At 46.4% G+C, this 57671-nt stretch carries 48 protein-coding genes and 1 other annotated feature (1 of these 49 only partly in view); of the genes, 27 read left to right on the top strand and 21 right to left on the bottom strand.

Annotation, left to right across the window (positions count from 1 at the left end; genetic code table 11):
• Positions 1-1023: 1023 nt before the first annotated feature.
• Both pflB and pflA read left to right on the top strand, forming a co-directional pair.
• Entirely contained in the window at positions 1024-3306 is a 2283-nt protein-coding gene (gene pflB, locus RA178_RS08590; RefSeq protein WP_028760972.1) for a formate C-acetyltransferase, read from the top strand.
• Positions 3307-3369: 63 nt separating this feature from the next.
• Positions 3370-4110, top strand: coding sequence for a pyruvate formate lyase 1-activating protein (gene pflA, locus RA178_RS08585; RefSeq protein WP_105252135.1), 741 nt, complete (start codon positions 3370-3372; stop codon positions 4108-4110).
• A 44-nt stretch (positions 4111-4154) separates the two neighbouring features.
• Here the strand turns inward: pflA and yfbV are convergent, their stop codons facing one another.
• Positions 4155-4598, bottom strand: a complete 444-nt coding sequence (gene yfbV, locus RA178_RS08580; protein ID WP_081729091.1) for a terminus macrodomain insulation protein YfbV — start codon at positions 4596-4598, stop codon at positions 4155-4157.
• Between the two features lie 141 nt (positions 4599-4739).
• On the opposite strand from yfbV, the gene ackA reads away from it, so the two are divergent.
• From ackA to RA178_RS08565, 3 genes are all read left to right on the top strand, one after another.
• A complete protein-coding gene (gene ackA / locus RA178_RS08575; protein ID WP_219234385.1) occupies positions 4740-5939 on the top strand; it encodes an acetate kinase in 1200 nt (399 codons plus the stop codon).
• A 111-nt stretch (positions 5940-6050) separates the two neighbouring features.
• Positions 6051-8204: a phosphate acetyltransferase gene (gene pta / locus RA178_RS08570; RefSeq protein ID WP_131523542.1), complete on the top strand. Its 2154-nt coding sequence runs from the start codon at positions 6051-6053 to the stop codon at positions 8202-8204.
• A gap of 478 nt (positions 8205-8682) precedes the next feature.
• Positions 8683-9117 (top strand): nuclear transport factor 2 family protein, encoded by a 435-nt coding sequence (locus RA178_RS08565; protein WP_105252133.1) that lies wholly within the window; start codon positions 8683-8685, stop codon positions 9115-9117.
• A gap of 798 nt (positions 9118-9915) precedes the next feature.
• On the opposite strand, the gene RA178_RS08560 is transcribed toward RA178_RS08565, so the two are convergent.
• Together RA178_RS08560 and RA178_RS08555 are read right to left on the bottom strand one after the other, a co-directional pair.
• A complete protein-coding gene (locus tag RA178_RS08560; protein ID WP_306685139.1) occupies positions 9916-10833 on the bottom strand; it encodes a class I SAM-dependent methyltransferase in 918 nt (305 codons plus the stop codon).
• Positions 10834-10839: 6 nt separating this feature from the next.
• Positions 10840-11949, bottom strand: a complete 1110-nt coding sequence (locus RA178_RS08555) for an AI-2E family transporter (protein WP_212600699.1) — start codon at positions 11947-11949, stop codon at positions 10840-10842.
• Positions 11950-12047: 98 nt separating this feature from the next.
• On the opposite strand from RA178_RS08555, the gene folX reads away from it, so the two are divergent.
• The 3 genes from folX (at position 12048) to gltS (ending at position 15148) form a co-directional block, all read left to right on the top strand.
• Positions 12048-12410, top strand: coding sequence for a dihydroneopterin triphosphate 2'-epimerase (gene folX / locus RA178_RS08550; RefSeq protein ID WP_006082167.1), 363 nt, complete (start codon positions 12048-12050; stop codon positions 12408-12410).
• An 87-nt stretch (positions 12411-12497) separates the two neighbouring features.
• Complete coding sequence (locus RA178_RS08545) at positions 12498-13391, top strand: TIGR01777 family oxidoreductase (RefSeq protein WP_028760980.1); 894 nt, start codon at positions 12498-12500, stop codon at positions 13389-13391.
• Positions 13392-13924: 533 nt separating this feature from the next.
• Positions 13925-15148, top strand: a complete 1224-nt coding sequence (gene gltS, locus RA178_RS08540) for a sodium/glutamate symporter (RefSeq protein ID WP_306685137.1) — start codon at positions 13925-13927, stop codon at positions 15146-15148.
• Between the two features lie 75 nt (positions 15149-15223).
• Here gltS and lepB read toward each other — a convergent pair whose 3' ends face one another.
• The 3 genes from lepB to RA178_RS08525 form a co-directional block, all read right to left on the bottom strand.
• Positions 15224-15886, bottom strand: coding sequence for a signal peptidase I (gene lepB, locus RA178_RS08535; protein ID WP_306685135.1), 663 nt, complete (start codon positions 15884-15886; stop codon positions 15224-15226).
• Positions 15887-16152: 266 nt separating this feature from the next.
• Positions 16153-18648: an ABC transporter permease gene (locus RA178_RS08530; RefSeq protein ID WP_306685134.1), complete on the bottom strand. Its 2496-nt coding sequence runs from the start codon at positions 18646-18648 to the stop codon at positions 16153-16155.
• A gap of 2 nt (positions 18649-18650) precedes the next feature.
• Entirely contained in the window at positions 18651-19379 is a 729-nt protein-coding gene (locus RA178_RS08525) for an ABC transporter ATP-binding protein (protein WP_028760984.1), read from the bottom strand.
• A gap of 52 nt (positions 19380-19431) precedes the next feature.
• On the opposite strand from RA178_RS08525, the gene RA178_RS08520 reads away from it, so the two are divergent.
• Together RA178_RS08520 and RA178_RS08515 are read left to right on the top strand one after the other, a co-directional pair.
• Positions 19432-20031 carry an arylesterase gene (locus RA178_RS08520; RefSeq protein WP_028760985.1) on the top strand — a complete coding sequence of 200 codons (600 nt, stop codon included), beginning with the start codon at positions 19432-19434 and terminating at the stop codon, positions 20029-20031.
• 145 nt (positions 20032-20176) lie between these two features.
• Entirely contained in the window at positions 20177-21244 is a 1068-nt protein-coding gene (locus tag RA178_RS08515; RefSeq protein WP_028760986.1) for a DUF3083 family protein, read from the top strand.
• An 87-nt stretch (positions 21245-21331) separates the two neighbouring features.
• Here the strand turns inward: RA178_RS08515 and sohB are convergent, their stop codons facing one another.
• Together sohB and RA178_RS08505 are read right to left on the bottom strand one after the other, a co-directional pair.
• Positions 21332-22348, bottom strand: a complete 1017-nt coding sequence (sohB, locus tag RA178_RS08510) for a protease SohB (protein ID WP_287480576.1) — start codon at positions 22346-22348, stop codon at positions 21332-21334.
• Between the two features lie 111 nt (positions 22349-22459).
• On the bottom strand, positions 22460-24943 hold the full coding sequence (locus tag RA178_RS08505) for a VolA/Pla-1 family phospholipase (protein ID WP_263166041.1): 2484 nt from the start codon (positions 24941-24943) through the stop codon (positions 22460-22462).
• Between the two features lie 262 nt (positions 24944-25205).
• Between RA178_RS08505 and RA178_RS08500 the strand changes: the two genes are divergently transcribed.
• On the top strand, positions 25206-25943 hold the full coding sequence (locus tag RA178_RS08500) for a YciK family oxidoreductase (RefSeq protein WP_105252124.1): 738 nt from the start codon (positions 25206-25208) through the stop codon (positions 25941-25943).
• Positions 25944-26089: 146 nt separating this feature from the next.
• Here the strand turns inward: RA178_RS08500 and RA178_RS08495 are convergent, their stop codons facing one another.
• The 6 genes from RA178_RS08495 to rnm form a co-directional block, all read right to left on the bottom strand.
• A complete protein-coding gene (locus RA178_RS08495) occupies positions 26090-27055 on the bottom strand; it encodes an exo-alpha-sialidase (RefSeq protein ID WP_306685131.1) in 966 nt (321 codons plus the stop codon).
• Positions 27056-27156: 101 nt separating this feature from the next.
• Entirely contained in the window at positions 27157-28032 is an 876-nt protein-coding gene (gene rluB, locus RA178_RS08490) for a 23S rRNA pseudouridine(2605) synthase RluB (RefSeq protein ID WP_306685130.1), read from the bottom strand.
• Entirely contained in the window at positions 28025-28621 is a 597-nt protein-coding gene (gene scpB / locus RA178_RS08485; RefSeq protein ID WP_113940746.1) for an SMC-Scp complex subunit ScpB, read from the bottom strand. The genes rluB and scpB overlap by 8 nt, the downstream gene beginning before the upstream one ends.
• A 3-nt stretch (positions 28622-28624) precedes the next feature.
• Positions 28625-29413, bottom strand: coding sequence for a segregation and condensation protein A (locus tag RA178_RS08480; RefSeq protein WP_105252121.1), 789 nt, complete (start codon positions 29411-29413; stop codon positions 28625-28627).
• Positions 29414-29572: 159 nt separating this feature from the next.
• Positions 29573-30193 (bottom strand): L-threonylcarbamoyladenylate synthase, encoded by a 621-nt coding sequence (locus tag RA178_RS08475; protein WP_028760994.1) that lies wholly within the window; start codon positions 30191-30193, stop codon positions 29573-29575.
• Positions 30190-31050: an RNase RNM gene (gene rnm, locus RA178_RS08470; RefSeq protein WP_219253898.1), complete on the bottom strand. Its 861-nt coding sequence runs from the start codon at positions 31048-31050 to the stop codon at positions 30190-30192. The genes RA178_RS08475 and rnm overlap by 4 nt, the downstream gene beginning before the upstream one ends.
• A gap of 210 nt (positions 31051-31260) precedes the next feature.
• Positions 31261-31368 (top strand) — a sequence feature (Trp leader region).
• Between the two features lie 98 nt (positions 31369-31466).
• On the opposite strand from rnm, the gene RA178_RS08465 reads away from it, so the two are divergent.
• The 16 genes from RA178_RS08465 (at position 31467) to xthA (ending at position 49738) form a co-directional block, all read left to right on the top strand.
• Entirely contained in the window at positions 31467-33140 is a 1674-nt protein-coding gene (locus tag RA178_RS08465; RefSeq protein ID WP_306685128.1) for an anthranilate synthase component 1, read from the top strand.
• Between the two features lie 9 nt (positions 33141-33149).
• The gene (locus tag RA178_RS08460; protein WP_306685127.1) at positions 33150-33752 is read left to right on the top strand and encodes an aminodeoxychorismate/anthranilate synthase component II; all 603 of its coding nucleotides are present in this window, start codon (positions 33150-33152) and stop codon (positions 33750-33752) included.
• The gene (gene trpD, locus RA178_RS08455; RefSeq protein ID WP_168824194.1) at positions 33749-34795 is read left to right on the top strand and encodes an anthranilate phosphoribosyltransferase; all 1047 of its coding nucleotides are present in this window, start codon (positions 33749-33751) and stop codon (positions 34793-34795) included. Before RA178_RS08460 ends, trpD begins: the two co-directional genes overlap by 4 nt.
• A 6-nt stretch (positions 34796-34801) precedes the next feature.
• Positions 34802-36280, top strand: a complete 1479-nt coding sequence (trpCF, locus tag RA178_RS08450) for a bifunctional indole-3-glycerol-phosphate synthase TrpC/phosphoribosylanthranilate isomerase TrpF (protein ID WP_306685125.1) — start codon at positions 34802-34804, stop codon at positions 36278-36280.
• Positions 36281-36387: 107 nt separating this feature from the next.
• Entirely contained in the window at positions 36388-37578 is a 1191-nt protein-coding gene (trpB, locus tag RA178_RS08445; protein ID WP_105252117.1) for a tryptophan synthase subunit beta, read from the top strand.
• 5 nt (positions 37579-37583) lie between these two features.
• Positions 37584-38405 (top strand): tryptophan synthase subunit alpha, encoded by an 822-nt coding sequence (gene trpA, locus RA178_RS08440; protein ID WP_263266099.1) that lies wholly within the window; start codon positions 37584-37586, stop codon positions 38403-38405.
• Between the two features lie 246 nt (positions 38406-38651).
• Positions 38652-39083: a glycerate kinase gene (locus tag RA178_RS08435; RefSeq protein WP_105252115.1), complete on the top strand. Its 432-nt coding sequence runs from the start codon at positions 38652-38654 to the stop codon at positions 39081-39083.
• Positions 39084-39154: 71 nt separating this feature from the next.
• The gene (locus RA178_RS08430) at positions 39155-39439 is read left to right on the top strand and encodes a DUF2798 domain-containing protein (RefSeq protein WP_263211476.1); all 285 of its coding nucleotides are present in this window, start codon (positions 39155-39157) and stop codon (positions 39437-39439) included.
• 733 nt (positions 39440-40172) lie between these two features.
• On the top strand, positions 40173-41687 hold the full coding sequence (locus tag RA178_RS08425) for a lysine N(6)-hydroxylase/L-ornithine N(5)-oxygenase family protein (RefSeq protein WP_306685123.1): 1515 nt from the start codon (positions 40173-40175) through the stop codon (positions 41685-41687).
• A gap of 2 nt (positions 41688-41689) precedes the next feature.
• Positions 41690-42445, top strand: a complete 756-nt coding sequence (locus RA178_RS08420; protein WP_306685122.1) for a GNAT family N-acetyltransferase — start codon at positions 41690-41692, stop codon at positions 42443-42445.
• Between the two features lie 9 nt (positions 42446-42454).
• On the top strand, positions 42455-44383 hold the full coding sequence (locus RA178_RS08415) for an IucA/IucC family protein (RefSeq protein ID WP_306685121.1): 1929 nt from the start codon (positions 42455-42457) through the stop codon (positions 44381-44383).
• 96 nt (positions 44384-44479) lie between these two features.
• Positions 44480-46702: a TonB-dependent siderophore receptor gene (locus RA178_RS08410; RefSeq protein WP_306685119.1), complete on the top strand. Its 2223-nt coding sequence runs from the start codon at positions 44480-44482 to the stop codon at positions 46700-46702.
• A 122-nt stretch (positions 46703-46824) separates the two neighbouring features.
• A complete protein-coding gene (locus tag RA178_RS08405; RefSeq protein ID WP_306685117.1) occupies positions 46825-47961 on the top strand; it encodes an IucA/IucC family C-terminal-domain containing protein in 1137 nt (378 codons plus the stop codon).
• Positions 47962-48081: 120 nt separating this feature from the next.
• Entirely contained in the window at positions 48082-48627 is a 546-nt protein-coding gene (locus RA178_RS08400; RefSeq protein WP_012587356.1) for a septation protein A, read from the top strand.
• On the top strand, positions 48627-48926 hold the full coding sequence (locus tag RA178_RS08395; RefSeq protein WP_006082200.1) for a YciI family protein: 300 nt from the start codon (positions 48627-48629) through the stop codon (positions 48924-48926). Before RA178_RS08400 ends, RA178_RS08395 begins: the two co-directional genes overlap by 1 nt.
• Positions 48926-49738, top strand: coding sequence for an exodeoxyribonuclease III (gene xthA / locus RA178_RS08390; protein WP_107404273.1), 813 nt, complete (start codon positions 48926-48928; stop codon positions 49736-49738). The genes RA178_RS08395 and xthA overlap by 1 nt, the downstream gene beginning before the upstream one ends.
• 990 nt (positions 49739-50728) lie before the next feature.
• Here the strand turns inward: xthA and RA178_RS08385 are convergent.
• The 7 genes from RA178_RS08385 to RA178_RS08355 form a co-directional block, all read right to left on the bottom strand.
• Complete coding sequence (locus RA178_RS08385) at positions 50729-51154, bottom strand: SMI1/KNR4 family protein (protein WP_198572796.1); 426 nt, start codon at positions 51152-51154, stop codon at positions 50729-50731.
• A gap of 187 nt (positions 51155-51341) precedes the next feature.
• The gene (locus tag RA178_RS08380) at positions 51342-51710 is read right to left on the bottom strand and encodes an SMI1/KNR4 family protein (protein WP_263173836.1); all 369 of its coding nucleotides are present in this window, start codon (positions 51708-51710) and stop codon (positions 51342-51344) included.
• A gap of 368 nt (positions 51711-52078) precedes the next feature.
• The gene (locus RA178_RS08375; protein ID WP_011071076.1) at positions 52079-52837 is read right to left on the bottom strand and encodes an IS5-like element ISSod6 family transposase; all 759 of its coding nucleotides are present in this window, start codon (positions 52835-52837) and stop codon (positions 52079-52081) included.
• Between the two features lie 254 nt (positions 52838-53091).
• A complete protein-coding gene (locus RA178_RS08370) occupies positions 53092-54543 on the bottom strand; it encodes a methyl-accepting chemotaxis protein (protein WP_113940729.1) in 1452 nt (483 codons plus the stop codon).
• 104 nt (positions 54544-54647) lie between these two features.
• A complete protein-coding gene (locus RA178_RS08365) occupies positions 54648-55139 on the bottom strand; it encodes a DUF1097 domain-containing protein (protein WP_113940728.1) in 492 nt (163 codons plus the stop codon).
• A gap of 260 nt (positions 55140-55399) precedes the next feature.
• Positions 55400-57646 (bottom strand): xanthine dehydrogenase family protein molybdopterin-binding subunit, encoded by a 2247-nt coding sequence (locus tag RA178_RS08360; protein WP_113940727.1) that lies wholly within the window; start codon positions 57644-57646, stop codon positions 55400-55402.
• Between the two features lies 1 nt (position 57647).
• Positions 57648-57671, bottom strand: the 3' portion of a protein-coding gene (locus RA178_RS08355; RefSeq protein ID WP_263196659.1) for a (2Fe-2S)-binding protein. 480 nt of this gene lie beyond the right edge of the window; only the last 24 of its 504 coding nucleotides appear in the window; its start codon lies off the right edge, out of view; the stop codon is at positions 57648-57650.

Below are 57671 nucleotides of genomic sequence, written 5' to 3'. Positions count from 1 at the left end.
ATGCTATTCACACCCAAAATGTGAAAACTTTGAAGCCAAAAACACAAAAGGTTAATTGGTCTTACCATGACAGCCCGAATTTCATCGCGAGAATGTGGCTTAATTAAGATGGTATACAATGCATATCCTGCACGTTTCCATCTCATATTTAGCGAACTAACGCTTAAATTAATGCGCTATAGATTCAAGCAAACCTCAGCAATGACACATTAAATGACCAATAGCTTGATGCGTGTCTCTCGGTATTCATTAAATTGAACCGATACTTTAGCATTTACAGTTTAGTCCAACAGCAAGTAACAAGTTGCCTGCATCATAGCCAACTACTGTATTTAGCCACTCTTTAACCCTTCCTGAATGATTTAAGCATTGCATGCTTTATTTGATGGCGTTATGACATGCCGTCTCCTAAATCGACACTAAGTTAGCAAATAAAAATAAATTAATACAAATAGCTAACATCAAACTTATTTTTAATATCATAACCACTGCGCCTACTGTGACAGCTCCCATTATCGAGCCGTGACTTCCACCAATCAAAATCAGCCTATACGAGGATAGATTTATCCTCGCTAAAGGTGGACAGTAAATGGGAACAATATAGGCAGGCTGATTTAAGAGATAATGGGGTTCAGATGTCACACCAAGTTAAAAAGCGTGCCGTATTCCCTATTGTGGTAAAAAAATGCTACCTAGCTAGCAAATTTGGGATTAACAGAGCATAAACCAAGCCGTTTAAGATGCGATAGCGACTGACCTATGTTAATATGCTTGTGGACAATTGGTCTTACCAATTATAAAGATTTATCAGTAGCCGATAATCAAAGTAAGCGAATATTTGTCATCTTATCGGGTATCAATAGACAGACTTTTGGAGTGACGAGCGCTTCAAAATCCAGTTCCCATCATAGGGCGTCATCATGAAGGGAGCTTTATTTCAGGAATTAGCTATTGGCTTATACTCAGCATTGCTTAACGCTGATCGCCAATAACCTTTTATCTCAACCAGAAGGTATTAGTACGATGACCGACAAAACTGAACTGTTTGCCAACGCATGGGAAGGCTTTACTCCTGGCGATTGGAAATCTGAAGTCAATGTACGTGACTTTATCCAACAAAACTACGCGCCTTTTGAAGGCGACGAGTCCTTCCTCGCCGGTGCCACCGAAGCGACCACAAAATTGTGGGATAAAGTCATGGAAGGCATCAAACAGGAAAACCGTACCCACGCGCCTGTTGATTTCGACACTAAGATGGTTTCAACCATCACTTCCCACGACGCTGGCTACATCAACAAAGAATTAGAAACTATCGTTGGCTTACAAACAGACGCGCCGCTAAAACGCGCTATGTTGCCTAACGGTGGTATTCGTATGGTGGAAAGCTCATGCGCCGCCTACGATCGTGTACTGGATGAAGATGTTAAATACGTTTATTCAGAACTGCGCAAAACCCATAACCAAGGTGTGTTCGATGTTTACACCCCCGAAATTATGGCCTGTCGTAAATCAGGTATTTTAACGGGATTACCCGATGCCTATGGCCGTGGCCGTATCATTGGTGACTATCGCCGTGTGGCACTTTACGGTATCGATTACCTGATGAAAGATAAGTTTGCCCAATTTAGCTCACTGCAAGCGCAGTTTGAAGCGGGTGAAGAGTTATCTAACGTTATCCAATTACGTGAAGAAATTGCCGAGCAACACCGTGCATTAGGCCAAATGAAGAAAATGGCTGCCAAGTATGGCTTCGATATTTCTCGTCCAGCGACCAATGCACAAGAAGCGATCCAATGGACTTACTTCGGCTATTTAGCTGCAGTGAAGAGCCAAAACGGCGCGGCCATGTCATTAGGTCGTACCTCTTCATTCCTCGACATCTATATTGAACGTGATCTAAAAAATGGCACCTTAACTGAGCAACAAGCTCAGGAAATGGTTGACCATTTTGTGATGAAATTGCGTATGGTACGTTTCCTACGTACCCCTGAATACGACGAATTGTTCTCAGGCGACCCAATTTGGGCAACGGAGTCAATCGGCGGTATGGGCTTAGATGGCCGTACGTTAGTGACGAAATCAAGCTTCCGTTTCTTGAACACCCTTTACACTATGGGTCCAAGTCCAGAGCCAAACATCACAGTATTATGGTCAGATAAACTGCCAATCGGTTTCAAAAAATATTGCGCCAAAGTGTCTATCGACACTAGCTCAATCCAATACGAAAACGATGACTTAATGCGTCCTGATTTCCAATCAGACGACTATGCAATCGCCTGTTGTGTGAGCCCTATGGTTGTGGGTAAACACATGCAGTTCTTCGGTGCTCGCGCTAACTTAGCGAAAACCATGCTGTATGCGATTAACGGCGGCGTAGACGAAAAACTGAAAATCCAGATTGCCCCTAAAGCAGACATGATCACAGACGAAGTGCTCAACTTTGATGACGTGATGAATCGCTTAGACGGTTTAATGGATTGGTTAGCGACTCAATATGTCACTGCACTGAACTCAATCCACTACATGCATGATAAGTACTCTTACGAAGCCGCGCTTATGGCGCTGCACGACAGAGACGTACGTCGCACTATGGCTTGTGGTATTGCGGGTTTATCTATCGCAGCCGACTCACTGTCTGCCATCAAATACGCCACCGTAAAACCGGTTCGTGATGAAAACGGCATAGCAGTTGATTTCGATATCAGCGGTGACTATCCAAAATTTGGTAACAACGACCCACGTGTTGATGATATAGCCTGTGACTTAGTTGAACGTTTTATGGCGAAAATTCGTGACCGTAAAATGTATCGCAATGCGATCCCAACGCAGTCAATTCTGACCATCACCTCAAACGTGGTTTATGGTAAGAAAACCGGTAACACACCCGATGGTCGTCGTTCAGGTGCGCCATTTGCACCGGGTGCAAACCCTATGCATGGCCGTGATGAAAAAGGCGCAATCGCTTCTTTAACCTCAGTGGCAAAACTCCCATTTGCCCACGCTCAAGACGGTATTTCTTATACCTTCTCAATCGTGCCAAATGCGCTGGGTAAAGATGATGATGCTCGCCGTACCAACTTAGCGGCATTGATGGACGGATACTTCGACCACAATGACAAAAAAGAAGGTGGCCAACACTTGAACGTCAACGTGATGAACCGCGAAATGCTCGAAGATGCCGTTAAGCATCCAGACAAGTATCCACAGCTGACCATCCGTGTTTCTGGCTATGCAGTGCGCTTTAACTCACTGACACCAGAACAGCAACAAGATGTGATCACGCGTACATTCACAAAAGGTCTGTAAGCTAAATTAGTCAAGGCTGTAGTACACTGTGCTACAGCCTCACTTATTTTAACAGGAGTCACAATGGCAGTTATCGGTCGGATCCACTCGGTGGAATCCTTTGGCACAGTAGATGGTCCCGGCATACGGTTTATCACCTTTATGCAGGGCTGTTTAATGCGCTGCCAATATTGCCACAACCGTGACACTTGGGATCTTGATGGTGGAAAAGAAGTTCTGGTCGATGAGTTAATGAGTCAAATCATCAGCTATCGGCCTTTTCTCGATGCCAGCAATGGTGGTGTTACGGCCAGTGGTGGTGAAGCCATTTTACAGGCCGAATTTGTCGCCGAATTATTCACGGCTTGTCAGCAAGAAGGTATTCATACCTGTTTAGATACCAATGGTTTTGTACGTAAGTACACGCCAGTGATTGATGAGTTGCTCGACCACACTGACTTGGTCCTGCTCGACATCAAGCACATGGACGATGAAAAACATATTGAGTTAACTAAAGTCAGCAACCATAGAACATTACAGTTTGCGCAGTATTTGGCAGAGCGTAATCAAGCGACGTGGATACGTTATGTCGTAGTGGGCGGATTTACCGACGATGAAGCATCGGCATTACAACTGGCCGAGTTTATCAAGCCCATGAAAAACATTGAAAAGGTAGAGTTACTACCCTATCACGAATTAGGTAAACATAAGTGGGAAGCCATGGGCGAAAGCTATCAACTCGATGGGATATCCCCCCCGAGTCGAGAAACCATGGAAAAGATCAAAGCGGTATTTGTCCAACAAGGGATTAACGCGATTTATTAATCCACAGTAATAGAAAAGCCAAAACGGATAACCGCGGCAACGGCCTAAAGTTCTTCCCAATAACTGGCATCTAAACGCTCAAAGGCTATTTTTAAAATCAGTGCCATATCGAGGTAACAGGCTTTAGCGCCTAACGTGTGGCAATTGATACCCATGGATGACAACTTCGCACTCAACTGGTTAATCCAGTCGAACAGCGTTAACGGTAATGGATGGCGAGCTCGCCAGCCTAACCACAGCAGCCCCTGTAACGGTAAGCTGATGAAAAATAAACCGAGAGTGACAGCTTGGGGCAGAAATGCCCAACCGTGAATATACAGCTGGCTCATGCTCACAAAAATCGCCAACACTGGCATCACCAGTATGGCGAGCTGAGTCGCTCGGACGACCCGATACTCAGGAAAATAAAAACCCAGTTGTCTAACCATAGGCCAAGTCTTCATATACTGATGACCATCACCTAAGGTTTTGAGGATCTTAATGCTCAATTTTAGACACCAACTACAATGGAATACTGCTCTTACCATAGCACAATCTGGCGAATCGCCCCAAGACTGATATGGTAAAAACACCGCAGTTCCTCATTATTTTGAATCGTTATATTAAACACAATCGCAAAGGGTTTACACATGTCAAATAAACTGGTTTTAGTTCTCAATTGCGGTAGCTCTTCTCTCAAATTTGCCGTCATTGACGCGCAAACAGGTGACGACCAAATTTCTGGCTTAGCCGAATGTTTTGGTTTAGAAGACTCTCGCATTAAATGGAAAATCAACGGCGAAAAACATGAAGCAGCCTTAGGTGCATTTACGGCTCACCGTGAAGCAGTTGAATACATTGTTAATAAAATTCTTGCGGAACAACCTGAATTAGCAGCAAAAATTCAAGCCGTTGGCCATCGTATCGTTCACGGTGGTGAGAAATTCACTCGCTCAGTGATCATCGATGAGAGCGTGATCAAAGGCATCGAAGACTGTGCTTCATTAGCCCCACTGCACAATCCTGCTCACCTTATCGGCATCCGCGCGGCAATGGCCTCTTTCCCTAAATTGCCACAGGTTGCTGTATTTGATACCGCTTTCCACCAAAGCATGCCAGACAGAGCTTATGTCTACGCCCTGCCTTACAAGTTATACCGTGAACACGGTATTCGTCGTTATGGCATGCATGGCACGAGTCATTTATTCGTTAGCCGTGAAGCGGCAAAAATGCTCAACAAGCCCATCGAAGATACCAACGTGATCTGTGCTCATTTAGGCAATGGCGCGTCAGTGACTGCCATCAAAGGCGGCAAAAGTGTCGACACTTCTATGGGGTTAACCCCATTAGAAGGTTTAGTGATGGGCACACGTTGTGGCGATATTGACCCTTCAATCATCTATCACTTAGTTCATCAACTGGGTTACACCTTAGAAGAAGTGAATAATCTGATGAACAAACAAAGTGGTCTACTGGGCATTTCCGAGCTGACCAACGATTGCCGTGGCATCGAAGAAGGTTACGCCGAGGGTCATAAAGGCGCGACCTTAGCCTTAGAAATCTTCTGCTACCGCTTAGCCAAGTACATCGCCTCTTACACTGTGCCACTGGGCCGTTTAGATGCAGTCGTCTTCACCGGCGGTATTGGTGAAAACTCAGATTTAATCCGTGAAAAAGTGCTCAACATGCTGGAAATCTTCAATTTCCATGTCGATAGTGAGCGCAACAAAGCGGCGCGTTTCGGTAAGAAAGGTATCATCACCCAAGATAAAGGCACGATTGCCATGGTGATCCCAACGAACGAAGAATGGGTTATCGCCGAAGATTCCATTAAACTTATCAACAAATAAAAAGACCTAAGCCGTTTGCTCACCCAAACGGCTTTATACCTTACGTAGCCGTACTCACAAGCAAATTTGCAGAAACTATTCTGCCAAAAACCATCGAAACTAGAGGTTTTTATGTCTCGTAATATTATGTTAATCCCCATAGGTACCGGAGTCGGCCTGACTTCCTTAAGCCTTGGGATGGTGCGCGCACTGGAGCGCCACGGGGTTAAGGTTCAGTTCTTTAAGCCTATTTCTCAGCTTCGTCCAAACGATAATGGCCCAGAACGCTCAACCACTATTCTGAGCAAATCGCCAACAGTCAATCCCTTAGAGCCCTTCGACATGGCCCATGCCGAAGCCTTAATTCGCGCCGACCAAATCGACGTCTTAATGGAGCAAATCATTGCCCGTGCGGCCGATTGCGCTAGCAACACAGAGACCTTAATTGTCGAAGGTCTAGTGCCAACACGTAATCATCCCTTCGCCGATGATGTGAACTATGCCATCGCTAAAGCTATGGATGCCGACGTAATTTTTATTGCCACACCAGGCAGTGATACGGCTACAGGGCTAATGAATCGCCTCGAAATCGCCTATAACTCTTGGGGCGGAAAAAAGAATAAACGCCTGATTGGTGCTGTGATCAACAAGATTGGTGCCCCCGTTGACGACGAAGGTCGCGCGCGCCCTGATCTCTCTGAAGTCTTTGATCACCAAGGTGTTCAACGCTCAGATGCGGCCAGCATGTTCCAACTGCCGGGTAAGAGCCCACTGCGTATTTTAGGCAGCGTGCCCTACAATCTTGATCTTGTCGCTCCTCGTGCGTCGGATTTAGCGAAACATTTAAGTGCACGCATTCTGAATGCTGGTGAAATGCATACCCGCCGCCTGCGTAAAGTAACGTTTTGTGCCCGCAGTATCCCGAACATGGTCACTCATATTAAGACTGACTCCTTGCTTGTCACCTCAGGCGACCGCTCAGATGTGATCGTATCAGCCTGTCTTGCGGCCATGAACGGCGTGAAAATTGGTGCCCTGTTATTAACTGGTAGCTACGAGCCAGAGCCGGAAATCCTTAAGCTGTGTGAGCAGGCCTTTGAAACCGGTTTACCTGTGTTCTTGATCGACAGTAACACTTGGCAAACCTCGCTCAACATTCAACGTTTCGACCATGAAGTACCCGTCGATGACGCGGTTCGTATCGATCTGGTGCAGGATTATGTGGCCAGCCACATCGACCAAACGTGGATTGAAAGCGTGACTAAAAACTCACCCCGTGAGCATCGCCTGTCACCACCCGCTTTCCGTTACAAACTCACGGAATTGGCGCGCGCCGCCCACAAGACTGTGGTACTCCCAGAAGGTGATGAGCCACGTACCATTAAAGCGGCGGCCATTTGTGCCGAACGCGGTATCGCTCGCTGTGTACTCTTAGGTAAAAAAGAGGAAATTCTGCGTATCGCCGCCCAGCAAGATGTGGTGCTTGGCGAAGGCGTGATCATTATCGATCCTGAAGAGGTGCGCGACCGTTACGTAGAACCTATGTTGGAACTGCGTCGCAGCAAAGGCTTAACTGAAGTCGTTGCCCGTGAACAGTTAGAAGACAACATGGTGCTCGGCACTATGATGTTGGCGCAAAACGAAGTCGACGGTATCGTTTCTGGTGCGGTTAACACCACAGCCAATACCATTCGCCCACCACTGCAATTGATCAAAACGGCACCGGGCTCAAGCTTAGTTTCATCCATCTTCTTTATGCTGATGCCAGATCAAGTGCTTGTTTACGGTGACTGTGCGATTAACCCAGATCCCAATGCTGAGCAGTTAGCTGATATCGCCATCCAATCGGCAGAATCAGCAAAAGCCTTCGGTATCGAGCCAAGAGTGGCAATGATCAGCTACTCAACTGGCAACTCAGGTACAGGTTCAGATGTGGATAAAGTACGTGAAGCAACCCGTATTGCCAAAGAAAAACGCCCAGATCTGATTATTGATGGTCCATTGCAATACGATGCGGCAGTCATGCCAAACGTTGCCCGCTCTAAGGCACCTAATAGCCCTGTCGCTGGTCAAGCTACCGTTTTCGTGTTCCCAGACCTTAATACAGGCAACACGACTTACAAGGCCGTACAGCGAAGCGCCGATCTGATCAGTATCGGTCCTATGCTGCAAGGTATGCGCAAACCTGTGAACGACTTGTCTCGCGGCGCGTTAGTCGATGACATCGTCTACACTATCGCACTAACGGCAATTCAAGCCGCACAAAACGACGCAGCTAAAGGCTAACAGCATTAAATCTGCATAGCGTTACGCACAAAAAAGCACTGGTTATTACCAGTGCTTTTTTTATGCTCAAATCTAGCGTAAACCATACCGTTGATAGCAAGAATCGCTTAATGGATAAGTCTAAATTGCAAAAGATGAAGAAAAAACGAGAAATATCAAATTATGCAGTGTGAATAAGCTCGGCAAATTGCGAAAAATATCCACAAGTAGAAGTGGAACATAATGGAAAGCAGAAAAGCGTCACTTTTTGACCAGCAAATAAAGCAAGGAAATATCAGTGACTTACAAAGTATCACTGAAGTCTTCAACATAGTTTTCCACAGTTTCTGTGGATAACCTTTTTATATGACTCCTAACTATATGCCACACACATGAGGTTTGAGTCAATGCTTTTCACAATAGACAGCAAATCACGACAAGACTTGTACATTACAGCTAAAATCGCGATACTCGGAACAAATTCCAATAACTAAAACTTATGCGAACTCTATTTTTTTTCTCTCTCCTGTTCCTCTTCGGTTGTGGCGATCCCTCAACGCAAGAGCAACGCCAGTTATCACCGGAAGAAGTGAGCTTAGGCTTTTTTAAAGCGATTTATGTTGATCGTAATGTTGAACAAGCCAAGCAATATGTCGACGATCCCATTAAACAAGTGCTCACCCATTACCACATTGCCGCAGCCGTACAGCGTAATATGCTCGGCCTATCTATGACCAATGTTGAAATGGAAATTGATGATATCGATATCGACTTCTTCCGCAAATTTACCAAAGACGTCATTGTTGTGGTCAAAATGAAAGGTCTTAAAGGTGGTCAACCATGGATTGATGACAGGACCATACGCCTACACAAAATTGGTAGCCAATGGATTATCGTCGAACTTCTGCCAGAAAAGCGCAAAGTTAACGGTTAACCCCCTTTCTTGCCTGCTTTCGCCGCGCATACCTTGTCATACAATCATTCTGCTTACTTTCAGCCAAAAAAATAGCAACCCTAAGGTTGCTATTTTTTGTGCTTGTTCTGTTATTTCCGACTCATAAGTACCGTCAGTTTAATCGTTATCGATTAAGCCTGGATCACTTCTTCTTCGCTTTCAACAGGTAAAGACGTTAGTACATCGTCTTTCACTTGATAATAAGCATTTTCGTATTCATGAACTTCCATAACAACTCCTGCTTGATTGGGTAAGGCCGCAGAGGCTTGCCATTCTATGCTGACATTTTGCCTATGAGGAAAGGGATACATTCCGTGGGCTGGAGTATAACAAAGCAAAAACCACAATTACAGAAAACTTTCAATTTTGTATCACCAAGCATAGCATTTAAGGCTGGTTATCATTTAAATAGCTCACAATCAGTACTTCTACATGAAAGACTTTCACTTTCTACGAGGATATTGAGGCCATGCTGACGCCATGTCATCATTCGCTTTATACACAAAAGCGATTAACAGAAATCGCTTACATAAAATGAATCTAGGGAATGCCATTAGATGTTCAGGGCAGGCTTTATGGTGAAATTTCTACCCTCAAACACTTAGACCAACATCAAGTAAGTAAAGTGATTGAAACCTATGGGCGATCGCAGCTATCTGAGCGATTAAGCTAATGGATAATAAGTGCTGAGTAATAAGCGACAGTGTAAAAAGCTAAACACTCAACCTAAGCCGACAAAAAGGCCAGTTAATACTGGCCAGTTAAGCTAAATCAGGCCTAGGCTTGAGTCGATAAGCGGTAGCGAAGCACCTTAAGTGACTTCTCTTCCGACACATCCATAAAGGCTAGCGGATTGGCTAAACGCTCTATGTATTCGAGTGCAGGTGCTGCTTCCGCTACCTGTTGACGCAGGAAAGTGGTATCGAGTTCAGGTGCATTTAGACACAGTAATACTTCGCCATTCTTGGCAAGCAACTCAGGTAAACGCCTAATTAAACGCACATAATCCTTAGTCGCAACAAAACTGCCCTTCTGATTGCTCGGTGGATCGGCAACAACAATGTCGTAGGGACCGAGCTTTTTCAGTTTGCCCCAAGATTTAAAAATATCATGGCCTAAAAAACGGGCTCCCGCGCTAAAGCCATTCAGCAAATGGTTCTGCTTACCTATGCCTAATGCGCCTTTGCTCATGTCCATATTCACAACTTCATCGGCGCCCCCTTGTAATGCCGCGACCGAGAAACCACAGGTATAAGCGAATAAATTAAGCACCTTTTTATAACGGGCGTTTGCTCTAACCCACTCGCGGCCATTGGCCATATCGAGGAAGAGTCCGTGGTTTTGTCCGCGTATTAGGTGCACCTGAAACCGTGCGCCATTTTCGCTAACGATATGCGGCTCAGGCACTTCACCTTGCAATAGTTGGGTAAACGTCTCCCCCGCACTACGGTATTGGTAGACTAGATTCAATTGGCTATCTGGCTGAATAACTTGCCAGCGCGCTGCAATCGCCTGTTGGCAGAGGGTTAAATCCGTATCCTCCAAGGGAGTAAAGCTGGTCAGCAATAGTACGGGTGCAAACCAATCTAAACATAGGTGCTCACAACCCACGTAATGCCCACCGCGGCCGTGGAATAACCGTACCGCATCATCACCTAACTCAATTGTCGCTAGCGCTTGTATAAAACTTTGCATCTTCTATTACTTACTCTCAGTTGCACTTGTATTGGCTTCATCGCCATCGGGAATTGAATTTTCCGTGTTACTGGCCAAGAACTTATCTTCAATATCGTCCGATAATAAAATGGCTAACCAATTACCACTCTTACTCGATTCGAGGGCAATTTTAACCACCATAGTCAATGGCACTGACAGCAACATGCCCACAGAACCTAATAACCAGCCCCAGAAAATTAATGATAAAAACACCACTAAGGTCGATAACCCCAGACCGCGCCCCATAAATTTAGGCTCAATGATATTGCCCATCACCATGTTGGCACCCACGTACAAAAGTGCAGTCCCCCCCGCAGCCGCAGGGCCAAGCTGAATAAAGGCCAACAACACAGCTGGAATGGCGGCAATGATAGAACCAATATTGGGAATATAATTAAACAGGAAAGCAATCACCGCCCATAACATGGCGTAATCCACGCCAATGAAGGTCAACCCCACACCGACGATGATCCCAGTAGCCAAACTCACTAAGGTCTTGATCACCATGTACTGATTCACAGATTGTAAAAAGCGGTCAATCTGCTTTAAGCGCATATCGGGATCGTCCAATGCCAGATGCAATTTCTTTGGCAGCGACTGAGCTTCAAACAGCATAAAGACGATAGTGAGGATGATCAGAAATAAATTCGCCATCACATTGCCGACACCCGATAGCATATTCGTGGTCATAGACAAGGCCATACCTGGGTCAAAATAGGCTAATACCTGATCCTTCGAAATCTGAATATTTAATGCCTGTAATTTATGGATAATCCACGAAAACTGCTCCACCAGCTGATCGCGATATTGGGGCAATTGTTTAGAAAACTCATTGACAGAACTGCCGACGACTGAGGCTAACCATAGGCCCATCAACACAATAAAACCCATCAAGAGGATCACTGCCAGCCATTTAGGCACACGGAACTTTGTCATCAAACCGATTGCAGGATTACAAATCACCGCAAGAAAACTGGACAGCACAAACGGCACCACAATCGGGCTCGCCGCCTTAATCCCTGCCAAAATAATCACTACAAAGGCCATAACCGCAAAGCCACGATAAGCAGCAGAGGGCGCATTAGGTCGAGTCATTTATTAAAAATCCTTCTTGATCTTAGATAAAATTGTTAGGCTAACCTTTGAAACCACTTAACCTCAGCAACTTTAGCTTAAGATAGCCATTTGTCATTATGAAACCAGAAACCGCGATTATACGCATTAAAAACTTAAGACTTCGTACTTTTATTGGCATTAAAGAAGATGAAATCCAAAATCGCCAAGACGTGATCATTAATGTCGTGATCCATTATTGTGCCGAACGTGCCCGCAACAGTGACAATGTCGAGGATGCGCTCAATTACCGCACAATCACCAAAAAGATCATTGAACTGATTGAGAATAACCGTTTCTCATTACTCGAAAATCTCACCAGCCAAACGCTGGCCATCGCCAGTGAGCATCCTTGGGTTGAATTTGCCAGTGTCGAAATAGACAAACCCCATGCACTACGCTTTGCCGATTCAGTCTCGATGGAGTTATGTTATCAAAAATAATCTGGCTAAAAATATTCCGACTAAGTGATCGTTGCACACCGCATTTTGGTATATATCCGCAGAGCTTAACCAATTAAGAGAGGTTCCATGAATATACTGATCACCGGCGCAAGCGGCTTTATTGGCCGCCAATTAGTCGAACGACTGGCGCCATATCATCAACTGACGTTATTAACTCGCTCAGTGCAACAAACACAAAAAGTGCTCGGTAATCAGCACCATTACCTCGAGAGTCTCGATGCGCTAAGCGACTTAAATCACATTGATGCCATTGTAAATCTTGCGGGTGAACCCATAGTCGCTAAACGTTGGAGTAAAAACCAGAAGCAACGCATTTGTGATAGTCGCTGGGATATTACGGCAAGATTAACTCAGCTAATACAACAGAGTAGCACTCCTCCTCAGATCATGGTGAGTGGTTCGGCAGTCGGTTATTACGGGCGGCACGATGATAAATTACTCGATGAGTCTAGTGGTGCCCATGTTGAGTTTAGCCATGATATCTGTCGAAAATGGGAGCAAGAGGCGCTAAATGCAACCTCAGAGCACACACGCGTCTGCATTATCCGTATTGGTATCGTGCTAGGTAAAGGTGGTGCCTTAGAGAAAATGTTACCGCCATTTAAACTCGGACTCGGTGGCCCAATTGGCCATGGACGCCAAGGTATGAGCTGGATCCATGTGCAGGATCTCATTTCCCTTATTGATTTTTTACTCACTCAACAACACTGTAAAGGCATATTTAATGCCACTGCACCCAATCCAGTGAGTAACGCTGTGTTTACCAAAGCGCTCGGAAAAGCACTTAATCGCCCAGCGTTAATCACGACCCCACCGCTTGCATTACGCTTAGCGATGGGCGAAATGTCGGAGTTGCTGACGGAAGGGCAATTTGTTTACCCCAAACGTGCCCTCGAAGCGGGTTTTCAGTTTCAATTCAGTGATCTCGATAACGCCTTAACAAACGTGTTAGCCAAATAGGCTAGCACGCTAGAGCCTAAACTCAGCTTAAATATGCTGATAAAATCAGTGGCTAATGCAGGTGGCATCTTAGTACTCAAATCCGCTCAACAACCAGGTATATTGTAACGTCAATCTTGCCATTATTTTAGCAACACTAGAAAAACAAGAATGTAACATCATGATTTATATTATGATTTAGCGACAATCCGTCCATTTTCTGCTAAACTCGCCTCCATTCGGTCATAGGAGGCACGCATTAACCGCCTCAGCCTTGACCACAGATAGACTCAGCAACACCTCATAAATAGACAGTTATTTATGCTCAGGAACAGGCTATTTAATCTGCTGTTCTTGGTCTGTAGACCATAAAACGATACACACTCGCGCCTACTCATCCTTTAAATTTTTTATCGGATTGACACTGATCTGTCCTCGACATCAAGCGCTTAACATCCAGCATTAGCAGGTACTTAATAACAAGATGGGTTACTTCTCATTGGACATTGTGCCCAATGAAACGCCCGCACTAAGACAGTTTGTAAGGAATTTTCATGCACACGACCTATATGATTGGCGAGCTAGAATCATTTTTAATTGCCATTTTCGTGCTGTTTATCGGCCACTCTATCAATCGCCATGTACGTGTCTTCAGGCAATATAATATCCCCGAACCCATAGTGGGTGGCCTTGTTGTCGCCGCGGGAGTCACATTTCTTCACTTTCAAAATATTAGTCTCGACTTCAGCCTATCACTGCAAAATACCTTAATGCTGATGTTTTTTAGCACCATTGGCCTCTCGGCAAACTACAAGCTATTGCTCAGCGGTGGTAAAAAAGTCTTCATCTTTTTAGGTGTAGCCTCAATGTATATTGTGATTCAAAATGCCGTCGGCGTCAGTTTAGCCAGCCTATTGGGGCTCGATCCCATCATGGGACTTATCGCAGGATCAATTACCCTGTCGGGCGGCCATGGTACCGGCGTAGCTTGGTCACAAACCTTTGCTGAGCGCTACGGTATCAACACCTTAGAGTTTGCTATGGCCGCGGCAACCTTTGGTTTGATCATGGGTGGGATCATCGGTGGCCCCGTCGCGCAGCGATTAATCGGTAAATATAATCTCGTTTCTCGCTATGGGGTTGGCCGCAAGCATCACAGTGAACATCCGCATTTAGTCACTTATGATCACTTAGAAGAAGACCAAGTCACCGCCAAAACCATATTAGAAACTCTGTTTGTGCTGTTATTGTGTGTTGCAGGATCAAAATGGCTCACGCTGTGGATCAGCCAATCGGGTATTGCATGGCTAAAGATGCCCGACTTTGTATATGCTCTTTTTCTTGGCGTGCTCATCGCTAATCTCACAGAACTCACCCGCGGTTACAAACCCCATACCGAAAGCATCGATGTGATAGGGACTGTCGCGCTGTCACTCTTCCTCTCAATGGCCTTAATGACTTTAAAATTATGGGAAATTTTTGATTTAGCGATCCCGCTACTGGTAATTTTACTGGTACAAACCGCAGTGTTGGCCATTTTTGCCTATTTCGTGACCTTCAAAGTCATGGGCAGTAATTACGATGCCGCGGTGATCACCGGTGGTCACTGCGGCTTTGGTATGGGTGCTACGCCAACGGCGGTAATGAACATGGGCGCGCTAGTCTCACGCACAGGGCCATCACCCCAAGCCTTTATGGTAGTACCTATCGTCGGAGCCTTCTTTATCGACATAGTTAACTTAATTGTCTTACAGGGCTATCTGAGCTTTATGAAGTAGTTGTTTATAACTCAATCACTTAAAAAATAGGGCGCCGACTTTGGCGCCCTATTTCATGGTTCAAAATAGTTAAGACTAGAATTCACGCATTAAGCGTTCAGGCCGAGGCAGGTAATAATCATCATAATCAAGGGAGAAAACGACTGAACTTGAACGGCCAACAATCTCATCACGGGGCACGAAGCCAATAACCCGAGAGTCAGCGCTGTTATCACGATTATCACCCAGGGCTAAATAATGCGCATCCGGCACTGTGACAGGTCCAAAATTGGCAAGCCTTGAGGGTACAGGGTTAAGGCGAATACTGTGAACCATACCGAGTAAATTTTCCTGCATTTCTGTCACATCAGCGGGAGCATAAGCACTCAATGCTTGGGATGTGTAGCTAAGCAGTTCGCCGTTTAAATACAAGCGATTATCCAGCATCATCACAGTATCGCCTGGCACAGCTATTACCCGCTTGATCAGTTTTTTATCGGCCTTTTTCGAGTCAAATACCACAATATCGCCGCGAGCAGGATCTGCCAGTTTAACTAATGCAATATGCGTAAATGGCACCCTAAGATCATAAGCCATCTTATTAACAAGAATGCGATCACCCTCGACGATAGCCGGCAGCATAGAACCCGATGGCACAGTATTCCAATCGGCCACAGCGCTCCTGAACACTAACATTAAGCTGATAAACAGAAAAAAGGAGCGATTATCCTTAAGCAGTTTTGTTATTCCTTTGAACATAATATTCCCTCTATGGCATATATAAGCTAGTCGCTGTTCTCAGTTAGATAGACCCATTGCGTTGCACTAAGTTCTGTTGCTACCTGCTTAAGCACAGATCAATTTGTAAGCCGATGTAAAAAGCATATTCAATTCAAGTGCAGCAGAATCAACCCCATAACAAAAAAGCACTGAGCTTATGTCGCATCAGTGCTTTTAATGTTGGCTCAGCTTGTTGTCTTAATAAGCTTTATGTTTTAGCCCATCAACAGAGTTCACAAACCGCCCTAGCTCCCAGCCTTTAATAGCTCAGAGCAAGATTGGCTGAGCAATTGTCGACAACGCCAAACCCCTAGTAAGGCGACGATTAAGGCTCCAGAAACAGGGGCAATACCCCACCAAGGCCAGTGCATGTATACATTAAGTTCAAATACTTGCGTCTTAAGTAGATATAACGCAAATTCGGCCACAATTACGGCTAACACACCCGCAATACCGCCAAGTAAGGCGAACTCTAAACCCGTTGCACTGCGCAATAACCATCCTGAAGCACCAAAGGTACGTAACACCGCCAGTTCACGTTGCCGAGTTGCCATGCCAGCCTCAGTCTGTGCAATCAAGACTAAGGCACTGGCTAATAACACTAAGGCCAGCACTAAAGACAACGACAGCGACACTTGCTCAATTATCTGCCGCAACTGCCCCACCATAGCGCCAACATCTATGATAGATATCGTCGGAAATTGCTGAATAAGCGCAAGGATCACTGCATCCTTAGGCGTACCATCAGCATTAATAGTCTTATCGTTAGTCGCCTGATCATTCAGATAAAAACTCGCCATCGAGGTATACGCAAAAGGCGCGAGCGCTTCTTGGGTGAAAATCATAAAGAAGTTCGGTTGCAGTGTTTCCCAATGCACGGCACGAATACTGGCAACTTTAACTGTGAGCTCTTGATTATCAATCACGTAAGTCAGCTTATCGCCAAGACCAATACCTAGACGCTCCGCCACGCCGGACTCCACCGACACTTCATCGGCGGCTTGATTAAAATGCCCCTCTAACAGTTCGTTGTTAGCAGGCAGTGTATTGCGCCACGTTAGGTTTAACTCGCGCGAAATGCCCACTCTTCCCTTTTCACCCGCTTCTGACTGTTCATTCGAAATCAGCGCTTCACCGTTAATTTGAGTTAATCGGCCACGGATCACCGGATAAATGTCCGTCGCCACTATCCCCTTCGCCGTCATGAAATCATTCAAGGGCTTTGCATCATCAGGCGCAATATTGACAAGGAAATAATTAGGCGCATTTTCGGGCAACTGTTTTTGCCATTCGTTAAGTAAATCTTGTCTTAACGCCAAAATAGTCAATAACAGTACCAGTGCAGCGCTAAAGCCAACCAATTGCACCGCATTTTGCCGCGCACGACGCCTTAGCCCCGCCAGCGCTAATTGCAAAGGATTGGTAGTCTTCATACCAACACTGTGTCCTGCTCGTATCATCACAAATCCAAGCAGACTTAATAGCGCAGCCAGCAATAGCACAGCCGCGACCACAGTCAGAGTCAAAGTCCAACTTTGGGAATACAAATAGCCCAATAGCGCCATAGCCCCTAGACTCAGCAGCAAATGCAGCCACATACCAAGCTGTAAGCCTTCTAACTGGCGCTGCAACACCCGCAGTGGCGGAATAGCCAGTAAACGCATCAATGGATAAGCCGAAAACATAAAGGCGCTGATGAGCCCTGTGCTGATGCCGAGTAATAATGGTCGTGTGAGTGGCGGTGAATAGGCCGCAATTTCGGGTGGCAATAGATAACTGATCCCAAAATCGAGTAACCCTCCCCCAATAAGACCTAGACCAATTCCCAGTAGCGTTACCAACAATAAATGAGTACCAAACAACAGGCGAATTTGCTTTGCCGAGGCGCCAAAGGTTTTCAGCATGGCCACCACATCGTAATGGCGCTGACAATAACGCTGGGCGGCAATACCTATCGCCGCGCAGGCCAATGCAATGCCCATCAAACTTGCCAGCAGTAAGAAGCGCTCCGCTCGCTTAACGGCTCCCGCAATCGGCGAGTCACCGGATTGCACATCGACCCAACGCTGGGTACTATTCAAAAGCGGTTTAACACTTTGTTCAAAGGCCGTAAGCGAGGCTTCATCTCCGGCAAATTGATACAGATAAGTCACGCGACTGCCCGGTTGAATCACCCCTGTTTTGGCGACATCCTCCATCCGCATCAATACCACAGGCGATGAAGCAAAAGGATTAAAACCTGCGTCGGGTAAGCGGCTGATCTCATTGCTGAGCACAAATTCGCTGTTACCTAGTTCGATGGATTTGGGATAACCCAAAAGTCCGCCTAAGCGAGTCTCAAACCAAATTTGATCCGCTTGAGGTAACGCCTTGGTTTTACCGCTGGTGAGTTCAATATCGCCCTTAAGCGGGTAACCCGACTCTACGGCGCGTACTGTGACTAACTGAAACTTATCTCCCGAATAGACCATGGAATTAAATTGCATGTTAGTCACATGCTTAAGCCCAAGCGCTTCGGCTTTGGATAAAATCGCCGCATCAATTTTAACCGGCGAATCGATAATACGGTCGGCAGCAATAAACTGTGAAGCTTGACCACTAATTGCCACTTGCAGACGTTCACTCACCCGCGCCAAGCCACTCACAGACAAAACCGCGAGCGTAATAGCGAGGATAATCAGTAACAATTGTCCCTGCTGTAACTCGCGTTTAAACAGGCGCCATGCCAGACTTAACTCCATTATTAAGCCTCCTTAACATCAGCTAGCAGTTCTGTTTGAGTGATATCTTCCTGTAAATGGCCGTTATCCATCACTAGTTGACGCTCACACCGCTTGGCCAGCAGCAGATCATGGGTAACAAGGACTAAGGTTGTATGGCTTTCTTGATTAAGCTCAAACAACATATCGGCAATCTTATGGCCGTTGACGCTGTCTAAATTGCCAGTTGGTTCATCGGCAAACAAAACTGTAGGCTCACAGATAAAAGCGCGGGCAATCGCCACCCTTTGCTGTTCACCACCCGAAAGCTGTTTGGGTAAATGGGTCAAGCGATGGGATAAACCAACCCGCACCAACATGGCCTGCGCTTTTTCCTTGGCATTGCTCACGCCCGCAAGCTCGGCGGGTAACATGACGTTCTCAAGCGCAGTTAAGGTATCTACTAACATAAAGGATTGAAAAATAAAGCTGACCTTCTGTTTACGCAGTGCCGCTTTTTGCTCTTCATTCAGTGGTGATAATGCCACACCATCGAGCCAAATCTCCCCCGACGTAGGCGTATCAAGCGCCGCAAGCAATCCCAATAAGGTGGATTTGCCTGAACCTGATGGGCCGAGAATAGCCACACTCTCACCTTGCTTGACATCTAAGTTAATGCCCTTGAGGATAGTGAGCGTTCCTTCCTGAGTAATCACTGATTTTTCGAGGTTAACAACATTAATGGCACTGTTTTTTAAGATGACGTTAGACATAGGATCCTTCTTATATAAATCGTTCTGGTATCAATCGCTAAGATTAAAATCAATGGCGAAGACCCTAGGGGCATTCATCCTACTGAGTGTACTCATGGTCACGCCCGCTCACGCGGCAAAGATACTGATCCTCGGCGATAGCTTAGGCGCTAGCTACGGCATGGCAGAACAGTCAGGCTGGGTAGCACTACTGCAAAAAAATCTGCCCGAACATCAGTTTACCAATGGCTCAGTGAGCGGCGAAACCACAGCGGGCGGCCTACGCCGATTACCCGCCTTGCTCGATTCTGTTGCTCCCGATCTTGTGGTCGTTGAGCTAGGAGGTAATGATGGTTTACGTGGATTCCCCCCAACGCAACTCGAAAATAATCTAATCCAAATCATTACCCTAGCCAAAGATAGCGGCGCAAAAGTGCTGCTGACCGAGATCATGGTACCGCCTAACTATGGCCCTCGCTATACCCAAAAGTTCACCCAAGTGTATCAAGACATATCTAAAACCCAGGATATAGTGTTGATCCCCTTCTTTATGCAGGATATCGCGCCCCATCCAGAATTAATGCAAAGGGATGGCATTCATCCCAACGAAAAGGCACAAGCTCAGATTGCGGCTTGGATGCAACCATGGATAGAAAATGCGTTAACCCAATAAAATAGCTGCTATTTTAAGCTAACGAACCGCTTACTTAGCTAAACTCATACTCAACGGATAAAAACGTGTTCTAACGCAAGATTAACCCTATAGATAAACAGTAAAATTCGTGTTAGCAAATGGTTAACTCAAACAAGGAGTCAATATGTCCCTTAGCCATCAGCAAAAAGTGTACATACCCAAGGAAGCCCGTACAAATCAATACATCACAGCCGAAATCAAGGTGACGGATGAGCTACTCAATCAATATCCCGATTATCAAAGCTGTTATCAAACGTTAAGCCGTTTGATATTTAATTTGGCAGAACAACACGATCTCCGTAATGTTCACGTGATCACTAACGATAAACTGCCAGTAGTGCGTTACCATACCGAAGCATATTGCTTCCAAACCACTGAACAAATTCTATTTTTTTATAACCCAGCCTACCACGAAGCCCAAAACTTATTCTCGCAAGAAAACTATCGCGCCCGTAAACTGCGCATTGTGTTTCTCGCCACAGGTGACGATATTCGCAGTAATTCCGCCAGTTTCCATATCAAGGTGCGTGAGTTACTCACTGAATTAATGCCCTTAATGCCAATAAGCGATCTTAAGGTTAAGGTCCGAGACCATCAGCATTTATCCTATGATCTGTTCGCAAAAGCTAAGGGCTATAAAGAAACCTATGGTTATAAACTGCGCGCCATCGGCCCAAGATATAAAGCCAGAAAATGTGAGTTACCAGAAAACGTTAGCTCTCTTACCTATGTGACGGTGAGCTTGCCGCTGAGTCGCAAACTCAAACAGGGTTTATTACCTGACTCAGCCACTGACTTTACGCCTTTATATCAGCATCTTGAAGACTGCTTCCTCAAAGCGGCAGCTAATAGACAACTGACACGCCTTGCTATGATAGCGAACGGCTTAACACCACTTGTGCGTAACAGTAAGTTTGAAAAGCTCGACAGCAAAGCCGAAGTACAAATGATAGGGTTCGATCCTAATGCGACTGAGCAACAAGTTATCCGTCGTTGGGATGCCGATAACTTAGTCGAAGCCGCGCACTTTACCATAGTGGCAGGTACTAAGGATTGTGACGATTCGGGTTTCGGTCGCTTTATGAACAATGTTGAAACAGCTCTGAAGGCCTTCGCAGCCGACATAGGTGTCGATCCGGAGCGTGAAGATCTCATCGTACGTTTCCATCAACATATCAGCTATCAAATCTAACCCACTTCGGTATTAGCCGCAAAAGCTCAGCAAATGAAAACGCCTGCAAATGCAGGCGTTTTTACTTTTATTCACCAATAGACAAAATTACATAGGACGATTTTTTTCTATGAGGCGATTGAAAATAGCGTTCACAGACAAAGAGGCACCGTGGGCAATTTTATCAGCGAGTTTCTTTCTCATCTGATAACGTATCTTGTACACAGTACGCTCTGTGGCGAGTGACATTATCACATCATCGCTGGTCGAAATCGCATCAACTAAACCTAATTCAATAGCTTGCTGACCGTACCAATGCTCGCCAGTAGCGACTTTCACTAAATCCAACTCAGGGCGATACTTACCAACAAACGCTTTAAATAAGACGTGGGTTTCTTCGAGTTCTTCTTGAAACTTCTGTCTTCCCTCATCGGAGTTTTCACCAAATACTGTCAAGGTGCGCTTAAAATTACCGGCGGTATGTTGCTCATAATCAATTTCATGCTTTTTCAGCAGGCGATTAAAGTTAGGCAGTTGAGCGACAACACCAATTGAACCGACAATGGCAAAAGGCGCAGCATAAATTTTATTCGCAACACAGGCCATCATATAACCACCACTGGCGGCGACTTTATCAACACAGACAGTCAATGTAATATCAGCTTGACGTAAGCGATCTAACTGGCTGGAGGCTAAACCATAACCATGCACCATACCACCGCCACTCTCAACATTAACAACCACTTCATCGCCTTTTTCTGCGATAGCGATAATTGCACTGATTTCTTCACGCAGTGATGCGACCTCAGCGGCATCGATACTGCCCTTAAAATCAATCACGAACACTTTGCCCGTGCAGGCTTCATCTGCGGCTTTGTCTTTTGCCTTTTCGTCAGCTTTTAATTGCTTTTCATAGGCTTTGAATTGTTTCTTTGACAGAAGTTCTTCTTTTAAGCCATGCTTAAGTTCTTCTAACTCTTCAGACAAGTTAGTGATCCTCAGCTCGCCCTTATCTGACTTGTGTTTTACAGTGGAAGCCAACACCACAATAATAACGGCAACGATTGCGACCACTATTGTGACGGCTTTCGCCAAAAACATTCCATACTCGTATAAAAATTCCAAAGTGTTCTCCGTTAGGGCGTTACATCATTCAATCAATTGCGCGCTATTCTAACAGCCTAAAGGCCCATAAAAAAACCCAGCAAAGGCTGGGTTTTTCCGATTAAGGCAAGATTAGTTAGGACAAGTCGCAATGACCCCACTGTTTGTCACTAAAATCGTCACGTCGTCCTTACCTGCAGTAGCAGCATAGGTTGCCACTTGAGTCTGCATTTCAACCGTGGCAGCCGCGGCCATACCATCCGTTGATTCCTTTTCTTTAGGATCAACAATCGAACTGTGGTGACCTTTAGCGAAACGCACAACGCCATGACCTTTGCTCGTGCTATCGGCACAAGGTAGCCCGATGGCAGCGATCAGCGGCTCAGTGCCCGATAATGGGAAGTTATCGACGCGATTAGGCAGCACTTGATCTGCTAAGTTACCGTTACCATCACCCGCCACTTCAATTAAGTGAACAGGTAAGCCTGTCGCTTTTAACATAGCAGCATGGTTAACAGGATCTGCAGAATCTACCGCTGTTTGAACCGCAAAGGCAAACGTCGGAATAAATTGGGCATATACCCCCTGCACCAGTGCCGCATATTCAGGGCTACCAGGCTCATAACCTGCTGTATTAGCCGCATCGACCTGTGCTTGGAAAGTTGCAGATGCCGTAATATTACTAAACAGTACTGGGCCAAAGGTTGCAGAACCTGCGAATGATCCTGCTAATCCACCTGCTGGCGCAACTAAGGATACAGCATTGATAACATAAGCATTTGGCAAGGCATCGCCGGTTGCTGGATTCTTCATACCTGTGCTGGCATAGGTCGCAAAATCGGTGCCCACAATGGCGCCTAAACTCAGACCTTGAGCACTGATTTTAGTCACATCAAATACTTGCGGCTGACCTGCTTGTGCTAAGCCCTGTGCTAAGCCCGTAAGAGCAAGACGCACCCCTAAATGGTCCATCGTCGCTTGACGGAAATTATCTCGCACCGACAAAGTGCTAGAAATATTCACAAACACCAACGGGTTACCATTTTTAAAGGCGTCCGGTTTACCAACAACTGCACCGAAGGCAGGATCTGTCGCAGAGACTTCATAAATCCCATCTCCGTTAGCATCAAATGAACGCGCACCGTGAAGTGGCATATCAATAGCAACAGTCGCAACCCCCATTGCCGCATACGTGCCGGCATAGGCCAATGACATTTCTTTACCGCCACCTAAACCGTGAAGGGCAATTGTTGTTGGCCAACCAGATGTAGGAGGAATAAACTCACGACCTTGCTGTTGATAAAAAGCGGCCAATTTCGTTGCATTGGGCATAGAAATCAGTACAGATACTGTTTCATAACCTTTGATTGCTGGAATAGGATTGAATTTAGTCAGATGTTTGGTTTTATCAACTGCCGTACCATCGTCTAAAACCCATGTTTTACCCGCCATTAACGAGGGATTAGCTAAAGCATCAGCAGGGTTAGCAATACCATTAGCCACCGCTTGCATACCAAAATTATTCTGGCTGAGTGTGCCCGCTTGCAGTGCAAGTAGCACAGATACAGGGCTATCACCTTGGGCTTTCCAATGACCATTAATTAATGGTTTACCTTCAGCGGATAAACAACCAACTGAAGAACAATCACCGTAAATAGGCAGTTTAATTTTTGCCGTATACACATCAGCCAAGTTTGCGGCAACATAGGCAGCTCCAGCAGCTGGTGTTAAGCCCGCCACTTGAGCCACAGTCAATCCAGTCGGTGTTGGCATCTGGGCAAAGCTTGGTGCATAGGGAGCCCCCTTCGCCATCAGCAGTTTGGTGGTTTCATAGACGTTAGCAACAGACTGAGTGGTAAATAAGCCAGAGTAACTGATGGTTAAAGGATCGACCTTATGGGCCGCAGCAATCCCTTTCTCATAACTGTTCACTAAGGTTTGCAGCATCAATTGATCTGGTGTTTCTAAAGGTAACGTATTGATATCCAGCTTCAACAAACCATAGGTCGTTGAAGGAGCGATACCACGACCTTCAGAATCTTGAATAAGATTCGTTGTCGCATAAATATAAGATTGCCCAGCTTTGAGTGGCTTAAGCGGAATTATTACCACTTTTTTGCCCGAAGCGGTTGATATAAAGTCAACGCCAAACTGCAACTCAGCGCCCACTTTACAGGCTGAAACTGACGGTTTAGCCTTACATTCGGGATCAGACGATAATGCGCCGCCTACTGTGGCTTCAAACATTCTGACAGCACCCGGTTGTGCAACCGATGCCGCCATTAAGGTCAGCGGTGTACCGTCATGTTTTTTCGCCAAATCGATATCAATAGAAATCGGTGATGTTGTCGACCACCCATCTAACGCCCCAAGCGCTATTTGTGGATCAACATAATTGCCCGAGCTTTCACCCGGAATCGATAATGTGCCATCTTTGGTGCCACTGAACAGCAAATCATTCGGTAATGGAACTTTTGAATTAGCAGGGTCGAACACCATGTGCGATTCAGGGATGAGCACTTCTGTCTTATCCTTGAGTTCATTAAAACTGTCCTCACCACATCCTGTGAGGCCCAGTGCAGATGCAATCGCAACACCCAAAATGAGTCTTTTCATCTTTTTTCCCCAAATCTTGTTGTAATAGTTTTGTTTTCCCCAAGAAATTAGTCACAATAGCTTTTAGATCTGTGACCAATAGGGCTTATGTTAGCCCCTAACTCATTTCAAGTTAACGTAAAAATATTGAGTTAGCCACAAGTTTGTCACAAAGATTTTAGCTATTGATAACAAAGTTTCATTCATTTGTTTGAAACATGCGTTTATCACTTCGGCGACTCTAGAAGTGGCGGGCATTCTCGCCAAGAGGAAAAAGAGACTCATGTTGGAATATCAAGCAGCAAAAGATTTACTCAAGGGCAAGACGATTTTAGTCACAGGCGCTGGTGCTGGCATAGGCCGAACCGCCGCCATTGAGTTTGCAAAACACGGCGCCACTGTGATTTTACTTGGTAAAACAGTGAAAAAATTGGAAGCAGTTTACGACGTAATAGAACAAGCCGGTTATCCCAAACCTGCTATAGTGCCATTAGATCTTAAGGGCGCAACGGAACAAAATTACCGCGATATGGCCGATACCATTGCCGAGCAATTCGATCATTTAGACGGCTTATTACATAACGCTAGCTTACTCGGTGCCTTAGGTCCGTTTGAACACATAGATATTCCATCACTCGAAGACGTGCTCAAAGTGAACGTCACGGCCCAAGTCATGCTAACTAAAGCATTACTACCTGTGATGCGCCAAGCACCCAGTGCATCGATTATCTTTACGTCGAGCAGTGTGGGTCGTCAAGGCCGCGCTTATTGGGGACCTTATGCCTTCTCTAAATTTGCCACCGAAGGCATGATGCAAGTTCTCGCCCATGAATGCGATGGCACCTCAGTTCGAGTTAACAGCATCAATCCAGGAGCTACCCGCACTGAGATGCGCGCTAAAGCCTACCCTGCAGAGAATCCTCTGGATCTCAAAACCGCTGAAGAGATCATGCCGACCTATCTCTATTTGATGGGTCAAGATTCTAGTGCCGTCAACGGACAGCAGTTTAACGCACAGTAATCGAATCGCTTATTGAGTTTCTGCCGGTATGATTCAGCAATATTAAAGGGCCTATCAAGGGCTCTTTAATATTTTAGATATTCTCAAAATGAAACCCAGAACTTGTCGATGACATTAAGTACGACAAAGATACCGCACCGCCAATCTTAGCTTAAATGAATTTTTGCAAAATAAATCATAGCCTTAGCTTTGGCGACTCTGTTTGATTCATCAAGCGAATTTTGCGTATCCAGCTGTGAGTCAGCTAACTCATGGCTGGAGTAATAACTTACCCACAACTCATTTCCATCAATAACAACGCCCGCATAACTAGTATCGCCCTTCGATGGCAGTGTCAGTAGTTCTTGAACCACGCCAGTATCTGGATGAATTTCAACTAAAGCCGTTCGAACTTGTTCATCATATAAACGCACTACAGCCAACAAACGGGATTGATACATCAACATCACTGGCCCACCAATGCGCTTATCGAGTTCTTGCCATTGCCAATCAGTGAATGGCATTTGACTGCGGCCGAGTAAACCGACAAATTCTGGGCCCCATACGGGATCGCGCCTCAATAGACAAAAGCCGTTTTCTTGATGAAAAACAATGGCAGTTTCATTGACATAACCTTGATTATTAAACACCTTTAACCAAGTCTCAAACTGCACCCCATCATCACTTTTATACAAGCGGGTATCGCCATCAGGCCCAGCGCGATAACCCACGCCATAGAGTGCATTTTGATGCTCGGTTAAGCGCCATAACCAATAGCCTTTATCAGCGACTTTTAACGCATCCGACCACGCTAGCCCATTGGCTGAGCGCCAAAGATGTGATTGTAAGCCGGACTTATCGTGTAAAGTCCCGCCGCCGAGTAAGAGTAATTCCCCTTGATACTCAATCAGTTTGCCATCGCGTAAATCCGCCTCATCCGAACGGATCAGCGCCACGCTCTGCCAAGTGTCGCCTAAATCCGCTGAGCGTAGAATTCGTAGCGCACCATCGGGTGACACATGGGCAGTCCCTTCACGGAAAACGCAAAACAGTGCCCCCTGAAACGTGATTAAATCGGTAAACGCATTATGGGCAGCGTGTTCCCAAATCCGTTTCACTGAAATTAGCTTCATCCATTCACTCCTCAATCCAACTGAGACTTGTTATAACATAGCTGCAAATAACAGAAAGCAAAAAGGCCGCTTAGCGGCCTTTTTCATTGGGATAAAACAACTTAGCTGCGCTGACGCGATGGCTTAGGTTTTCCCGTTCCGGTTACTTTATGCTTACGTACGGCGCGGCGAATTTTAGCACTCTTCACCTGAGCACGGGCTACGCTGTGTTTATCAGCGGCGAGCATAGTACGAGTTTCGGGCTCAAGACCCGCCAGCTTACGCAAGTAGTTAACTTGCTCTACGGGCAATTCAACCCAGCCACCGCGAGGCAGTGATTTTGGCAGTTCGACCATACCATAACGAATACGGATCAAACGACTCACCTGTACTTCTTGGGATTCCCACAAACGGCGCACTTCACGGTTGCGACCTTCGCGTAAACACACATGCCACCACTGGTTCATGCCTTCGCCGCCCGCTGGTTTGATGCTATCAAACTGCGCAGGGCCGTCTTCTAACATGACGCCAGTACGTAAACGTTGTACTGTCGCCTCAGGGATTTCACCGAAGGTACGCACTGCGTATTCGCGGTCAACTTCGTTCGATGGATGCATTAAGCGGTTCGCCAACTCACCATCTGAGGTAAACAACAATAAACCTGAGGTGTTGATGTCTAAACGACCTACCGCTACCCAGCGTGAATCACGCACTTTAGGTAAGCGATCGAATACCGTTGGACGGCCTTCAGGATCTTTACGACTACAAATTTCGCCTTCAGGTTTATGATATGCCAGCACACGGCAAATCACATCTTCGGCAGACTTTAACGAAATGGCTCTGCCATCGATACGCACTTTAGCATCCGCTTCAATACGATCCCCAAGGCTAGCAATTTCACCATCAATACTAACTCGGCCTGCAGCAATCCATGCCTCCATCTCACGACGGGAGCCATGGCCTGCACGGGCCAAGACTTTCTGCAATTTTTCACTCATTAGTATTATGCTCTTCTGACTGTTCTGGCGATGATTTCAAACCTGAAAAAACCGCCTGCAATGACTCAGTATCCGACAGCGGCGGTAAATCCGCTAAGGTGTCTAAGCCAAAATATGCTAAAAATTCTAAGGTAGTGGCATATAACGCGGGTCGCCCCGGTACTTCTTTATGGCCAACTACTTTAATCCAATGTCTATCTGACAAACTTTTTATGATATGGCTACTTATAGCCACACCGCGCACCTGTTCAATATCGCCACGAGTCACAGGTTGACGATAGGCAATTACCGCCAAGGTTTCTAATGTCGCACGCGAATATTTAGGCGCCTTTTCTTGCCACAGGGGTTGCAAAAAAGGACTCAAGACTTCTAAGGTCTGGAAGCGATAACCCCCAGCGACTTTCACAAGTTGCACACCTCTGTCTTGATAATCCTGCTGCAGCTCATCCAATGCAGCTTTTATTTTGTCTCTAGAAACCGTGAAATCCACCAATACAGTGTCTTTCAACATTTTCGCCGACAAGGGTTTCCCCAATACAAACAAACTCGCTTCAATAAGCTGTTTTAATTGAGTCGGATTTATCTGCATCAATTAATAGGCCTTAACGTAAATAGTTGAAAACGGCTCTGTTTGGTACAATTCGACCAATAATTCTTTGACTAATTCCATCAAAGCTAAGAAGGTGACTACCACGCCGGCACGGCCTTCTTCTAGGGTAAATAAACGTTCAAATGCCGTAAAATCTTCCGAGTTCAGCATGGCTAAAATCTGGCTCATGCGCTCACGGGTCGATAACTGTTCACGCTTAACGTGATGATCTTCATAGGCATCGATACGTTTGAGTACATCACCAAAGGCACGGGCAATTTCAAACAACGAAACTTCTGGCGGGATCATTAACGGCTTAATGTCGGGTGCTGCCACTGCTTTGGCTTGAAATACATCCCGCTCGAGCCGCGGTAAATCATCGAGTTTTTGCGACGCTTCTTTAATCACTTCATAGGCTTTCAACTGACGGATCAATTGCGCCCGAGGATCTTCCTCAACCTCATCTTCGGCCACCATACGCGGCAGCAGCAAACGGGATTTAATCTCGGCAAGCGTTGCCGCCATCACTAAGTAATCAGCGGCAAGTTCGATTCTAGCCTGAGTCAGCAACGTAATATATTCTAAATACTGCGCGGTGATTTGCTGAATGGGTAAATCGACAACGTCTAATTTTTGCTTACGGATCAAATATAAAAGTAAATCCAATGGCCCTTCAAAGGACTCGAGGAATACTTCTAATGCCTCAGGCGGAATAAACAAATCCAGCGGCATTTCGGTCATTGCCTGACCACGAATAACGGCTAAGGGTAAACTTTGTTGCGTGCCCTGCATCCGCTATCTTGCTCCGTTAACACTGCGCTATCCAACCTAGGCTAACGCCAAACGCGCGATTATACCTGTAAATCTACGGCGATAAAACTGCCAAATGTTGACTACCACTATCCGAATCACTTACCCGCATCCATTAGCGATAAATCTAATGCGGCAGATTTAGAGGAACGGCGTGATATCACCCGCGCCTTCACGTAAAATCTCGGCGCCATCTTCAGACATATCAATCACAGTCGTTGGCTTTTCGCCTAAATAACCACCGTGGATAATCACATCCACTTGATGCTCGAGCAAATCACGAATTTGTTCAGGATCAGACTCGGCAAATTCTGCATTTGGCATCACCAAACTGGTCGACATCAGCGGCGCATCTAAGGCTTCAAGCAACGCCAGTGCGATCACATTGTCGGGCACGCGAATACCTATGGTCTTTTTCTTATCATTTTGTAAGCGACGCGGCACTTCTTTGGTCGCTTTAAAAATGAAGGTATAAGGCCCAGGCGTGCAACTTTTTAGAATGCGATACGCTTGATTATCCACTTTGGCGTAGGTCGCAAGCTCAGATAAATCGCGGCACATCAATGAAAAGTTATGATCGTTCTCGATTTGACGAATTCTCGCCATCCGCGTCATCGCGTCTTTCTCACCAATCAGGCAGCCTAAGGCATAGCCTGAATCGGTGGGATAAACAATCACACCGCCGCTTTTCAATACGGCGACCGCCTGACTAATAAGCCGCGTTTGCGGATTTACTTCATGTACATAAAAAAACTGACTCATGGTCGTTCCATCCAAGATTCCGATTGCCAGACCCAATCAATACCTTGGGGCTGATACAGATTTTTACCTAATTCTATCCAATTGCTCGGAAAGTGAAAATCACTCCCTATCGATGCAAGCAATTGATTTTGTAAGCTCAGCGCCACAAGATTGGCCCTGTCGTCTAACGTTTGCTGGCCGAGTACCACTTCCATGGCATCTCCACCCGCTTCTTTAAATTCACGCACTAAGCGCTTAAGCCACTTAGCCGATAACTTATAACCACTAGGATGCGCCAACACGGCTAACCCACCGGCGTTATGTATGATATCAATGGCACTGGCCATATCACCCCAATTATTAGGCACATAACCGGTTTTACCGCGTGCAAGGTAGCGTTTAAAGACGCTCGGCATATCCACAGCATGACCATTTTCAGCCATCCAGCGAGCGTAATGTCCACGGCTCAATGCCGCATCACCCGCCAACGCCTTAGCACCTTCGTAGGCACCTTCAATGCCAGCTTTAGCTAATCTATGACCAATTTCTTGAGCACGTAATTCACGTAATTCACGCTGGTTTTCTAAAAATGCTAATAACGCTGGATTATCAGCATCGAAGTTAAGCGCCACTATGTGGATATCGTAACTGTTCCAGCGAGTAGAGATTTCCACGCCAGAAATCAATTTCAATGGAGTAGCTTGAGCCTGATTAAAGGCACGGGCTTCAGGTAAACCAGCCACTGTGTCGTGATCGGTAATGGCAAATAACTGCACACCCTTTTCAAGGGCTCTTGCCACCAATTCAGACGGCGTTAATTGACCGTCTGATGCGGTCGTGTGGCTGTGTAGATCAGCCAATATGCTTTGAGTATTCATGGTGCTATTGTACGCGAACTTGTTAACAAATGCGCTGCTATCTCGTATTTTGTGGCTGAGTAACATCAATTTTATGCATCATTGCAGCGAATAAATCGCAGAAAATGAAAAATATTCAATTGACATTCAGCTCCAGCTAAGGTTTTCTATACACCAATTACTGAATTAGCGAGACCCTTTTGAATGACACACATTAACGCTTCATTAAACATCATTTGGTGGTGGCACTTCCCAACGTAGCGGGTGGTGTGAAGCTCTGTGCTCATTTGAAAGTGACCAGAATCAACAAGAAGCCCGCAGAAATGCGGGCTTTTTTGTTAGGTGCGAAAAATGTCGGCAGACTCGGGTAAAAAAATGAAGAAAGCGAGATAACTCATGATGTTAAAGACATTTTATAAGGTAGCTGGAATATGAACATGCCCAAACAGACATTCGCACGCTCAAGCACACTCAAGGCGGCATTAACCTACCACAGCGATCCACTACGCTTATATCAGCACATCACCCAAGATGCGCCCCATACTATGTTGCTCGAATCGGCCGAAATCGACAGTAAAGATCACTTAAAAAGCATGGTAATGACCCATGCCGCCATGATGATCCGCTGTGACGGTTATCAGCTGACCTTCACCGCACTGACCGACAATGGCGCGAGCTTACTTGATCCCATCGAGCTCTTTTTCAGTACTGCTGTCAATGTCGCCAGAGATAACTTGACCTTAGTGATCACACTGCAAAAAGACACTCAGCTGCAGGATGAAGATGCGCGCTTAAAATCGACCTCGCCACTCGATGGTCTGCGGATGTTTATCCAGCAGATTGATTGTGGCGCTCATACTGACAGCCAGACTAAACCCACCTTTGAGGATCTGTTTTTAGGTGGCGTGCTGGCATACGACTTGATTGATACTGTAGAACCACTGCCCGCCGTACCGAACCGCGATAACGATTGCCCTGACTACTTATTTTACCTCGCTGAAACCTTAATCCTTATTGACCATAAACTGAAACAAGCTGACATCATTACCCATAACTTCAGTGGCGATTCCGACCAGTATGCCGCCATTACCGCAGCGCTAAGCGAGCGAGTTCAGCAGTTAAGCACACAATGTAAAACTCTGGGTAATTCACCTGCCGATATACCGACACTGGTCGCCATTGACGCAACTGAGCAAGTCAATATTTCCGATGAGGTGTTCAAACAAACCATTATCGATTTGAAAGAACACATTATTGCGGGCGATATTTTCCAAGTGGTGCCATCCCGTAGCTTTAGTTTGCCTTGCCCGAATACTTTAGGGGCTTATCGTGCCCTGCGCCTGACTAACCCTAGCCCTTACATGTTTTATTTCAGAGGCCAAGATTTCACGCTTTTTGGTGCCTCACCAGAAAGTGCGCTCAAATTTGATGCCAGCAGTAATCAGGTAGAAGTCTACCCGATTGCAGGCACCCGCAAACGCGGTAAAACCGCCACGGGCGAGATTGATTTTGACTTAGACAGCCGTATTGAACTTGAACTGCGTTTAGATAAAAAAGAACTGTCGGAACACTTAATGCTGGTCGATTTAGCTCGCAACGATATCGCACGCATCAGCCAAAGCGGCAGCCGCAAAGTCGCCGAACTATTAAAAGTTGACCGTTATTCCCACGTGATGCACCTCGTCAGCCGTGTAACGGGTCAACTGCGCCAAGATTTAGATGCCCTGCATGCTTATCAGGCTTGTATGAATATGGGCACATTAGTGGGCGCACCAAAAGTACGTGCATCACAACTGGTACGCCAAGCAGAAAAAGCCCGCCGCGGCAGCTATGGTGGCGCTGTGGGTTACCTTAATGCCCTTGGTGACATGGACACTTGCATCGTTATCCGCTCCGCCTTTGTTAAAAATGGCACCGCCTTTATTCAAGCGGGCGCTGGCGTGGTATTTGATTCGGATCCACAAAGCGAAGCAGATGAAACCCGTCAAAAAGCCCAAGCCGTGATTTCAGCCATCAAGATGGGCGCTGGACTGCTAGTAACTGAATCACCAGTGAATGAATCGTCAGCCCAATCCACTTCAGCACAATCCTCTTCAGCACAATATAAATAGGAGCCAAACATGAAACTCTATCTACTCGATAACTTTGACTCCTTTACCTATAACTTAGTGGATCAATTTCGCAGCCTTGGCTGTGAAGTGGTGATTTACCGCAACGATGTTGCCGCCGATTATATAGCTGAAAAACTGCTTAACGAACAAGAGCCTGCAGCCCTCGTGTTATCACCTGGACCAGGTGCCCCCCATGAAGCAGGTTCTATGATGGCACTTATCGCCAAAGTTGCGGGTAAGGTGCCTATGATGGGTATCTGCCTTGGGCATCAAGCCATGGTGGAATATTACGGCGGCACAGTGGCACGCGCACCTTTTGTGGTACACGGCAAGGCAAGCCCCACTTTCCATGACGGTACTGGCGTATTTGCTGGTTTGCCCTCTCCCCTGCCCGTTGCCCGCTATCACAGTCTCGTTGCCACTCAAGTACCGGATTGCTTGCAAGTGATTGCAACCACTGACGCTATGCCTATGGCAATTTTGCACCCTGAGCATAGAGCCGTTGGGTTTCAGTTCCACCCAGAATCAATTCTGACAACGTTGGGCAGCACACTGCTCATTCAAACCTTGGCATTTCTGACCCAAGACATGACAGCAGGAGTAAATGCATGAGTACAAACAATATTCAGCCTTTACTCGACGTTTTATACCAAGGTAAGAGTTTAAGTCGCGAGCACACCGCCGAACTTTTTGGCGCGTTAATTCGCGGTGAAATGAGTGAAGCCACTATGGCAGGCATGTTAGTCGCGCTCAAGATGCGCGGCGAAACCATAGATGAAATCAGCGGCGCCGCCGATGCGATGCGCGCCGCCGCCAAGACGTTTCCCTACTCGAATGGCGATAACCTTAGCAATGGAATCGTTGACATAGTTGGCACCGGCGGCGATGGCTTTAATACCATTAATATTTCCACCACTGCGGCCTTTGTTGCCGCGGCGGCAGGCGCTAAGGTCGCCAAACACGGCAATCGTAGCGTGTCGAGTAAATCGGGTTCATCGGATCTATTGGCGCAGTTTGGCATTGACTTAACCATGTCACCAGACACCGCCAGTCGTTGCCTCGACGCATTGAACCTGTGCTTTTTATTTGCGCCCCACTACCACGGCGGAGTAAAACATGCGGGGCCGGTCAGGCAAGCACTGAAAACGCGCACCTTATTCAATGTGTTAGGGCCACTTATCAATCCCGCACGCCCAGAATTTATGTTACTTGGCGTTTATAGCCCTGAGTTAGTCTTACCAATAGCAAAAGTATTAAAGGCGCTTGGCACAAAACGCGCTATGGTAGTGCACGGCAGCGGTTTAGATGAAGTCGCGCTGCACGGCAACACCCAAGTGGCCGAATTAAAAGATGGCGACATCATAGAGTATCAACTCACACCCGCCGATTTAGGTGTGCCTTTAGCACATATCAGTGACTTAGAAGGCGGCGAACCCGCGCAGAATGCCTTGATCACCGAGGCAATTTTGAAAGGTTATGGCACAGATGCGCATGCCAATGCGGTCGCCATCAATGCCGGTTGTGCTTTATATGTGTGTGGAATTGCTGATTCAGTGAAAACGGGAACCTTACTTGCGCTCAGTACCATACAAAGCGGTAAAGCCTTTGAATTGTTAAGCCAATTAGCTAAAGTCAGCAGTGAAACAAAGGAATAAGTGGCAATGACTCAAGAACTGATAACAAATAGCCAAGATATGAGAACTCAGCCACAGGCAGAAACAAACCCTATGCCAAAAAGTAATGTGTTAACCCGTATAGTCGATACCAAAGCTGCCCATATTGCCGCCCTGAAGCTGCGTTTCCCCGAGGCCAGTCTGTCGCCAAAAATCTCTGACCGCAGTTTATTTGCCGCACTCAAGGCGCCCAAGGCGGGTTACATTTTAGAATGTAAAAAAGCCAGCCCGTCCAAAGGGCTTATCCGCGATGTGTTTGATGTAGAAGCCATTGCCGATATTTACGGAAAATATGCGGCGGGCATTTCGGTATTAACCGACGAGCAGTTTTTCCAAGGGGATATGGACTATATCCCTAAGGTGCGCGCTCGGGTGAACCAACCTATTCTGTGCAAAGATTTTTTTGTCGATGAATACCAAATTAAACTCGCCGCCCACCAAGGTGCCGATGCCATTCTGTTAATGCTATCCGTACTCGATGATGCGCAATATCACCGCCTAGCGAAAGAAGCCGCTAAGTATCAACTCGATGTGCTGACCGAAGTCAGTAACGAAGAAGAACTTAAACGCGCCATCGCATTAGATGCGCCGATTATCGGGATCAATAACCGTAACTTAAGGGATTTGAGTACCGATCTCGCCACCACAGAAACGCTGGCGCCACATATTGGCAGCGACCGCGTGGTGATCAGCGAATCAGGCATCTACAACAATCAGCAAGTACGCCGCCTGAGTCCACTGGTTGATGGTTTCCTCGTCGGTAGTTCGATAATGGCCGAGGCTGATATCGACTTAGCCTGCCGTAAATTGATCTTCGGTCACAATAAAGTCTGCGGCCTCACCCGCATGGAAGATATTCGCGCCGCGGCAACGTCAGGCGCCGTCTATGCCGGGCTGATTTTTGCTGAAAAATCCCCGCGCGCATTAACCCTTAATGCAGCTGAACAATTGCTCAGGGAATATCGCGCATCCGCGGCTCCCGCCATTGAATTCGTCGGTGTGTTTGTTAATGCCGCGCCAAGCACCATTACGGATACCGCAGCCAGTTTGCAGTTATCTGCCGTACAGCTGCATGGCACTGAAACTGAACTTGAAATCGCACAACTCGCAGAGCGACTTGAGCAAGCGGGACTCACTACTCAAATTTGGAAAGCCGTCAGCGTCGATGCGCAAACGGGTGAGCTTGGTAACTTACCTCAGGGAGCATCGCGATATCTCTTTGATAGTAAAACGGCAGACCAATTTGGCGGCTCGGGCCAAGCCTTTAATTGGCAAAGCATTGATGCGAAATCCCTCTGCCCACAAAAAGCCCATGCCATGTTGGCGGGCGGACTCAACGCCGACAATGCGGCCAGTGCTAATGCCCAAGGATTTTACGGTTTAGATTTTAATTCTGGCCTAGAAACCGCCACAGGAATTAAATCGGCGCAACTGATCCAAACGGCTTTTGCCCATTTACGTCTCTAAATGGCGAGATAAAACATTCATATCTGTGGCTCAGCTAAAGCAATGCATTTAAACATGTTTGAGCGTAAAGCCATTGATAAATAGATTGATAAGATAAGGAAAAAGGTATGTCAAAGTTAAAGCTTAACCCTTATTTCGGCGAATACGGCGGCATGTATGTGCCACAGATTTTAGTGCCAGCCCTTAAGCAATTAGAAACTGCCTTTGTGGAAGCGCAGGAAGATGAAGACTTTAAAGCCGAGTTTACCGATTTATTGAAAAACTATGCGGGTCGCCCAACAGCACTGACCTTAACCCGCAATTTAAGCCCAAATCCTATGGTGAAAATCTACCTTAAACGGGAAGATTTACTCCACGGCGGCGCCCATAAAACCAACCAAGTGTTAGGCCAAGCCCTGCTGGCTAAGCGCATGGGTAAAAAAGAAATTATTGCCGAAACCGGTGCAGGACAACACGGCGTTGCCACCGCCCTTGCCTGCGCGCTATTAGGCTTAAAATGTAAAGTCTATATGGGCGCGAAAGACGTTGCGCGCCAATCACCGAACGTATTTAGAATGCGTTTGATGGGCGCGGAAGTGATCCCTGTCACCTCAGGTTCTGCCACCCTAAAAGATGCCTGTAACGAAGCGATGCGTGACTGGTCTGGCAGCTACGAAAAAGCCCACTATCTTCTAGGCACAGCTGCGGGGCCACATCCGTTCCCAACCATAGTGCGTGAATTCCAACGCATTATTGGCGAAGAAACCAAGAAGCAAATGCTTGAGCGTGAAGGTCGACTGCCCGATGCTGTTATCGCTTGTGTTGGCGGCGGTTCCAACGCTATCGGCATGTTTGCTGACTTTATCGACGAACCAAGTGTCGAACTGATTGGCGTCGAACCTGCGGGTAAAGGCATAGACACGCCAATGCACGGCGCGCCGCTTAAACACGGTAAGACTGGTATTTTCTTCGGCATGAAAGCGCCTTTGATGCAAGACAGCGAAGGGCAAATCGAAGAATCTTACTCGATTTCAGCCGGATTGGACTTCCCCTCCGTTGGCCCGCAGCACGCGCATCTTAATGCCACAGGCCGCGCCCGTTATGAATCAGCTACCGACGATGAAGCCTTAGAAGCCTTCCAACAACTGGCGCGCTGTGAAGGGATTATCCCCGCATTAGAATCGGCGCATGCTATCGCCTATGCCGTCAAAATGGCGCGCGAGTGCACCAAAGAAACCATTTTAGTGGTCAATCTTTCCGGTCGTGGCGACAAAGATATTTTCACCGTTTCTGACATTTTGAATGGTAAAGAGGAATAATAAACATGAGTGACACGTCTACCAACACTGGCCGTTACCAAGCCACCTTTGCCAGACTCAACGCCGAAGGCCGTGGCGCTTTTGTCCCCTTCGTCACCCTTGGTGATCCTAGCCCTGAGTTATCGCTAAAAATTATCGATACCTTAGTGCAAAACGGTGCCGATGCCTTAGAACTGGGCTTTCCGTTTTCCGATCCCTTGGCCGATGGCCCTGTGATCCAAGGCGCTAACCTGCGTTCTTTAGCCGCTGGCACAACTCCAACGGCGTGTTTTGAATTACTGGCGCAAGTGCGCGCTAAATATCCTGAACTTCCAATCGGTTTGCTGCTGTATGCGAACTTGGTGTTTGCTAACGGCATAGATGCGTTTTACGCCAAAGCGCAGCAAGCGGGTGTGGATTCAGTACTTATCGCCGATGTTCCAGTGGAAGAATCAGCGCCCTTTAGCGAAGCCGCTAAAGCCCATGGTATTGCGCCGATTTTTATCGCGCCGCCCAATGCTGACAGTGAAACCCTGGAGCAAGTGAGTAAAAGTGGTGAAGGTTACACCTATCTCTTATCCCGCGCAGGAGTCACAGGCACAGACACGAAAGCTGGCGTGCCGGTAGAGGAAATTTTATCTAAATTAAAAACCTTTAACGCCCCACCACCGCTCCTCGGTTTTGGTATTGCCGAGCCTTCACAGGTAAGCGCCGCCATCAAAGCGGGCGCTGCGGGGGCGATTTCTGGCTCTGCCGTAGTAAAAATTATCGAAACCCACCAGCACGATGAAGTTAAGCTACTTGCAACGCTTGGGGAATTTACTCGCGCAATGAAGGCTGCAACCTAAGCGAGTCTTGATTTAAATAATCCAATATAAATCAAGAATTCAATTACAAATAAAATAAGTGAGGTAGACTCATCGCCTCGCTTATTTTGTTTATATTTACCAAGCTCTATGTTTATTCAGCCTTTATCTCCCTCAAACATAATCTATCAAGGCAATACTGACACTCACCCAGTACTACACTGACAGCGTATTTATTTAGTCACAGTTCCTCGATAGAATGCCCTATCGAAGAAAAACGGACTTTTTATGCAGTATCGGATCTATATTCTCGAATTAACGCCTTGGGGCTGTGGTTTTGAAGGTGAAGTTGCAGGTAAATGCGATAATGGTGCGCCAATTTGGTTTTACTACCAAGGTAGCGATCAGCAGGCCGAAATTCGCTTTCCGGTTAACCAATGGGTCACAGTTGAATTGCTTGGCCGATTAGCAAGTGCCAGTCTTCAAGCTGATATGATTAAACAAACGCCACACCAGCATCTGAAATTCCCGTTGCATAACTGTCACTTTGAAGCTTCGGGACAAATCATCGACATCAGCCAAACACCCGAAGATACAATTTACCTGTTGCAATCAAATCTACCGCTCCCCTTTGATAATGAACTGGGAAAATCCCCTATCTCGCTAGGCCATTGGGTTAATGTAACAGGCGAGCTTTGGGTAACAAATTGGATGAATTAAGTCGATAAAAAAAGGTATAGTGCTAGCCTGTAACAAATCATTCGCCTGATACATATCCATTAGAGGATCCGATGACCGTTTCTAAATCTTTACCCGATAACAAACCCCGTACTTTTTTGGGAACACCCAAATTACCGGCCAAGTATGCCACTGTGGTGATGCCATTTTTTCTCTCTATTCTCATGAGTTGTATCGTTTCTGGGATCAGCACTTTCAATGGCGTTGGCGCTTCACCGCAATTTCTCGAACTCTGGCTCGGCGCTTGGCTGATCTCATGGGTTGTCGCCTTTCCGACACTGCTGATGGTGTTACCTTTGGTGCGTAAAATCACAGCTCATTTTGTCGATTTACGCTAGTTTTACGACTTAATCTTCCGATTTAACTATTTTATTTCAAAGCCGTTTTAGGACGGCTTTATCTTGAACTCCTTCTCTTATGCGTACAGCGACTAAAAATTACATCGATAATTGCTCGATCTGTTACCCTGCCCATATTCACTTAAACTAAAACAGTACGACCTACACCATACCAATCGTATTAAATCAAAGCGCTCATTGAGCCTCCTGTCCACGCTTTACAATGGATTTACACTGACCGTTTAGCGGCACCTATGTTTATTGTATAAGGATGACATGACTCCCACCTAAATCAATTTTCCTCTGCTCTCGAACCAACTCAAGCATTAATGTAACCCACTGTATTTATATCTTTTATAAAAATAGAGCTCGTAAAACCCTAAATGATATATCCCCAAAACGCTGCCTAATTATCACCCCTTTATCATTTACTTATTTGTACCATTAACCGTATCCGCCCCCCTTATTTATCAGTTAAAAGTATTAACCTACAGCTCCACTCAAATGAGAATGGTTTGCATTTGAATATTTTCACATGCTAATTTACCTACCGTTGTCGGGACAGAGACAGCAGGAAATGGCCTAAGGACTGAGCTAAAAATAGCGAGTTGATCAACGCAAGATAAATAGCCAAACAGTCTATTTTGATAACCGCATTCACTTTGATTTGTGTCCTTAGGTAACTGATTACTGGATCGGCAACGCGCAGTAGCATGTTGCCAAGGAGGCGTAAGTGAGTACACAGCAAAGGGAAATGGATCGCGAAATCTTTGATCTACTTGGCATAGGCATTGGCCCATTCAATCTTGGCCTCGCCGCCTTATCAGAACCTATTGACGGCTTTAACTGCTTATTTTTAGATGCTAAAACCAGTTTTGACTGGCATCCAGGCATGCTACTCAAATCCTCAAGATTGCAAACACCCTTTATGTCGGATCTGGTGACTATGGCCGATCCCACCAGCCGCTACAGCTACCTTAATTTTGCCAAGCAAACGGGCAGACTTTATCCCTTTTATATTCGTGAGAATTTCTTTTTACCTCGCCACGAATACAACTTGTATTGCCAATGGGTGAGCCAACAACTCAGCAACCTTAAATTTGGTTTTAAGGTCACTCAAGTGGATTACAACGCAGGTGAAAGTATTTATCGAGTTACAGGTTTTGATAGGCGCAGTGGTAAAACCCATACCTATCAATGCCGAAAGCTAGTGCTAGGCACTGGCACTGAACCTTATCTACCAAAGGATTGCCCAATCCAAGATGCACGGGTCATGCATACCGCCAGTTATATGCAGCAAAAAACCTACCTGCAGAGTCAGAGTGCCATCACAGTAATTGGTAGTGGCCAGAGTGCGGCGGAAGTGTTTTACGATCTACTGCAAGAGATTGATACTTATGGTTATCAACTCAATTGGATGACACGATCAGCGCGTTTTTATCCCTTGGAATATACCAAGCTTACTTTAGAGATGACCTCGCCAGATTATGTCGATTACTTCCACGAGTTGACCCCTAATCAAAGATGCTCACTGATCGCCAGCCAGAAACAACTCTACAAAGGGATAAATTCTGAGCTGATAAACGACATTTACGATTTGTTATATCAAAAACGCCTATTGGCCGATTTTCAATGCCGACTGATGACGAATGCGGCGCTGACTCATATCGAGCCCCAAGCCAATATGCTCAAGTTGCATTTCCACCACAATGAAAAAAATCACACCTTTGAGCAAGAAACGGGCGCCGTCATTTTAGGCACAGGTTACCACTATCGTTTACCCGAGTTTATCAGTGGTATTAAACAACAAGTCGAATTCGATGACGCCGGACAACTTAGCGTACAGCGTGATTACAGCATAGATATTCGAGGGGATATTTTTGTCCAGAATGTCGGTTTGCATACCCATGGGATAAGCTCTCCAGATCTGGGTATGGGCTGTTATCGCAACGACACTATCTTAAAAGCTGTGCTCGGTTATGCGCCCTACCACATTGAGGAACATATCGCATTTCAAACCTTCGATCCGGCCAAACTTGCCAGTCATCAGCCCTGCGGCGCCAATGCAATTAACACGCTGGATCTTAATCCAAGACATTTTCCTAAGGCGCCGCACAGAAAAACTCAAGTTGATGCGCCACAAACTATCCCTCCAACCAAGATTCCAAGTTCTGGCGCAAGTTCAACCGTGAGTTCAGGCGCGGGAACCAATATGCCGGTCTTAATGGCGCCGAACCAGGAGGCATAATAATGGCAAGCCAATTTAGCAACCATTGTTTAACGCAACTATGTTTAACGCAACTATCCGCTATTTCGAGCATTAATGGTTTCCAATTCAGAGCGTTAGACCTTACACAAGACATTCCAACACTACAGTCTTGGTTTAACCAAGATTACGCCAAGTTTTGGGGTATGCAGGGCTTGAACCTTAATGCCATAAAAAATCTGTTAGCAACTACAGAGCACAAGTTTGCCTTGATAGGTGAATGGCAGGCCAAAGCGCTATTTATGGTGGAACTCTACGATCCCGTCCACGATGAAGTCGGCCAGCACTATCGTGTTGCGCCGGGTGATTGTGGTATGCATCTGATTATCGCGCCGCCAGATGGCAAACCCGTCAGCGGCTTATCCTTGAAGGTGATGGATGCGATAGCGCAGCTCGTGCTTGAAAAACTGGCCTTTAATCGCCTGGTGGTTGAACCCGATCAACTCAATAGCAAAATTCATCGCTTAAATAGCCTAATAGGCATTCACTATGAAAAAGCGATTCAATTAAGCACTAAAACTGCTTTCCTCGGATTTTGCACTGCGGCCCAGCGCCTTCGACCATCGAGCACGCCCTCTTTGACGAGCCTAGCCCAAACAACCTTAGCCCTGCCAAGCTCAGATCAGTCAACGTCTGCTCTGCCAAACTTAGCAGAACAATACTTAGCAAGCCCAACCCTAGCAAAGCCAAGCTCGCACGCGGCATCTGCAATCTCTCCCATGACATTATCGACTCTTTAGGTGAATTAGATGAACTTACCCACAAAAGCCTTATTAATTAACCCATTGCCAACGCAAGATCATCATGATCAAGCAGTACATGCTCAACAAAGCTCGGCGCTATCGACAACATCAACTTCTATGCCGGAGCATTTAACTCCCGCCTATTGGCAAGCGGCTAATCGTCATTTAGTGAAGAAAATCCTCTGCGAATTCACCCACGAGAAGCTTATTATGCCGACCCTATACGGGCAAAAAGCGGGGCTCAATCACTATGAACTCAGGCTCAAAGACAGCACTTATTATTTTAGTGCACGGCACTATCAGCTAGATCATCTTGCGATTGATGCCGATACCATCCGCGTTTCACTTGCAGGACAAGAGCAAACCCTCGATGCGATGTCGCTGATCATTTCCCTTAAAAATGACTTAGGGATCAGTGAAACCTTACTGCCCACGTATTTAGAGGAAATCACTAGCACCCTTTACAGTAAGGCATACAAGTTAGCGCATCAGGCGATTCCCGCAGCCACGCTAGCGCGAGCCGATTATCAAAGCATAGAAGCGGGTATGACAGAAGGTCATCCGGTGTTTATTGCCAATAATGGCCGGATTGGTTTTGATATGCAGGATTACCGTCAATTTGCCCCAGAAAGCGCGATGCCGATGCAGTTAGTCTGGCTTGGAGTTCGCAAAAACAAAACCACGTTTGCCGCCCTCGAAAACTTGAGTCACGACGCATTATTAAAGAAGGAGCTTGGCCAGCAGTTCGATGATTTTCAGCAGCATCTTAAAACCCAGCAGCATGATCCACAGGACTTCTACTTTATGCCTGTGCATCCTTGGCAGTGGCGCGAAAAAATCGCCCGCGTCTTTGCCGGCGACATAGCCCGCGGCGATCTGGTTTATCTTGGTGAAGGCAATGAGCAATACCAAGTGCAGCAATCGATACGCACTTTCTTCAATCTTGCATCACCGCAAAAGTGCTATGTCAAAACCGCGCTTTCTATCCTTAATATGGGCTTTATGCGTGGTCTATCGCCCCTTTACATGAGCTGCACACCGCAAATTAATGCGTGGGTTGCAAACTTGGTTGAAAACGATCCTTACTTTGCCCAACAAGGCTTTGTGATCCTTAAGGAAATTGCCGCCATAGGTTACCACCACCATTATTACGAACAGGCGCTCACCCAAGATAGCGCCTACAAAAAAATGCTCTCTGCCCTGTGGCGCGAAAGCCCACTGCCACACATTGAGCCTAAACAAAATCTGATGACCATGGCTGCGCTACTGCATACGGATCATGAAGATAAGGCCCTTATTGCAGCCTTGATAGCCGCCTCAGGCTTACCAGCAAAGGATTGGGTCAGTCGCTACTTAAACCTGTATTTATCGCCGCTGTTACATGCCTTTTTTGCCTACGATCTGGTCTTTATGCCGCACGGGGAAAACCTGATCTTAGTGCTCGATGAATACGTGCCAGTCAAGATTTTAATGAAAGACATAGGTGAAGAAGTCGCGGTACTCAATGGCGCGAAGCCGCTACCTGATGATGTAAAACGCCTTGCAGTAAGCCTTGAAGAAGAGATGAAGCTTAACTACATCTTACTGGATATTTTTGACTGTATTTTCCGCTATTTAGCACCGCTGCTCGATAAGCAAACCAGTGTCAGTGAAAGCCAATTCTGGGAGTTAGTGGCGGACAATGTACGTGATTACCAAGCCCAGCATCCACATTTGGCCGACAAGTTTGCCCAATACGATCTGTTTAAGGACAGCTTTGTACGCACGTGTCTCAATCGTATCCAATTGAATAATAACCAGCAAATGATAGACCTCGCCGACAGGGAGAAAAACCTGCGTTTCGCCGGTGGCATCGACAATCCCTTGGCGGCCTTTAGACAAAGCCATGCCTTTAAGCGCCCTATGCTTAGCAGCGCTGAGCAAAGGACACGTTAACACACCACAAAGTGGATAACCCCGAAACTTTAGCATGGGCCAATGTTGGCCCAGCTTGTTTAACCCCCAACCTAAACGGAATTAAAGATCAACATTATGAAGACTTTTCCTCTCTCCAGCATCGCACTCGTCTGTCGGCAAGCCCTCGTTAACCCGAAGCTATTGCTGTGCTCAGCCATGTTAGCCACGGTTCCCCATGCCACAGCTGACACTGTCGATGCGGATAGTAAAACTAAAAAGCACCAGAAAGAAATTGAAGTCATCAATGTCATTGGCGCTAAGGATTTACACGACAACCGTTATAAAACCCAAGCGATGAACACGGCAACAGGGCTCGATTTATCCTATCTAGAAACGCCGCAGTCGGTCACGTCTATCACCCGCCAGATGATGAACGATCAACAGCTTAATAGTGTCATTGATGCCATGACCAGCGTCGCGGGGATCAATGCCCGCCCAATGGATAACGACAGATACAGTATTAGTGCCCGCGGCATTGCCGTGACCAGTATTTTGTACGATGGTGTGCCAACCACCTACGATACCCGCTTCAACTATGGAGATAATCTGATCGACACCGCCATCTACGAGCGAGTAGAAGTGGTACGCGGCGCGACTGGCCTCATGACGGGAGCTGGTAACCCCTCGGCGGCCATTAACCTTATCCGTAAGCGCCCAACTCAAGAGTTTATGGGCAGCACATCGGTAAGTGTGGGCTCATGGAATAATGTGCGCGGTATGGTCGATCTTTCGAGCGGCTTAAATGACTCAGGGTCGGTGCGCGGTCGCGTAGTAGCCGCCTATCAGGATAAGGATTCGTTCCAAGACAGATACGAGCAACAGCGCACCACCTTATACGGCATAGTCGAAACCGATATTGGCGATAGCACCTTGTTCACCCTAGGGGTTGATTACCAAGATGCCACACCGAGCGGCACTATGTCGGGCGGTTTACCACTTTTTTACAGTGACGGCAGCCGCACTAACTATGATCGCGCCACTTCAACTGCGCCCGATTGGGGCTCGGCGCATACCCAAGGCCTCAACACCTTTGCAAGTCTCGAGCACAGATTTGATAATGGCTGGAACCTAAAAGGGACTTACACCTATGGCGATAACTCACTTGAGTTCGATGTGCTATGGGCCACCGGCTATCCCGATCCTGTAACCAATATCGGCGCAACAGCAGGCTCTATCGCCTATGTCGACGGCAGTCGCACCCAACACAATGTGGATTTACGCGCCGAAGGACAATTCCAACTCTTTGGTCAGGAACATCAATTGATGTTTGGCTGGAATGGCCAACGCCAAGAGTTCGCCAATCCCTACTATAATCCCACAGTAAAGGCGCCACCACTGGGAGATTTTCGCGATCCGAACTTCCAGTACCCTAAACCTCAATGGCAAGATACCTCAGACACTGGCTCATCTGGCGAAACCAAACAGAGTGCAGCCTATGTGGCGACGCAGCTTAATCTCAGCGACGCCTTAGCAGTCCTCGTCGGATTACGCCTCAATGAGTGGGAAACCGACCAAGATAACTTTAAAAGCCTATACAATTTCAACATCAGCAACGAACTCACCACTTACTTCGGCCTCACATACGCTCTGACCGAGCAATATTCGCTTTATGCCAGCTATACCGACATTTTTGCGCCGCAAACTAAACAAAGAATCGATAAAAGCTATCTAGATCCGGTCAAAGGGAAAAACTACGAAGGTGGGATTAAGGCGAGCCTGTTCGATGAGGCTTTAGATATGTCGCTATCGGTGTTTGAGATCAGGCAAGACAATCTTGGAATCAGCACTGGCGATGTGATCCCAGGAACCACAACGCAAGTGTATGAAGGCGTAAACGGTACAAAAACACAGGGATTCGAATTTGAATCAACAGGTAAAATCACTGATGACTGGAATGTTTACTTAGGCTACACCCAGTTCACCACCGAAGATCCTAAGGGCAAACGCATCAATACCACATCACCACGTCAGCAGTTAAAACTCTTCACCACTTATACCTTTGGTGGTGATTGGCATAAATTGCAAATTGGTGCAGGGGTTAACTGGCAGAGCCGCGTCTACCAAGAGGCTGATAAACCGGTAGGCAATAGTATAGACACGATTAGAGTCGAAGTCGAGCAAGGCTCCTATGCACTGGCGAGTCTGATGGCAAGTTACGCCTTCACCGAGCAACTTAAGCTTAGCGCCAACCTGCACAACGCCTTAGATAAAACCTACTACAGCCAAGTCGGTCAATACAGCCAATTCCAATACGGTACGCCGCGCAGTGCCAGCTTAACCTTGGACTATCGCTTCTAAGTCAGACTTTTATTGAGATAGTTCGAAAACCCTTGTGAGCCTAAATCTTGGGCTCACAAGGTCCTCATCTATCGGACTTATCAATAATAGCGGCAATCAATCACAGCCATTAAGGAGTCACTATGGCAAGCCAACGAGGAGACACCAGACGGCAACGATTGCGTGAGACCTCGCTCAGCCAAGACGGTTTGAATCAAACCATTTTGACACTCAATCAGCTGTTACATGAACGCGCGCCCTTCTATGGCGAGCACTTTAGCGCAACGTCCTCACCCACGGGACTCAGTTTCGATGAGTGGAGCTGCGCCGATACCTATCAAACACTGCTAGCGCGTTTTGCCATAGCGCACCCTAGCGCCGAAACTCAGACTGAAACTAAAACCGAAAACGAAACCGAGACGGATAAAACAGCTGCAACCAGCCGAACGCCTGCTTTCGCCAGTAAAAGCGCTTTGGTCAGTAAAAGCGCTGCGACCAATCGAAAAGACACTCGCAAAGCGCTGCATTCACTTTGGGGCCAATGGTATTTCGGCCTCTTAGTTCCGCCTATGATGGAATGGATTTTCAATGCCCCAAAAACCGATGTAGAGACTCTTCACTGGCAGCCACAATCCGTGTTTATGCAGGTACACCCCAGTGGCCGAGTGGCCAAATTTGAATTTAAAATCGCAAAATACCAGCCAATTACCGCTTTGACCTTTAAAAAACATCACGGCATCGAGACACTTTCCCAAACCAACACTAAGCCAAGTATCAAGATAGACACTGAGGTACACTCGCCATTAAGCCCATATAAGCCGCCAGTTGATAAAGAACTTGTCCTACAAGGTTTTATCTTAAACTTACTGCAGCCGAGTGTTGAGCGCCTGCTCACTCTGAGCCCTGTACCCGCCAAGTTATATTGGAGCCACTTAGGCTATCTTATCCACTGGTATCTTGGGGAGCTGGGACTCACTGAGCAGCACAGTCAGCAATTGAAACAAGCCCTGTTTCGCAGCACGACCTTTTTAGATGGCAGCACAAATCCGCTGTATAACAGCATTAACTTACTCATCGAACCAGAGCAAGATAGCGCAACACCGAACACAGTTGCGAGAATAGTAACGAGTACAGCATCGCGCTCAAAACCGAGCCCCAAAATCCACTGCATTCGCCGTACTTGCTGCTTAAGGTATCAACTCGCCAACACAGGCCAATGCCACGATTGCCCGCTGTTAAGTCGTGCAAAGGTTAATGTCAACGCCGCCAAGCCAACGTGAAGCGAGCTTATAAGATTAAATCGGTTTAATGGGCAAGATCGCAATCCTAGGCCCATGATGCTTTTGCCCTTATGTTGCACATGCTACACTCAAGCCCATGTCTCTTTAACACGATTAATTATGAAACAACTGCTTGATTTCCTGCCCCTCGTCATCTTTTTTGCTGTCTATAAATTTTTCGATATTTATATCGCCAGCGGCGCATTGATCGCAGCCACCGCGCTTCAATTGATCGTGACCTATGCGCTATATAAGAAACTTGAAAAGATGCACTTAATCACCTTTGCTATGGTGACAGTGTTTGGCACACTCACTTTAGTGTTCCACGATGATTCTTTTATCAAGTGGAAAGTGACCATCATCTACAGCTTGTTTGCCATAGCCTTAGGTGTCAGCCAATTGCTCAATAAATCGATATTAAAGTCGATGTTAGGCAAAGAAATGCAAGTAGAAGACAAGATTTGGGCTCGCGTAACTTGGTATTGGGTCGTCTTCTTCGCCAGCTGCGGCCTAGTCAATATCTATGTCGCCTTTAGTTTGCCATTAGAAACTTGGGTCAATTTTAAAGTGTTTGGTTTAACCGCTTTAACCTTGATTAATACTGTCCTGACCGTATTTTATCTTTATAAACACCTTCCCGAAGATCAACGCAAGGAACTCAAATAATGTGGTATATGATTTCAGCTCAAGATTTTGAGAACAGTTTAGAAAAACGTTTAGCAGCTCGCCCTGCCCATTTAGCTCGCCTGCAAGCCCTCGCCGATGAAGGTCGTTTACTGATCGCTGGCCCACATCCAGCCATTGACAGCGAAAACCCAGGTGACGCTGGCTTTAGTGGTTCACTGGTTGTCGCCGATTTTGAATCCTTAGTGGCAGCAAAACACTGGGCCGATGCCGATCCTTATATCGAAGCGGGCGTGTATAAAAGCGTGGTCGTTAAACCTTTCAAACGAGTCCTGCCCTAATGAAAATAGTGTCCTTTAACATCAATGGTCTGCGCGCGCGCTTGCATCAATTACAAGCCTTGATCGACAGCCACCAGCCCGATATTATCGGCCTGCAAGAAACCAAAGTACACGACGAAGCGTTTCCATTAGCCGACGTCGAAGCCATGGGATATCAAGTGCATTACCACGGCGGCAAGGCCCACTATGGCGTGGCCATGTTGTCTAAAGTCGCGCCAGAAAAGCTGCAAAAAGGTTTTCCAACTGATGACGAAGATGCCCAGCGCCGCATGATTATCGGCACATTTACCCAAGCGAATGGTCGTCCGTTAACCGTATTCAACGGCTATTTCCCCCAGGGCGAAAGCATAGATCACCCAACAAAATATCCTGCTAAACGTAAGTTTTATCAGGACTTAATGCACTACTTGCAGACAAATCACAGCAACGATGAAGATATCGCCATCATAGGTGACATCAATATTTCACCGACCGATTTAGACATAGGCATAGGTGAAGTCAATCGTAAGCGTTGGCTAAAAACCGGCAAATGTAGCTTCCAACCGGAAGAACGTGAGTGGTTGAAAACCTTGCAAGACTGGGGTTTAGTCGACACTTTCCGTCAATTACACCCAGAGCGCATCGAACGTTATTCTTGGTTCGATTACCGCAGTAAAGGGTTCGATGACAACCGCGGCCTACGTATTGATGTGATTTTAGCAACGCCTTCACTGGCAGCACGTTTAGTCGAATCCGATGTCGATTACGATCTTCGCGGCATAGATAAACCCTCAGACCACGCGCCCATCTGGAGCACGTTCAAAGAGGCCTAATCCGCAGGGTTAACCATCTCATAGACATAAAAACATCGGCCTAAGCCGATGTTTTTTTATGGGCGAAACATATTTCATCTTTGTCGTTCGATGAATAGTCAATGAGTCAGGCTTGATACTGAACGTAATTCACTTTTGGACAGATATGTCTTGAAGACGAGTGTTTGGGGACCAATAATTTTAGTTGTGAGGAGTTTAGCGTTTGCTGATATCCACTCACACATGCTTGCCATGGTATTTGCTCGTCGACTCGCAGCCAGTCCATCCGTGAATGCTCGACCGCCCCATCTGATGTGAAAGGATTCACAAATGCCGCGATGGCATGGACGCCAAAGAGCGGCTATGGGGCGGACGGTCGTCTCGCAAATCACCAAGGCTCACCTGTTTAGCATTGGTGAAACCTGTTTGTTTTAAAGAAATAGGTAGTATGCTTTGGGACAAAAGCGTGTTAGGTCATCAGCTATAACAGGTGAATTTCGCATAGAAATTTCTATGGTGTAACGCCTTGCGCAGCTGCATTTTTGGAGTAGAAGCTTTTGTGTTATCAAACAAAAAAGAAGGAACGGAAAAATTTCAGATACAGCAATTTGTTATGTTCGCATTCTGATAATACTATCAACATATTGACGGACCATTATTCAACTTTCACATAGAAGCAATTACATTTACAACTGAAAAGACCAATTTGAGGATCTTTAGGTGTAACTCCCTTACGTTTAGCTTGTGAGTTAGCAACTTCTACAGCGTGCTTAATCTCATTAATTTCTTTGCTAGATAGCCTTCTCGTATGCCCATGTACAGGACATCGTTCTCGTTCTCCATCACCCGATATTCGCTCTCCTGACATATCGATGCCCTCTTTCTAATTTCTACCGCTTTAAACATAACGCCACCAGCAACTGCCGGAGTGAGTTGGAAGCTTTTTTACGTCTTTTTTGCAAAAAAGAAGACAGTTTACGGAGGTCAGATTGACTGGCCTTGTTAAACATTTTAGAAATTGAGCGAATAACCACTGGAAACCCACTCATTGAAATTTTCCGCCAACAATACCATAGACTCTTTCGTTAAATCGCCGAAAGGTACCCTATAAACTGGCCAGTCTTCTGAACTTATATTATGTGTGGTATCGAAGACAATTGACTCTCCCCCACCATCTGAACCAATAGCAACCAACCCAGGCAAGTATTGCTCGTAGCAATAGGCTTCTGTTAATTCGGATATCTCTTTAGCGCTCCAGAGCACAACTGAGTCATCTGGTTCTTGCACGCCAATCGGAGTTTCTGCCCCATTAGTTTCAAGCAAGAACTTCTTATACTCACTCGGAAGATCTGTTCCTAACCATTTCTCAAGAGCCTGAATTTCTTCAGCACTTGCTGGATTTTCCGGATATTCGAATTTATCTCGATATTTGCTCATAATGCTTAACGCCCATTTAAGGGGCTGATAATCGTTTGCTAAAATTGTGTAGCGAAGCGAAGTCGAGCAAACTGTTAGCAGTCCCGCTTTAAATGCTTGTATGGGTTAACGTTTGGCTAAGGGGCAGGCTTTAACCCATCACTGAGAGCGGAGCGAACGATTTGAACCACTATTTAGGCTATCACAGTTACTCAAGGTCTACACAAACCTGCTTGTGCCATGCAGAAAGATTCGGCCATTCTTCCTTAGTGCTGCCGTTGTGAGACCAATAAATTATCTCACCCGTCTTTGCTATGCAGAAATAGTCGCCATTATCCTCGATGAATGGCAAAAGGTCTCTTGGAAGACCAATGACATTCCAGGCTGTTTCAGCAATGTCAAAGATATCAAGATGACCAGAGCCAGGTAAAATTACCGCAGGCTCAAAGGTAGCGTTTGCAACATCGCTGCCAGACTTCAAAAATGATCGGTAGTCGTCATGAAAACTGATGCCCAGTTTGCTTTCAGCGCTGGTTATTTCGGTATCTGTCGGGTTTCGAAATGGATCGTTATTCATAATTATTGTTGCCTAACGTTAAGCGGCGTCCCAAGCCAATTTTAATTGACCGAGGCGAACAAGTGATACTCTGGTGAGCGTTTATCATCAACGAACAATTTAAAATTGCTTGATATTTTTCTTAAATATTTCCGATAAAGGTTAACACAATCAGCCATATAGAAACCATCAATTTCCCCAAATTCTATTTTTACAAAACACAGATTTCCACCGCCAACCACAGTGAAATACCCTCCGCAAAAAGGACATTTTCAGACATAACTTTCTCCCCTGAAATCTATGACCGTCAATTTAGATAATGTCACGCTGATAGAACGGAATGGGGCAATATAACTAGGGTCTGTTGATCTTTGCTGTACAAATGTTGTTCAGCAATACATCGGCAGCCACATTAACATAAACGCCAGTGACACCATACTGGCGTAATTTCTTGCTAGCTTGTCATATCTTGTTGATATTGCTCGATAGTGCTTAATTCTTCCAAAAGCATTCTCCACTAAATGTCGATACCGATATAAGCACCAATCGACTCTTTCTTGAGGTGTATTCTTATAGCGGCGCCTTGGAATAACAGATTTCCCGCCTTTATTTGCGATAAGTTCACGAAAAGCATCGCTGTCATAACCTTTATCTGCAATGACGGTATCAACCTGCTTCAGGTGCTCAATTAAGCTGGGGGCGTGTGTAATATCGTGTTTTTGGCCTTCTGATAATTCGAAATAAATCGGTAATCCTCCGCTGTCGACGGCTAAGTGAATTTTGGTTGAATTACCGCCTCGACTTTTACCAATACTCTCATTACTTAGCGTCGCGGCACCTGCACTGTGCTGGTGAGCCCGCACTATCGAGCCATCAATAAAGACCCATTCTATATCAGCAAGGTTGGCTAAGGCCTTGAATAAATGTGCTAGAACGCCTTTCTTAGACCATAAATGAAACCGTCTAAAGACCGTGCTCCAATGACCGAACTCTTTAGGTAAATCTCGCCAAGGGATACCTGTTCTAAGGCGGTAAAGAATACCTTCGAATGTTTGTCTATGTTCAGGTTTGTCATAAACACGGCCTGTGCTTTTCATTAAATGAAATAGCTTTTCCCAGCGTGCATCGGTTAGCATAAGTCTTGGCATGGCTTGAGGTTATGGTTACTTTTGGCGAAGCAAATTATAACGTCTTGCCATGCTGTCTAAAAATTACTCTCGAAAGATCAACAGACCCTAAATAGTTCTTTGGGTACTTCCAAATTAAAATGGCGGAAATCTACGATTTCCGCCATTGTCTGATGATACGTTACTACTTAACATGAGACTCAGTATCGGGCGTTATTACTCTCCTACCCATGCTGAAAACTGGCAATGCCGACGACTCACCTTGAAGGTGAACATTAGCTAGTATGATACTGCTTTAAAATCCCATCTAACTCGACCGAGGCATGGTGCAGATCATTGGCTAAGGTCACACTGCGCTGGGCTGTTTGTTTGATAGTTTCCGACTGATGGCGGATTTCATTCAATTGTCCGGCAATGTCGCGAGCGGCGACACTCTGCTCTTCCGCCGAGGCGGCAATTTGGCTGCTCATATCAAATACCGCATTGACCGATTGCGCCATGCCTTGAACATCATCACCGACGGCGATAATCGCACTGCGACCTTCATCGGCCTGATCGACTATTTCCATGGTAATGCTAGATAAACGACTCGTGCCAGATTGTAAGCCTTCAATCATGGCCTGAATTTCTACCGTGGCCTGTTGAGTTCGACCCGCTAAGGTACGCACTTCATCGGCTACCACAGCAAAGCCACGACCTTGCTCACCGGCACGGGCCGCTTCAATGGCCGCATTTAAGGCTAATAAATTGGTTTGCTGGGAAATACTGTTAATGGTTGTGACCACGGCATCAATACTCGCCGCATCCTTAGACAATTGTTCCACCGATGAAAACGCCGCGCCAATCTTAGTTGAGAGTAAACCAATGCTTTCCACTGTGTGGCTAATACGCCCACGACTGGCCAACATTTGGCTTGAATTTTCTTTGGTTTGCAACGAAGTATTACTCGCATTAACAGAGACTTCTTCAATCGCTGAGGTCATTTGCGCCATCGCCACGGCAACGGAATCGAGGAATTGATGTTGGAACCCAATCAGTTTATCACTGGTGGCCGCCTGTTGATTAAATTCATCGGATGCCAATGATAAGGTCTGTGCATTTTTGCCAATAGCTGACACCATTTCACTCATATTGTCGGCGCAGCGATCGATTTCCCGCGCTATCAAACTGAAATCGTCAGTACCAAAGAAGTTTAATCTAAAGCTCAAATCACCATCGGCTAAGCGTTTGATGGCTAAGTACATGTCCCATAATCCACCACCGAGTGAAGTCGAAATCCAGTAACTCAGTTGGAATAAAGGCAACAAACCCACTAACGCTAACCAGAACATAAAGTTAGCATCGCTACGCGCATCGGCTTCCCACTCATGGACATTCTGCGTCAGTTGTAAGGCTTGGCCTGACACACTGGCGCTGGCCGTCACTTTATCCCCTTGACGCTGCGCATCACTTTGCCTTGAAGTTACAGTTAACCCGTATTGGCTGGCAAATTGAGATAAGGCGTCAGCTTGTAGCTTTTGCGCCATTGCAACTTGCGCTAGGGTATCGACGCTAGCTTGAACCCGAGCGATAGAGGCCTGCTCAAGGTTACGGTGCGCATGTTGATAGTTGACAAGCGCCACGGCGGCCGTGATCAGCGCCACCATAGAACACACTACCCAAAATTTTCCGTTGAGACTGAACTTGATCAATATGGCATCAATGGTACGAAACTGGATTTGTTTCATCTTGATAATTCCTAAGAACAAAATGCTATTTGGCACTAAATCAGCAGTATAGCTCAGATTGCCACGACAACTATGTCAGTCATAAGATCTGAGCAGGTATTATGCTAATCCGTGCTAGCAACTTGGTTACGTGTGGCGGCAGACCACTTTTGTGTCAGAGTAACCAACTGCCCCGTTAACAGGCTCATGCTAAAACCTAATAAGCCACCAATGATCAACGACGGCACGACATTGGCCACATCACCCGCCATAGCAAAGGTAGTGCAACAGCCAATAAATGCGCCGGGAATAAAGCTAAGCTTTTGATAACTTGCCTGTAAACACATGGCCGAAGTGGCTATGCCGGTAAAAATATACCCAAATACGGGCGAAATAAAAAAGCTGCTACCCGAGATAATGAGCCAAGCCCAAAATACACCGGACAGGTTTGTGCACCACGCCATCATCACGCCCTGAAAGCCAGCCTTAGGTTGAGCAAAAAAAGTGCTACAACCTAAAAAGCCGATCCAAGTGACCAGATGAAAAGCATCTGCGACGCCACACCAAATAGCCGCCAATAGGCCGGCAGAAATAGCGACTTGCCAACGATTTTCCATGGATGACCCCTTTAGTAATTCTATTCACGGAAGTTTAATACCCTTGGGCGCTCTAAAATGTGTATTTTGAGGTAGCTTGGGTAAACATATTGGTTAAATTACCTCTATTTTGGTAACAAAAACCTGATCTATTGCTAATTTTCGGCATTAATGCCCGTAAAATCGCTAACAAGCAAATTTTTTGTGGTAAAAAAACGAAAAAAGCGCTTATTAGGCGCTTTTTTGTTCAAACGGCTTTCAGTTAACCCTCTTGCCGACACTTACACTCGCAATAGTTTATTCACGGGAAGATCGCGGATCCTCTGCCCCGTCGCCGCAAAAATTGCATTGGTCAAACTTGGGGCGACGGGCGGTACACCCGGCTCACCCACGCCTGCGGGCGGCGCATCGGATGCAATAATGATGATCTCCATATCGGGGGTTTGGGGAAGTCGCAGCAAAGGATAATCGTGGAAATTCGATTGCTGCACTTTGCCCTCTTTGTAAGTGATTTCCCCCATCAAGGCTAAACTCAGGCCAAATATAATCGCACCTTCTGTCTGTGCTTTTACCCTATCAGGGTTAACTATCGTGCCCGCATCGATAGCAGCGATGGCATTTAGCACTTTAAGCTGTTTATCCTCACTCACTTCCACCAGCATAGCCACGGCGACATAACTGACAAAACTGCGGTGCACGGCAAACCCCCAGCCCTGATTTTTACCCGCCTTGGGCGCCTTAGTTTGGGCTTTTTCGACCGCATCAATGACCCCAAAATAGCGACTGACGTCCACAGGGTGACGATTGAGCTCTTCGCCATAGTTGCCGTAAGTGAACTGTTGGTCGGTAAAGGTCTCACGCCTTGCTTCACCTAACAGGCTACGCCACATTGCAGGGCAAGAAACCTGAGAACGATGAGCCATTTCATCGACAAAACTGCCGACACTAAAACCGTGCTGAATGTTACACACAGAGCGCATCCAACCAATACGGCTGTGCGCCTGCGCTTTTACCGCTTCGTATCTTAAATTTGGCAAAGCAAAGGGCACATCCACAAAGCCTAAATCCAACTCACCGCCAGAGGGATATTCTACCCCTTCGGCAAAGGTTGAACTGATCGATGGGAATCCCGTACGGGCTAAAAGCGCGGTCGGTTTGTTGCTGGCATCAAACAGTGCCTGATAGGACTGGGCGCTGATAGCATGGTAATAACCGTTTTGAATTTCATCTTCGCGGCTCCAACTCACCTTAATTGGACACTTGAATTGCTTCGATAACAGCGCGGCTTCAACACTAAAATCAGGTTTGGATTTACGCCCAAAACCACCACCCAATAGGGTGACATTCACTTTAATCGCATCTTCTTCCATACCCAGTGCAGCGGCCACATTTTGCTGGGTACTTTGCGGCGTTTGGGTCGATGCCCAGATTTCACAGCCCTTTTCAGTCACATGGGCGGTGGCAACGGGAGGCTCGATAGAAGAATGAATTAAATAAGGCACGGTATAAACCGCCTTTAACGTATTCGCTTCGGGCCAGTTTTTGACCTCATCGCCAACTTGGCGCACAACATTACCGCTTTGCTGTACCCGCTCGACCAACTCTTTCAAATAAAGGCTTGAATCATGCTGACTGTTGTCGGCTTGAGTCCAAGTGACTTTTAAAGCTTTGCGCCCTTCAAGAGCACTCCACGTGTTTGTGGCGATAACAGCAACGCCGCCCAAAGCCTGAAACGCGGGAGCGCCCTTAGCGGCGGGCAAACGATACACATCCACGACACCGGCCACTTTGCGCGCTGCGGTATCATCCAAGCTTGCCACATCGCTCCCGAGCACCGGCGGGCGTATTATGCTGGCGTAAAGCATGCCATCGAGTTTGATATCGTAACCATAAATCGCGCTGCCGCTTAACATGGCATCCATATCAACGATTTGACGTGATGAACCAATCTGCTTGAAATCTTTAACCTCTTTAAAGGTTAACGACTCAACGGCAGGTACGGGTTGCTCTGATGCGGCTAACGCTAACTCGCTGAACTTGGCCGAGCGGCCCGTTTTAGCATGCAACACTTTATGGTCGGCGGTATGCACCTCGCTCACGGGAACTTTCCAACGTGCGGCGGCGGCCTGCTCAAGCATGGTTCTTGCCATCGCCCCCATCTGGCGCATGCGGTCGTAATTTTCGCGAATACTGCGGCTACCGTCAGTGTTTTGGCTGGCATAACGTTTATCAGCTAAACCTTGAATAGGGACAATTTTATCCCAATCCGCTTCTAACTCTTCGGCTAAGACTTGCAGAATGCCGGTTCTGATCCCCTGTCCCATCTCGGAGCGATGGCAAGTGAGGTACACTTTGTCGTCTTCACCAATGGCAATAAACAGATTCAACCGCGCTTCTTTATCCTGCGCCAGCGCCATGGGGCTCCATGTTAGTCCGCTCGCCCCTAATGCTAATCCGCCACCCACTGCGCCAAACAGTTTTAACACATCGCGGCGGCTGATATTTTCTACGGCAGTAAAAGTACTCATATTAGCCCTCCTGTTTGGCATAGTT

The organism is Shewanella oncorhynchi (assembly GCF_030848765.1).
Lineage (GTDB): Bacteria > Pseudomonadota > Gammaproteobacteria > Enterobacterales > Shewanellaceae > Shewanella > Shewanella oncorhynchi.
Note: the sequence above shows the minus strand (reverse complement) of the source record. Positions and strands in the feature narration are given on the sequence as shown.

Bases quoted from the DNA above. Each gene is read 5' to 3' on its own strand.
- RA178_RS08505 (WP_263166041.1), bottom strand. From the start codon at position 24,943: ATGAAAAGACTCATTTTGGGTGTTGCGATTGCATCTGCACTGGGCCTC.
- RA178_RS08545 (WP_028760980.1), top strand. From the start codon at position 12,498: ATGAATATACTGATCACCGGCGCAAGCGGCTTTATTGGCCGCCAATTA.
- RA178_RS08420 (WP_306685122.1), top strand. From the start codon at position 41,690: ATGGCAAGCCAATTTAGCAACCATTGTTTAACGCAACTATGTTTAACG.
- lepB (WP_306685135.1), bottom strand. From the start codon at position 15,886: ATGTTCAAAGGAATAACAAAACTGCTTAAGGATAATCGCTCCTTTTTT.
- RA178_RS08395 (WP_006082200.1), top strand. From the start codon at position 48,627: ATGTGGTATATGATTTCAGCTCAAGATTTTGAGAACAGTTTAGAAAAA.
- RA178_RS08560 (WP_306685139.1), bottom strand. From the start codon at position 10,833: ATGCAAAGTTTTATACAAGCGCTAGCGACAATTGAGTTAGGTGATGAT.
- ackA (WP_219234385.1), top strand. From the start codon at position 4,740: ATGTCAAATAAACTGGTTTTAGTTCTCAATTGCGGTAGCTCTTCTCTC.
- RA178_RS08415 (WP_306685121.1), top strand. From the start codon at position 42,455: ATGAACTTACCCACAAAAGCCTTATTAATTAACCCATTGCCAACGCAA.
- RA178_RS08475 (WP_028760994.1), bottom strand. From the start codon at position 30,193: ATGAGTCAGTTTTTTTATGTACATGAAGTAAATCCGCAAACGCGGCTT.
- RA178_RS08515 (WP_028760986.1), top strand. From the start codon at position 20,177: ATGTCCCTTAGCCATCAGCAAAAAGTGTACATACCCAAGGAAGCCCGT.
- RA178_RS08500 (WP_105252124.1), top strand. From the start codon at position 25,206: ATGTTGGAATATCAAGCAGCAAAAGATTTACTCAAGGGCAAGACGATT.
- RA178_RS08410 (WP_306685119.1), top strand. From the start codon at position 44,480: ATGAAGACTTTTCCTCTCTCCAGCATCGCACTCGTCTGTCGGCAAGCC.
- RA178_RS08555 (WP_212600699.1), bottom strand. From the start codon at position 11,949: ATGACTCGACCTAATGCGCCCTCTGCTGCTTATCGTGGCTTTGCGGTT.
- RA178_RS08565 (WP_105252133.1), top strand. From the start codon at position 8,683: ATGCGAACTCTATTTTTTTTCTCTCTCCTGTTCCTCTTCGGTTGTGGC.
- scpB (WP_113940746.1), bottom strand. From the start codon at position 28,621: ATGCAGATAAATCCGACTCAATTAAAACAGCTTATTGAAGCGAGTTTG.
- RA178_RS08435 (WP_105252115.1), top strand. From the start codon at position 38,652: ATGCAGTATCGGATCTATATTCTCGAATTAACGCCTTGGGGCTGTGGT.
- trpA (WP_263266099.1), top strand. From the start codon at position 37,584: ATGAGTGACACGTCTACCAACACTGGCCGTTACCAAGCCACCTTTGCC.
- RA178_RS08430 (WP_263211476.1), top strand. From the start codon at position 39,155: ATGACCGTTTCTAAATCTTTACCCGATAACAAACCCCGTACTTTTTTG.
- RA178_RS08525 (WP_028760984.1), bottom strand. From the start codon at position 19,379: ATGTCTAACGTCATCTTAAAAAACAGTGCCATTAATGTTGTTAACCTC.
- RA178_RS08465 (WP_306685128.1), top strand. From the start codon at position 31,467: ATGCCCAAACAGACATTCGCACGCTCAAGCACACTCAAGGCGGCATTA.
- RA178_RS08405 (WP_306685117.1), top strand. From the start codon at position 46,825: ATGGCAAGCCAACGAGGAGACACCAGACGGCAACGATTGCGTGAGACC.
- pta (WP_131523542.1), top strand. From the start codon at position 6,051: ATGTCTCGTAATATTATGTTAATCCCCATAGGTACCGGAGTCGGCCTG.
- RA178_RS08370 (WP_113940729.1), bottom strand. From the start codon at position 54,543: ATGAAACAAATCCAGTTTCGTACCATTGATGCCATATTGATCAAGTTC.
- xthA (WP_107404273.1), top strand. From the start codon at position 48,926: ATGAAAATAGTGTCCTTTAACATCAATGGTCTGCGCGCGCGCTTGCAT.
- gltS (WP_306685137.1), top strand. From the start codon at position 13,925: ATGCACACGACCTATATGATTGGCGAGCTAGAATCATTTTTAATTGCC.
- RA178_RS08460 (WP_306685127.1), top strand. From the start codon at position 33,150: ATGAAACTCTATCTACTCGATAACTTTGACTCCTTTACCTATAACTTA.
- RA178_RS08380 (WP_263173836.1), bottom strand. From the start codon at position 51,710: ATGAATAACGATCCATTTCGAAACCCGACAGATACCGAAATAACCAGC.
- rluB (WP_306685130.1), bottom strand. From the start codon at position 28,032: ATGAGTGAAAAATTGCAGAAAGTCTTGGCCCGTGCAGGCCATGGCTCC.
- RA178_RS08360 (WP_113940727.1), bottom strand. From the start codon at position 57,646: ATGAGTACTTTTACTGCCGTAGAAAATATCAGCCGCCGCGATGTGTTA.
- RA178_RS08365 (WP_113940728.1), bottom strand. From the start codon at position 55,139: ATGGAAAATCGTTGGCAAGTCGCTATTTCTGCCGGCCTATTGGCGGCT.
- trpD (WP_168824194.1), top strand. From the start codon at position 33,749: ATGAGTACAAACAATATTCAGCCTTTACTCGACGTTTTATACCAAGGT.
- pflB (WP_028760972.1), top strand. From the start codon at position 1,024: ATGACCGACAAAACTGAACTGTTTGCCAACGCATGGGAAGGCTTTACT.
- RA178_RS08480 (WP_105252121.1), bottom strand. From the start codon at position 29,413: ATGCAGGGCACGCAACAAAGTTTACCCTTAGCCGTTATTCGTGGTCAG.
- RA178_RS08520 (WP_028760985.1), top strand. From the start codon at position 19,432: ATGGCGAAGACCCTAGGGGCATTCATCCTACTGAGTGTACTCATGGTC.
- rnm (WP_219253898.1), bottom strand. From the start codon at position 31,050: ATGAATACTCAAAGCATATTGGCTGATCTACACAGCCACACGACCGCA.
- RA178_RS08400 (WP_012587356.1), top strand. From the start codon at position 48,082: ATGAAACAACTGCTTGATTTCCTGCCCCTCGTCATCTTTTTTGCTGTC.
- trpB (WP_105252117.1), top strand. From the start codon at position 36,388: ATGTCAAAGTTAAAGCTTAACCCTTATTTCGGCGAATACGGCGGCATG.
- pflA (WP_105252135.1), top strand. From the start codon at position 3,370: ATGGCAGTTATCGGTCGGATCCACTCGGTGGAATCCTTTGGCACAGTA.
- RA178_RS08385 (WP_198572796.1), bottom strand. From the start codon at position 51,154: ATGAGCAAATATCGAGATAAATTCGAATATCCGGAAAATCCAGCAAGT.
- RA178_RS08375 (WP_011071076.1), bottom strand. From the start codon at position 52,837: ATGCCAAGACTTATGCTAACCGATGCACGCTGGGAAAAGCTATTTCAT.
- folX (WP_006082167.1), top strand. From the start codon at position 12,048: ATGAAACCAGAAACCGCGATTATACGCATTAAAAACTTAAGACTTCGT.
- RA178_RS08530 (WP_306685134.1), bottom strand. From the start codon at position 18,648: ATGGAGTTAAGTCTGGCATGGCGCCTGTTTAAACGCGAGTTACAGCAG.
- RA178_RS08495 (WP_306685131.1), bottom strand. From the start codon at position 27,055: ATGAAGCTAATTTCAGTGAAACGGATTTGGGAACACGCTGCCCATAAT.
- trpCF (WP_306685125.1), top strand. From the start codon at position 34,802: ATGACTCAAGAACTGATAACAAATAGCCAAGATATGAGAACTCAGCCA.